The organism is Variovorax sp. Soil_C_12, from assembly GCF_057657375.1.
Genome location: NZ_JBDGIO010000006.1, coordinates 268,464 through 324,965 on the forward strand (window position 1 = coordinate 268,464; position 56,502 = coordinate 324,965).

A 56,502-nucleotide genomic window follows, 5' to 3' on the forward strand; every position below is an offset into this window, starting at 1 on the left:
CGAGCTTGTCCAGCCGCTCCTTGAGCTCCGGCGCGGTCATGATCTTCGCGACCTCGGCCTGGACCCGCTCGACCACCGCCTTCGGCGTCTTGGCCGGCGCGAACAGGCCGACCCAGAAGAGGTACTCCGAGCCGGGCACGCCGGCCTCGACCGTGGTGGGCAGCTGCGGCATCACGGCCGAGCGCTTGCCGGTGCCCACGGCCAGGGCCTTGAGCTTGCCGTCCTTCACCAGCGGCAGGGCCGACACCATGGGCGCGAAGAACCAGTCGATGCGCCCGCCCATCACTTCGGTCATCGCCTCGGGCGTACCGCGGAAGGGCACGTGTTGCGCCTGCACGCCGGCGGCCAGGCGGAACACCTCGGCATTCATGTGCGTGGCCGAGCCGTTGCCGGCCGAGCCGTAGTTGAAGCCGCCGGGCTTGGCCTTGACCTGCGCGACCAGGTCCTTCACGTCGGCGAAGCGGTTGGGCGCCACCACCAGCATGTTGGGCAGGCTCGCCATCGGCGTGATGCCGGCGAAGTCCTTCAGCGTGTCGTAGCTGAGGTTGGGGTAGATCGAGGGGTTGACCAGGTGCCCCGCCGAATGCACGAGCAGCGTGTAGCCATCGGCCGGCGCCTTCGCCACCTGCGCCGCGCCCAGCGTGCCGCCGGCGCCGGGCTTGTTGTCGATGATCACGCTGGTGCCCAGGGCAGGACCCAGGCGCTCGGCCACCAGCCGCGCGACGATGTCGGTGCCGCTGCCGGCGGTGAAAGGCACGATCAGCTTGATCGTCTGGCCCTTGGGCCAGTCGCCCTGGGCCTGGGCGCCGCCTGTGAAGGCACAGGCCGCCAATGCGGCCGCGATCAGCTGGCGGCGGCTGGGAAGAAATGTCGTCATGGTCTTGTCTCCGTTAGATTCGTCGTTGGGAGTCGGCTGCGGATTCGCAGTCGCTTCTTCAGGGCCGCAGCACCACGCGGTCGGTGCTGCCGGAGAGCACCAGGCGATAGGCGTCCGCAGCCTCGTCGAGCGTGAAGGCGCGCGCCACCGGGAAGGGCTTCAGGGTGCCGCGCTCGAAGCCCTCGCGCATTGCGTCGAGCTGCGCCGTGGCGGCCTCGCAGTCCAGCGCGAGCGAATCGATGCCCACGTAGGTGTGCATGCCACGGTAGAACGAGAAGATGTCGAAGGGCACCGCGCGATCGTGCGTGGCGATGAAGATCTGCGTGGCACCCTTGCCCATCGCCTTGTTGCCGGCCTCGAAGTAGGCGCTGCCCACCGTGTTGTAGACGATGTCGGCGCCGCGGCCGCCGGTGAGCTCGCGCACCCGAGCGGCGACGTCGCTTGTACCGGCATCGATCACATCGACCGGCCCGCAGGCGAATCCCTCGAAGGGCCCGGCGCGCCGCTGCACCGCGATCACCCGCGCGCCGCCTTGCGCGGCGAGCTGCACCGCGGCCTGCCCCACCTTGCCATTGGCACCCAGCACCAGCACCGTCTGCCCCGCCTGCGGCATGCCGCTGCGGCGGAAGCCCTCGTAGGCGGTGACGAAGGGCACGCCCACCGCGCCGGCCTCGTCCATCGAGATGCTGCGCGGGCGATCGCGCAGAGCGGCCACGGGCAGCGTGAGGAAGCGCGCATGCGAGCCGTCGCGCGTGATGCCGATGTCGCCGCCCGAGCCGTAGACCTCGCGGCCCACCCATTCGGTCGGGCCCGCGACCACCACGCCGGCGAAGTCGCGGCCCGGCGTGCGCGGCCACACGGCCTGGGGCATGAGGCCCAGGCTGGCCTTGACGTCGCTGGGGTTCACCGCCGCCGCCCCGATGCGCACCACGGCGAAACCGGGCCTGGCGGCAGGCTCGCGCTGCTCGGCGATGTCGAGCTTCAAGGTATCGAGCGCCGCGGCCTTCTCGTGCAGGCGCACGGCGCGGGCGGCCGTCGCCGCGTTCAGGACTGCGCTCATCGGGCGGTTCCCCCGGCCAGGCCGAGCATCGTGCGTGCCTCGCGCGGATTCGCGATCTCGCCGCCCAGGCTCTCGATGATGTCGCGCGCCTTGGCCACCAGCTGCGCATTGCTCTCGGCCAGCACGCCCTTCTCGAGATAGATGTTGTCCTCCATGCCCACGCGCACATGGCCGCCCAGCAGCCAAGCCTGCGCCACGATCGGGAACTCCATGCGGCCGATGCCGAAGGCGCTCCAGAAGGCGCCGCGCGGCAGCAGGTCGCGCGCGTACAGCACGGTCTGCGGCGTGGGCATGAAGCCGTACTTCACGCCCAGCACCAGGGTCCACATGGCGGGGCCCTCGAGCGTGCCGTCGGCGATCAGGTCCAGCGCCATGTGGATGTCGCCGGAATCGAAGATCTCGAGCTCGGGCTTCACGCCCGCCTCGCGGATCACCCGGGCCATGCGGCGCACGTTCTTCGGTGTGTTGATCACCACGTCGGGGCCGGAATTCATGGTGTTGAGGTCCAGCGAGCAGACGTCGGGCTTGATCAGCGCGATGTGCTCCACGCGCTTCTCGGGCGGCAGCAGGCTGGTGCCGGGCGCGTAGACCTTCGGGTCGTCCTCGCTCGGGATGAAGCGGCCGCCGGGGCCGGTGGTCAGGTTGACGATGAGGTCGCGGTTCTGCTTGCGGATGCGGTCCACCACGTCGCGGTAAAGCTCGACCTGCATCGAGGGCCTGCCGCTCTCGGGGTCGCGTACATGGATGTGCACCTGGCCCGCGCCGGCCTCGGCCGCGGCCAGGCATTCGTCGGCGATCTGCGCCGGGGTGATCGGCAGGTGCGGCGTCTGCTCGGGCTTCACCAGGTTGCCGGTGACGGCGCAAGTGATGAGTGTTTTCATGTTCACAGATGCCTCCCGCCATCCACCACGATGCGCGTGCCCGTCACGAAGCGCAGCGTGGTCGCCAGCGCCTCGACGGTAGCCGCCACGTCATCCGGCTTGCCGATGCGCCCCAGCGGCGTGGTCGTCGCCATATTGGCCTTGAAGTCCTCGCCGCGCCCCGGCACGAAAGACGAGTCGACTGCACCCGGCGAGACCGAGACCACCCGCACCGCCGGCGCGAGCGCCTTGGCCAGCGCATCGCCCACCACGTCCAGCCCGGCCTTGGCCGCCACGTAGGCCAGGTTGCTGCCGACGCCGGTGAAGCCGGCGATCGAGGAGATGTTGACCACCAGCCCGTCGCCGCTGGCCTTGAGCAGCGGTGCGAAGGCGCGGATGGTGGCGAAGACGCCGCGGAAGTTGGCGCGCATCAGCTCGTCGATGAGCGCGTCGGTCAGCCCGTCGAGGTCGGCGGCGGCCACGGGCCGGGTGTGGCCCGCGCTGTTGACCAGGATGTCGCAGCGGCCGTAGCGCTCGCTCACGTCGGCCGCGGCCTTCTGCAGGCTGGGCGTGTCGACGATGTCGGCGCGCAGCGCGGCATGGCGCTGGCCGGCCGTGGCGGGCAGCGCGGCCGCGCGCTGGGCCGCGTCGTCGCCGCCCCGGTGCAGCAGCACGCAGCTGGCGCCGAGCGCCGCGAGGCGCTGCGCCGTGGCGTAGCCGATGGCGCCGAGGCCGCCGGTGATGACGGCCACCTTGCCGTCGAGTCGGGGTGTGGGATCGAAGCTCATGCGATGGATGGTCGGTAAGAGGAATTCAGGGAATGGGCGGGCGGGGGAACTTCATCTCGCCGGGCTCGAGCACGAAGTCATGCTGCAGCGTCGCGGCCTGGCCGTCGCGCTGCGCCTCGAAGCGGCCGATCAGCCGGCGCGTGACGCCGAACACCGGGTCGCTCTCCAGGTTTTCGTCGTCGTCGGCGAAGACCTGCGTGATCAGCACCTTGTGCCCCGGCTTGCTCACCATGAAGTGCAGGTGCGCCGGCCGGTTGGGGTGGCGCTGCTGCGCGCGCAGCAGCTGGCCGCAGGGCCCGTCCGTCGGCACCGGGTAGCCAGCCGGGCGCACGGTGTGGAACTGGAAGCGGCCCTCGGCATCGGTCTCGAAGCGGCCGCGCAGGTTCATGTCGTCCTGCTGCGGGTCCTGGTTCTCGTAGAGGCCCGCGGGCGAGGCCTGCCAGGCATCGACGATGGCGCCCGCGACCGGCCGCCCCTGCGTGTCGCGGACCACCCCCGTCACTTCGAGCGGCACGCCCGGCGTGTCGCAGCGCGCGATCGATTCGCCCGCCCGGCACAGCGGCGCGTTGGCCCGCCAGAAGGGCCCGAGCAGCGCGGCGGGCGATTCGCCCTGCGGGTCCTGGTTGTTCAGCAGCGCGACCAGGGTGGAGACCCCCAGCAGATCGGCCGCCAGCACAACCTCGTTCTTCTTCTCGCCGGTGGCCTGGCCGATGGCGACGATGAACTCGAGCGCCTGCTCGAACTCCTCTTCGCCGAGGCGCACTTCCTGCACGAAGGCATGGAGGTGGCGGGTGAGCGCCTCCATCACGGTGCGCAGGCGCTCGTCGGGCGTACGGGACATGGCGGCGGTGGCCATGCGGAGCACGGAATCGGGGGTGGTCACGATGTTCATGGGGCCTTTGGTGGTCTGCAAACGTTTGCAGATTATGACGTCGAAGAAATTTCACGCAAAATCGGGGTTTACGAGAGTCCCCAATGAAAACAAGGCGATACTCTTGGCATCAACGAGATCAATCGTTTGCATAAAATGAGCCCACAACCGCCTTCCACGGTCACGATCCGCGACGTCGCGCTGGCCGCCGGCGTGCATGTCTCGACCGTCTCGCGCGCCCTCAGCCCGGACAAGCGCGGCCTCATCAGCGAGGAAGTGCTGCGCGTGGTCGAGGAGACCGCGCAGCGCCTGGGCTACCGGCCCAACCGCGCCGCCTCTGCTTTGCGCACCGGTCGCACCCACACCATCGGCGTGCTGGTGCCCGACATCACCAACCCGGTGTTCCCGCCCATCCTTCAGGGCGTGGAGGCCAGCGCCGCGGCGCGCGGCTACTTCGTGTTCGTGACCAACGTGATGGACCCCGCGCTCGCCCGCCCGGTGGTCGAGCGCATGCTGGCGCAGCAGGTCGACGGGCTGGTGATGGCGATCGCCATGCGCGACGACCCGCTCATCGACTACCTGCAGAAGGCCGGCATGCACACGGTGCTGGTGAACCGCGCCGACGAGAGCGGGCGCTTACCTGCGGTGGTCAGCGACGACCGGCTGGCGATGAAGCTGGCGGTGGACCACCTCGTCGCAGCCGGCCACCGGCGCATCGCGCACCTGGCCGGGCCGCAGAACGTGCCCACCGGCGTGGCCCGGCGCCAGGGCGTGGAACAGGCGCTGCGCGACCGGGGGTTGGCGCTGGCCGCGGTCGCCGAATGCGAGAGCTACAGCCGCGAGGCCGGCCGCCAGGCCATGGAGCAACTGCTTGCGCAGAACGAGCGGCCCGAGGCCGTCGTGTGCTGCAACGACCTCGTGGCCCTGGGCGCCTACGACCTGCTGCGCGCCCAAGGCCTGCGCGTGCCGCAGGACATCTCGATCACCGGCCACAACGACATGCCGCTGGTCGACATGGTCGATCCGCCCCTCACCACCATCCGCCTGCCGCACCGCGAGCTGGGCTGGCGCGCGGCCGAGATGCTGTTCGACGAGATCGAGGGCAAGTCGCTGTCGGCTTCCACCGTGGTGCTGCGGCCGGAGCTGGTGGTGCGGGCGTCGACGCGCAAGCTTGCTGGCGACGACCCTGGTCCGGCTGCTGGAGGCTGCAGGGTACCGGCGAGGCGAAGATGACATGCGGCCTTTTCAGATGTTCCGGGAGGTGCATGTCGATGACGGAAATCCCGTCAAGGTCGTCGTGGATTTCCTGATGCCGCGCCGGGCCAAATTCAAGAAAAACAGGCCGCCCCTGCTCGCTGGGTTTGCAGTGCAACGCGCCACCGGCGCAGACGTGGCGAACGCGCACTTTGTGCAGCACGAATTGAGCGGCTCGATGCCGGACGGCCGGCGCAACTCGGTGAGCGGCCAAATAGGCGACCAGTGGAGCAGCTAGCGTGCGCCCCTGCCCGCGCGCAGCAGGGCGGGAATCTCGCTGCGGCCGATCCCCAGATCGAGCAGCTCGTGCTCGCTCATCGCTGCAAGCTGCAGCGCCTGGCGGCGCACACGGCGGCGTGCTGCCAAGCGCGCGAGGCCGCTGGCGAATACCCGCATCAACGATTCGGTCAACGGCAGTTGCATCCTCAGTTCCATTGCGCTTTCTCCTGTCATGGAGCCAGATGGTGCGTCGCCGCGTGCTATTGTGGAAGTTGAGATTTCTGAAGCCATCAATCAGGATTCCTGATGCGCCAACTCAACCTCGACCAGCTCCGAACCCTGGTCGCCATCGCCGACCTCGGCACCTTCTCCGCCGCCGCGCAGGCCCTCCACCTCGCGCAGCCCACCGTGAGCCTCCATGTCAGCGATCTCGAATCGCGCCTCGGCGCGCCGCTGGTCGTGCGCGGTGCGCGGCGCGTCACGCCCACCCCGGCCGGCGCGGTGCTGGTGGAGCGCGGCCGGCGCCTCTTGCGCGACGCAGACGACGCGATCGACGCGGTACGCCGCCAGCACCAGGGCCTGGCCGGCCAGGTTCGCATAGGCTGCAGCACCACCAGCGTGGTGGTCGACCTGCTGCCGCCGGTGTTCCATGCGCTGCTCGAGCGCTACCCCGACATCGTGCTGACGCCCAGCTTCCTGGGCTCGGCCTATTCGGTCTCCGGCCTGCTGGCCGGCACGCTGGACCTGGCCATCATCGCGTTGCCGCAGCCGGCGACACCGGGCGTGGCGCTGAAGCCGTGGCGCAAGCAGCCCATGGTGGCTTTCGTGCCTGCGCGCTGGCAGGCGCCGCGCCGCGCCACGCCCGCCTGGCTGGCGCAGCACCCGCTGATCATGAACCAGCCGGGTTCGCGCATGTACGAACTGACCATGGAGTGGTTCGGCCGCGCCGGCTTCGCGCCGCGCGCGCGCATCGAGCACGACTACGACGTCGCGATGCGCGGCCTGGTCGCCGCAGGCTACGGCGTGGCGCTGCTGCCGGCACCCGACGACGGGACGACCGCCCACGCCGGCGAGCACGTGCAGACGCTGCCGCTGAGCCCCAAGCTCACGCGCCACCTGGCCATTGCGTACCGCGCACACGTCGCCCTCGATGGCGCCACGCAGCGCGTGATCGAGACGCTGCTGGAATTCGCCTGAGCCACTAGAACACCGACAGCCCGGTCTTCGCGACGAACAGCTCCAGCGCCTTCCTGCCCAGCAGCGAATTGCCCGTCGCATCCAGCGCGGGCGACCAGACGCACAGCGTGAGCTGGTCCGGCACCACGGCCACGATGCCGCCGCCCACGCCGCTCTTGCAGGGCAGGCCGATGGAGAAGGCGACGTCGCCTGCGGCATCGTAGGTGCCGCAGGTCAGCATGAGCGCGTTGATGCGGCGCGTGTGGCGCTCGGTCGTGATGTCGGCCTCGCCGCCGCGCGGATGACGGCCGTCGCGGCACAGGAATCCGGCCGCGCGGGCCAGCTGCACGCAGCTCATGCGCAGGGCGCACTGGTGGAAGTACAGGTCGAGCACCGCCTCGACCGCGTTGTCGAGCTTGCCGAAGCTCTTCATGAAGTTCGCCAGCGCGTAGTTGCGGTAGCCCGTGGCGGCTTCGGAGGCGGCCACTTCGGGGTCGAAGCCGATGGGCTCGCCGCAGAGGCTCGCCATCAGCGCGAGCAGCTCGGCCTTGGCATCGCCGTCGCAGAGCAGCCGGTCGGCCACCGCGATGGCGCCGGCATTGATGAAGGGGTTGCGCGGCTTGCCGTGCTCGCTCTCGAGCTGCACCAGCGAATTGAAGGGGTTGCCGGAGGGCTCGCGGCCGATGCGCTCCCACAGCGCATCGCCGAGGTGCCGCATGGCCAGCGTGAGCGTGAAGAGCTTGGAGATGCTCTGGATGGAGAAGGGCGTTGCCGCATCGCCGGCCGAGGCCTCGCCCCCTTGGCAGGTGCGCAGCGCGATGCCGAACTGCTGCGCCGGCACGCGCGCGAGCGCGGGGATGTAGCTGGCCACCGTGCCGCCCTGGCCCAGCAGCGGGCGGATCTCTTCGTCGATCTCGTCGAGGAGGGGCTGGAAGTTCATCGCTCGCGCCTTTCGTGCATCGTGCAGATCGAGGAAATGTTCTTCAGTTGGCCCGGCTGACGGGTTCGGCCTGCACCGTCGGGCTCGTCCTCCGGTTCACCAGCACGATGCCCAGCGCCACGCCCGCCAGCGCCAGCACCAGCTGGAGCGTGAGCGGCTCGTCGAGCAGCACCACGCCGAACACCAGCGCGAACAGCGGCGTGAGGAAGGTGAACGAGGAGATGCGCGTGGCCGGGTAGTGCCGCAGCATCCACATCCAGGCCAGGTAGCTCGCGAAGGCGCCGATCGCGGTCTGCAGCGAGATCGAGAACCAGGCGTAACCCGAGTAGGCGAAGCCCCAGCGCTCGCCCAGCGCCAGCGACAGCAGTGGCGACACCGCGGCCGTGACCGCAATTTGATAGAAGAGCGTCTTCTCGGCGCTGGCGGTGGCGAGCCGCGTGGTGCGGATCGCGAGCGTGGTCAGGCCCCACAGCACGCCGGCCGCGAGGGCCAGCGCATCGCCGTGCAGTTGGCCGGCGCTGCTCTGGCCGAAGCTCTCGCTGAAGGCCAGCACCACGCCGGTGAAGGCGATCGCCAAGCCCAGCCACTGCACGCCGCGCAGGCGCTCGGCCGGCACGAAGCGCGGCAGCAGCAGCGCCACCACGAAGGGCGAGGTGTAGAGGAACACGGTGAGCCGCGATGCCGTGGTGTGCTGCAGCCCGATGTAGATGCAGACGAACTCGCCCGCGAACAGCAGGCCGGCGATCAGGCCACCGGCCAGCGTGCCATCGCGCTCGAACAATGGCACACGGCGCCACAGGCACCACAGCCACAGCAGCAGCACCGCGCCCGTCATGCGGATCGAGGCCTGCCACAGCGGCGGCACCTCGGCCACGGTGGTCTTGATCAGGATCTGCTGCAGGCCCCAGAAGGCGCAGCAGGCGAGCAGCAGGGTGGTGGCGCGGGTGTCGAGGTGGTTCTTGCGTTCGATCATTCTTCTTGCTCGGTATGTCTCTGATGACGTTGTCAGGGGCTCGCAACGGGATAGGGCGGCTTGCCGCGCGTGCCGACCATCAGGTCGTCGACGACCAGCTCGACCTCGGGCACGGCGCGCGCCGCCTGTTCGAGCCGGCGCGCCAGCGCACGCGAGGGCACGCAGCCCTGCAGATAGACCCAGCGCCGCTGCACGACGGCCCAGACGCTGGCGCGCCGCATACCCGGCACGGCGGCGAGTGCAGCCTGCACCTGGGGCGCGATGGCCTTGTCGTAGCGGTAGGCATTGCTGTCCTTGCAGCGGCCCTCCAGCCAGCAGCTGGTGCCGCGCTCCAGCCGCGCATGCATCTGGGAACGACGCTCTTCTTCGGTGTAGAGCGGGCCCTCGGGCACGGGACAGCCGCGCGCGCCCGACGACACCTGGAAGAAGGGATCGTCGAACCAGTTCTTCTTCTCGGGGCTGGCGGCGGCCGCCGCGCAGGCCACGGCGAGCAGTGCCGCGGGCGCGCCGCGGCGCAGGCGTGAAGGCATGGGCCGATCGTAGCCCGCCTTCGCGAAAGCTTCAGGCGGGCTTGCCGGGCTGCTGTCGGGCGCGGTGCAGGTCGGCGACCGGATGCACGCGCTGGATCGGCGCCCGGCTGACATCGCGGCGCGCGATCGTCGCCACCTCGCGCATCAGCGCGCGGGCGTCCCAGTCGACCGGCCAGCCCTTCCACAGGCGCAGCGCGCCCTGCACGAACACCGCCTCGATCTGGTCGCGGTTCGCGAAGCGCACCAGCTCCCAACTCAGGTCCCAGCTCGGCACGAACTCGGGCACATCCAGGTCGAGGAGCAGGAAGTCGGCGGCCAGGCCCTCGGCGATGCGGCCGGTGAGCGTGCCCAGGCCCGCCGCCTCGGCCCCGCGGTGCGTCGCGTGGTCGAGCCAGAGCCAGCCGCCGCCGCAGGAGGAGTCGCCCTTGGCCAGGCCTTGCGTGAGGCGCTGGGTGGCCTCGGCGGCGTCCATGAGGCGAAAGCCGTCGGCGCGCGTGCCGTCGGTCCCCAGGCCGAAGGGCACGCCGAGCATCTGCAGCAGGCCGGCGTCGAGCACCGCATTGCCCTTCCATTGGCTGGCCACCGGGTTGTAGGCCACGGCGGCGCCGCTGTCGCGCAGGAGGCCCAGCTCGCGTGGCGTGAGCAGGGTGGCATGGGCCAGCAGGGCCGAGGCATTGAGCGCGCCGCAGGCGTGCAGCACTTCGAGGGGGCGAAGGCCACGCGCCACCAGCGAGCGCTCGACGGCCGCCAGGTGCTCGTTGACATGCGTCTGGAAGCGCCGGCCGCTTTCGAGCGTGAGCGCGGCGGCCGCGCGCAGCATGCGGTCGGTCGCGGCCTCGGGGATCGAGATCGCGAGGGAGGGATGCACCAGCGGGTCGTGCTCGAGCCGGGCCAGGAAGGTCGCGGCCGCATCGAGGATGCGGCGGGCCGCGGCCTCGTCGCCGTCGAGCCCCGCGTCGTTGCAGATCATGCCCAGCACGCAGCGGATGCCGGCATCGCGTGCGGCGCTGGCCACCGCATCCAGCCCGGCGTCGGAGCGCGTGCCCGCATCGACCACCGTGGTGAAGCCGCCGCGCAGCGACTCCAGCGCCGAGAGCTTGGCCGAGAGATAGGCCGCGTCGGCATCGAGCGTGGCCTCCATCGGCACCCAGATGCGGCGGAAGATTTCCGAAGGCTCGCCGAAGGCCAGCGCCTTGCCGAAGGATTGGGTGAGGTGGGTGTGGGTGTCGATCAGGCCCGGCATCAGCAGGCGCTGCGGCAGCTCGATGGTGGCGAGGCCGGGATGCGCGGCGCGCACGTCGGAGAGCGGGCCCACCTGCGCGAAGCGGCCGTCGCGCACCACGACGCCGAGGCCCTGGCGCGGGCCTTCGGGCAGCATCACCCATTCGGGCGCCAGCAACAACGGCCGGTCTGATTGCAGAACTTCGGGAGACAGCATGGCACTTCCTTCAATCAGATCAGGCGAGCAGCAGCCAGGCGAACCAGCTGCCGACGGCCAGCAGAAGCAGCGAGACGAAGCGCTGCAGCTGCCGCATGTCGAGCCCGGCGGCCGCGCGCTGGCCGGCGAGGGAGCCGGCCAGCATCAGCAGGCCGCACAGCGCCGCCAGCCGCAGGTCGAGGCGGCCTTCGATTGCATGCACCGCACTGCTGGCCAGGGCCACGGGCAACTGCACCGCCTGTGCGGCGATCACGGCAAAGCCGACCGGCTGGCGCAGCAGCATCAGGAGCGGCAATACCAGCACCGGGCCTCCGGTGCCCGTGAGCGCGGAGCCGATCCCGACCGCCACGCCGAGCGTGAGCAGCAGCGGCGTGCCGAGCGGCGCGGCGGAGGAAGGCGCCGCGGCCGCGGCGCGCAGGCCGCGCCAGCCCGAGAACAGCACCAGCAGGGTCACGCCCGTCATCAGCGCGGCGGCGGGCAGCCAGCGCACCAGCAGCGCACCGGCGCCCGCACCCGCGAGCGCACCGGCCAGCAAGGGGATGCAGCGCACCGCCTGCGCGCACTCGCGCAGGAGCGGACGCAGCGCCACCAGCGCCGGCAGCGCGAAGCCCAGCGAGGCCGCGGCGATCGCCTGCGGCAGCGGCACTTCGCCCAACTTGGTCAGCACCGGCACCAGCAGCACGCCGCCGATGCCGCTGGCGCCGATCAGCCCGCCGGCCAGCAGCACGGCAGGCAGAACGATCCAGGCGCTGGCAAGCGACATCAGCACGGGCGCGCTCCTTCTTCCTTACTCGACCTTGATGCCGGCGGTCTGCACCACGTCGGCGATGGTCTTGCGCTCCTTCGCCAGGTAGTCGGCGAAGGCGGGGCCGGCGATCAGCTGCGGCTTGACGGCGATGTCGGCGAGCTTGCGCGCGATCTCCGGGTCCTTGAGCGTGGTGTCGAGCGCGCTGACCCACGCCGAGATCACGGCGGCCGGCGTGCCGGCGGGGGCGAGCACGCCGAGCCAGGCGTCCATTTCCAGGCCCTTGAGCTCGGGCGTCTCGCCCAGTGCGGGGATTGCCGGCGCACTGGGCGAACGCGCCGCCGAGGTGACGCCGAACGCTCGCACCTTGCCGTCCTTCACGAAGGGCTGCGCCAGCGACAGCGGCAGCACCGCGAGGTCGACCTGGCCGCCCGCCACATCGGTCAGCACCTGCGGGCCCGACTTGTACGGTACGTGCATCAGGTCGATGCCGGCGCGCTGCTTGAACATCTCGGCGGTGATGTGCAGTGACGTGCCCACCCCGTCGGTGCCGAAGTTGAGCTTGCCGGGCTGCGCCTTCGCCAGCTGGATCAGCTCGGCCGTGGTGCGCGCGGGCAGGGCGGTCTTGCCGATCAGCACGAAGGGCGAGGTGCCCACGGTGGCCACCGGCACGAAGTCCTTGAAACTGTCGTAGCGCACCGCCGAAGGCGCCACCAGCGGCGCCACGTTGAGCGGGCTGGCCACCGCGAACAGCAGCGTGTAGCCGTCGGCCGGCGCACGCGCCGCCTTCTGCGTGCCGATCGTTCCGGCCGCGCCGGCCACGTTCTCGATCACGACCGGCTGCTTGAGCTGCTCGCCCAGCTTGGCGGTGAGCAGGCGCGCCGTCGCATCGACGCCGCCGCCGGCGCTGAACGGCACAATCAGCGTGATCGGCTTGGCGGGATAGCCCTGGGCCTGGGCGGCGGCGACGCCGGCACCGAGCGCCAGCGCGGCGGCGGTGGAATGGAAGAAGAAAGCTCGGGCTGCGGACATGGTCGGATTTCCTCGGTCGGTGAATGAACGGAAAAGAAGCACCCTGGCGGTGCCGAATCTACTTGTTATGACAAGTTATGACAAGCGACGCAAGTCGCATGCCAACGTTGGCGATGGGGCCATCCATGCCTGAGCTCCCGCAGTCGCTGCATGCGCAGTTGCGCGACGCCTTGCGCGCGCGCATCCTGGACGGCGAGCTGGCGCCGGGGGCCAAGCTGCCTTCCGAATCCGAGCTGACGGCGGCGCACGGCGTCAGCCGCATCACCGTGCGGCAGGCGCTGGGCGCGCTGCAGGCCGAGGGGCTGATCGTCAAGCTGCACGGAAAGGGGGCCTTCGTGTCCCATTCGAAGGCGGCTCAGAGCCTCAACCGGCTGCAGGGACTCAACGAGGCGCTCGCGCTGGAGCAGCACGCCGTCAGCAGCAAGCGGCTGGCCTGGCGCGAAGTGAAGGCGCCGGCCGCGGTGGCGCGGCAGCTGCAGCTGCCTGCGGGAGAGACGGTGTACCACCTGCAGACGCTGCGCTACCTGGACCGCGAGCCCTTGTCTGTCAACAGCTCTTACCTGCCCCGCTTCCTGGGCGAGCGGCTGGCGCGCGTGGACTTCTCGCAGCGCGACCTGATCGAGGTCTTCGAGCACGAGGGCGGCCTGGAGATCGGCGAGGCCCAGCTCGAGATCGGCGCCGGCCTGGCGAAGCCGCAGGAGGCGAAGCTGCTGCAGCTCGAGCCCGGCGCGCCGGTGCTGCAGGTGGAGCGCCTGCTGCACCTGGCCGGCGGCGGCCCGGTGCATCTGGAGACCGCGGTCTACCGCGCCGACACCTTCCGCTACAAGCTCAGCCTCAGGCGCTGAGCGAGCGGGACTACAGCGGGTGCTCGGTGTAGAAGCGCCCGCCGTGGAACAGCAGCGGCGAGGCGCCCGCCCTGTGCGTGCAGCGCTCGACCTCGCCGACGAAGATCACGTGGTCGCCCTCGTCGTAGCGGCTGCGGTTGAAGCACTCGAAGCTCGCCGCCGCCCCGGCCAGCACCGGCGCGCCGCCCACGCCCTCGGTGAAGGCGACATCGGCCCAGCGGTCCACGTCCTTCGATGCGAAGCGCTCGGCCAGGTCCTTCTGGTCGGCGGCCAGGATGTTGACCGCGTAGTGCGAGCCGGTGCTGAGTGCGGCCATCGAGGCTGCACTGCGCGCCAGGCTCCACAGCACCAGCGGCGGAGCCAGCGACACCGAGTTGAAGGAGTTGGCGGTGAGCCCGACCAGCCGGCCGTTGGCCGCGCGCGCGGTGACGATGGTCACGCCGGTCGCGAACATGCCCAGGGCGTCGCGGAATTCATCGGTCGTGAAGGAGGGCGGTGTCGCCTGGGCGGGAGCGGTCACGGGGAAGCTGGGAAGTGAGGGGCTATTCTGGCCGATCACCCCGCGTGCCGCTGTCGCACGGGGTCGCGTGGCCTGTAACAGGCCGCTCAGCCGAAGAACCAGTAGCCCACGCCGATCGCGCCCAGCACACCGGCCAACTCGGCGAGCAGGGCGCAGCCCACCGCATGCCGCGCGCGCTGGATGCCGACCGCGCCGAAGTAGACGGCCAGCACGTAGAAGGTGGTCTCGGTGCTGCCCTGGATGGTGGCCGCGACCTGCGCCGCGAAGCTGTCGACGCCGTGGCTCTGCATCGTCTCGATCAGCATCGCGCGCGCGGCGCTGCCGGAGAAGGGCTTGACCAGCGCGGTGGGCAGGGCGTCGACGAAGCGCGCGTCCCACCCCGTCAGGCCGACGGCCCAGCGGATGCCGGAGAGCACCATGTCCAGCGCGCCCGAAGCCCGCAGCAAGCCGACCGCGCACAGCATCGCCACCAGGTAGGGCAGCAGGTTCTTCGCCACGTCGAAGCCTTCCTTGGCGCCCTCGACGAAGCACTCGTAGACCTTCACGCGCCGCAGCGCGCCGGCCAGCAGGAAGACGAGCACGATGCCGAACAGCGTGAGGTTGCCCAGCAGCGAGGAGAGCGAAGCCAGCGCCGCGGCCGAGAGCGTGGCGAGCAGCGCGATGAAGCCGGCGAGCAGCAGGGCGCCCGGCAAAAGGTAGGCGAGCACCACCGGGTCCCACAGCCTGAGCCGCTGCATGAAAGCCACCGAGAGCAGCCCCACCAGCGTGGAGCAGCTGGTCGCCAGCAGGATCGGCAGGAACACCAGCGTGGGATCGGCCGCGCCTTGCTGCGCCCGGTACATGAAGATGGTGACGGGCAGCAGCGTGAGGGAGGACGCGTTGAGCACCAGGAACAGGATCTGCGCATTGCTGGCCGTGGTCGCGCTGGGGTTGAGGCTCTGCAGCTCGCGCATCGCCTTCAGCCCGATGGGCGTGGCCGCGTTGTCCAGCCCCAGGGCATTGGCCGCGAAGTTCATGGTGATGAGGCCCAGCGCCGGATGGCCAGCCGGCACTTCGGGCATGAGGCGCCGGAACAAGGGGCCCAGCAACCGCGCGAGCCCGGCCACCAGCCCGGCCGCCTCGGCGATGCGCAGGAACCCCAGCCACAGCGTGAGCGTGCCGAAGAGCAGCACCATCACCTCGACCGAGAGCTTGGCCATGGCGAACAGGCTCTCGACCAGGGCCGCGAAGACCGCGGCATCGCCGCCGATCAGCCAGCGCGAGAACGCAGCCAGTGCTGCCGCCAGAAAAAAACCGAGCCACAAGCCGTTGAGCACGCGTATCCCTTGCTGCCGCTGTCCTTCGAAGATGCGCGCGATCATAGGCGGCGATGCGGGCATGCCACGGCACGGCGTTACATTGCGGCGCATGCCGAAGCTTCCCGGATGGCGCATCGCACTCTCGTTCCTGGCCGTGGCCTGGCTCGGCGGCTGCGCCACGCTGCCTGCGCCGGTGCCGGCCCTGGCCAGCCATGCGATGACCGAGGTGTCGGACACGCGGCTGGCGCAGGTCGGCGCCGCCGGAGCGCCGGCCGGGCAGCCTGGACTGTCGGGCTTCAGGCTGCTGCCGCAGGCCGAGTTCGCCTTCGATGCACGCATCGCACTGATCCGCCAGGCGCAGAAGTCGCTCGACGTGCAGTACTACCAGATCCACAGCGACGAGATCGGGCTGCTCTTCCTGCGCGAGCTGCGCGATGCGGCCGCGCGCGGCGTGCGCGTGCGGCTCTTGATGGACGATCTCTACACCGGCGGGCAGGACGATCTGCTGCTGGGGCTGGCTGCCCATGCCAACGTCGAGCTGCGCCTGTTCAATCCGCTGCCCTCGCGCGCCGGGTCGCTCGCGGCGCGCTTCCTGTTCTCGCTGCACGAGTTCGGCCGTATCAACCACCGCATGCACAACAAGCTGCTGGTGGCCGACAACAGCTGCGCCGTCACGGGCGGGCGCAACATCGCGAGCGAATATTTCATGCATGGCAGCGCCGCGAACTTCATCGACATGGATGTGCTGTCCTGCGGCCCCGTCGTGCGCGAGATGTCGCAGGGCTTCGACCGCTACTGGAACAGCGAGCAGGTGCGCCCGGTCGGCAACGTGGTCGCGCGCACGCCGGCGCCGGACGCGGCACGCCGGCACTTCGACGAAGCGCTGCATGCCGCCATCCCGGAGTTGCCGCTGCCCTCACGCGACGTGATGGAGCGCAGCTCCGTCAGCCACCAGCTGGAGGCCGGCACGCTCGAGCTGCGCTGGGCCCCGGCGCAGCTCTATGTCGACGACCCGGGCAAGATCGTGCGCGGCAACGACGCCGAGGCCTTCCGCGGCAGCGTGACCGAAGGCACGCTGCGGGCCTTCGACTCGGCGCGCAGCGACGTCACCATCGTTTCGCCCTATTTCATTCCCGGCCAGCGCGGCATGGAGATGATGCGGCGGGCGACCGGTGGGCAGCCCGGCAGGATCTTCCTGGTGACCAATTCGCTGGGCGCAACCGACGAGCCGCTCGCCTATGCCGGCTACAGGCGCTACCGCGCCGAGATGCTCCGCATCGGCGTCGCGATCCGCGAGATCGGGCCCGGGATCACCGGCAAGTCGGGCCGGTTCGGCGACTTCGGCAACTCGATCAGCCGGCTGCATGCCAAGCTGGCAGTGATCGACGAGCGCCTGCTCTTCATCGGCTCGATGAACATGGACCACCGCTCGGCGGCGGTCAACACGGAGGCCGGCCTCCTGATCGACAGCCGCGAGCTCGTGGCCGACTACAACACGCTGGTCGGCGGCCCCAGCCGGGCCAGCACCGTCTACCGGCTGCGGCTTTCGCCGGACGCAAGCCATGTGCAGTGGCTGGAGCTCGATGCGGACGGCAACGACATCGTCCACGACGACGAGCCGGGCGGCTATTTCTGGCTGCGCTTCAAGAACTGGCTGATGTTGCCCTGGGTGGGCGAGGAACTGCTGTAGAAATGGCCATGGACATTCGCCGTCGAGACCTCAACCGTGCCGCGCTGTGGCTCGCCCTGGGCGGGTGGTCGGCGGTGCGCCCGCTGCACGCGCAGCCGGCGCCGCGCTGGCGCTCGAATCCCTTCACTCTCGGCGTTGCGAGCGGGCAGCCGCGGCACGACAGCGTCGTGCTCTGGACCCGGCTGGCGGCAGAGAACGAGCCGGGCCTCGAAGGCCTGCAGCGCTGCGCCGTGCGCTACGAGATCTTCGGCGATGCCGAGCTCAAACGGCCGGTGGCGCAGGGCGAGGTGCAGGCCGAGGCCGCGCGTGCCTTCAGCGTGCACGTCCATGCGCAGGGCCTGGCGCCGCAGCGCGAGTACTGGTATCGCTTCCAGTGCGGAGAAGCGCAGAGCCCGGTGGGCCGCACGCGCACGGCCCCCGCCCCGGATGCGGCAGTGGCGCGCTTGCGCTTCGCGCTCGGGGCCTGCCAGAACTACGAGCATGGCTTTTATGCGGCACATCGCGAGATCGCGGGGCGCGAACTCGACTTCGTGCTGTTCGCCGGCGACTACATCTACGAAGGCAGCAGCCGGACGCCCGAGCTGCGCCGGCACGACGCGCCCATCCCGACAACGCTGGAGGGCTACCGCGCTCGCCATGCGCTCTACAAGCGCGATGCCGACCTGCAGGCCGCGCATGCGGCGCATCCGTGGATCCTGACCTGGGACGACCACGAGGTGGTCAACGACTATGCGAACGACCGCGACCCGGCCTACACCGAGCCCGGCCTCTTCCTGCAGCGCCGCGCCGCGGCCTACCGCGCCTACTTCGAGCACATGCCCTTGCTGCTGCCGCCGCAAGGCGCGGCGATGCGCATCCACGATCGCTTCGCCTGGGGCCGGCTGGCCGAGCTCTGGACTTTGGACTGCCGCCAGTACCGCAGCCACCATGCCTGCCCGGATCCGGCGCATGACTGGGGCCGGCTGGTGATCGGCTGCGAGACGCTGGCGGACCCGACGCGCACCATGCTCGGCGCCGAGCAGTCACGCTGGCTGGCGCAGGGCCTGGCCGCCTCCGGCCGGCAGTGGAAGCTGCTGGGCCAGTCCACGCAGATGAGCCCGACCAGCCTCGAGGCGCCGCGCGGCCGCCAGTTCTGGACCGACGGCTGGGACGGCTATCCGCAGGCGCGGCGCCAGCTGCTGCAGGGCATCGCCGACGCGGGCCTGCGCGACGTGGTGGTGCTGGGGGGCGACGTGCACCGGTACGTCGCGGCGGACCTGCGCGTGGTACCCAACGACACCGCGTCGCCGGTGGTCGCGAGCGAGTTCGTCGGCGGCTCGATCAGCTCGCGCGGCGCCAGCCGGACGTCGATGGATTGGTTGCGGCAAGACAACCCCGACGTGCGCCATGCGCGCGGCGACGAGCGCGGCTATGCCTTGATCGAGGCCACGCCGAAGTCGCTGCACTGCGAGTTCCGCGCGACCGCGCATCCGGTGGTGGCCGATGCGCGCTTCCACACCCAGGCGCGTTTCGTGGTCGAGGCCGGCCGCGCCGGCGTGAAACCCGCCTGAGCCCAGACGCTCAGGCGGCGCGGTCCGGCCGCCTTGGCGGCACCTCGATGAGCAGGTCGGGCCTGAAGCCCTCTTGCTCGCCTTTGCCCACATAGCCCAGCGGGTTCGCCACCACCCTGCACCCGTCCTTCACATAGTCGAAGGCGCAATGCAGATGCCCGTGCAGCCACAGGTCGACCCGGGGCAGCAGTTCGTCGAGCGTGTTGCAGAAACCCGCGGTGCCGGGGCTCAGCCCGTAGCGCGGATCGGCGCTGGCCAGCGTCGGCGCGAAGTGCGTGATGGCCACGGTGGGGCCATCGAAGTCTTCGGCCAATGCCTTTCGCAGCCACGCCTGGCACGTCAGTGAGTGCTCTCTCAGAGGTTCGGCGAGGAAGACTTCGCCGGCCCGCAGTGTCACTGCTTTCTCCAGATAAAAGTTGGCGGCGCGCATGGCCTTGCCGCGTTTGCGCAGTGCCTCCGTCATGCTGTCGCCGGGCTCGACCAGGGCGTCGAAGTCGGCCCACAGGGTGGTACCGACAAAGCGGACGCCGCCGATGACACGGGTTTCGCGCTCCAGCCATTGGATGTCGAGCGCCTCGCAAAGCGTGCGCAGGCGCTTGTGCGTCTGGTCGAAGTCAGCGTTGTCGTACTCGTGGTTGCCCGGCACGTAAAGCACCGGGGTGGGCCAGCCATGGCGTGGCGAAAAGCGGGTGAGGCCGAAATCGGGCTCAATGAGGCGCGATCCCGCCTGATAAGACCCGATATCCCCGGCAAGGACCAGCAGATCGGCACCCTCCGCCGGCGAGATCCCAAACTGCGGGTGGACTTCCAGGTGCAGATCCGAGAGCAGCTGGAGCTTCATGTTGGTGCCAGTCTAGGCGAATATCCCCATGCATGACGTGCATAACTTCGGTCTGGAAATACTGGGGAAAACCCTTAATCTTGGTTTCATCATCATTCCAGCGCGGGCTATGGGCCGCGACGCACGCATCATGTTCAGTCTTCTTGCCCTGGTGGCGCGCCTGTTTCGTTCCAAGACTCTCGAAATCCCTGCCAGCCCGGCCGCAGCCCTGATGGAAAGCGCCGATTCCCGCGCCGGCATGAATGCCCATCAAGCCCAGGAGCTGCGCGCCGCCGCCAGCGCCTGGCTCAGCGTCGTCCGCTAAACCAGACCGCCCGGCGCGCCGGCAAAGGCCGCCCGCGCGGAGCGCAACAGTGCTTGCCGCAACCATCCATGGGCGTGGCCGTGCTGCGCCCGGCGATGCCAAATGGCGTCCACATGCACCAGCGGCTGCTGGAACGGCACCTCGCGCAGGACCAGTTGCTCGTCGATCCCCGTGACCTTGACGAAATGGCGGGGCAGCACCGTCAGCAGGTCTGAATTGGCCACCACGCGACCGGCCGTGAAGAACTGGTTGACGGTGACCACGACGCGCCGCTCCCGCCCCAGCGCGCCCAGCGTCTGGTCAATGAAGCCGTAGGGCCGGCCCGAGAAGCTCACCAGCAGGTGTCGCGCGGCGCAGAAGGCGTCGAGCGTCAGCGGCTGGTCCGCCAACGGATGGCCGCGTCGCATCACGCAGACATATTCGCCGACGTAGAGGCGTTGCGTCTCGAAGGGCAGCAGGGCGGCATCGGACTGGCCGCGTGCGGCCAGGTTGGCGACGACGGCAGGGAAGTAGCCGATCGCCATGTCGACCTCCTCGCTCTCGAGCAGCCGCCGGGGGTCGCGGGTGGTCAGCGGCAGCACGCGCAGCGAAATCGCCGGCGCCTCTTCCTCGACGATCCTGACCAGGCCGGGAATCAGCTCGGCCGCCGTCGCATCGGCCATGGCAAGAACGAAGGTGTCGTCGGCGACCGCGGCATCGAATTCGCCCGGCGCCAGCGAGTGCTGCAGTTGCCGCAGGGCATCGCGCACGGTCGGCCACAGCGCCAGCGCCCGCGGTGTGGGCTCGACCCCCGCACCGGAGCGACGCACCAACTCGTCGCCGAGCGTCTCGCGCAGCCGGCGCAGGGAATTGCTCACGGCCGGCTGGGTGATCGAAAGGTTGCGCGCCGCCCGCGTGAGGTTGCGCTCCGCCATCACTTCGTCGAAGACGCGCAGGAGGTTGAGATCCAGCGTGCGAAAGTTGACATCTATCATCGCTGTGAATGATAGACATCATGAAGCTAAAGTAGAAAAGCACTAGGGAAACCACTAATATCACTGCACCGGCATCAGCCACTCGTCGTCCTAGGAGGGACTTTCACCATGACCAGCTTTGTCCACGTTGAACAACCGGCCACTCACCCGGGCGTCGCCCGCGCGGAAGCCGTCATCGATCAAATTCGCGCTGCCCGCCGCAGCTTCGACGGCGCGCGCGGCCTCGCAGCCCTGCTGCTGGCGGCCATCGTCGCCTCGCTGCTCGTCGTCGCCGACAAGCTCATGTCGACCTGGAACGACGGCGGCCTGCTCGTCGCCTGGCTCGTGCTGTGGGGCGTGGCCTTCGCGACGCTCGCCTTCTTCGCCGGTACCGCCCGCACGCTGGCCGTTCGCGCTGTGTCTGCGACACGCGGCGCCGCTCGCCGCCGCGCTGCGGCCCGCGCCGATGAGCAGTTCCTGGCTTATGCCAAGCTCGACCCGCGCATCCTTCGCGAACTGCAGGCGATCAAATCGCACCAGGAAGCAGACTCGGCCGAAGCGCCCGTGACCGCCTCTGCGCAATCGGCGAAGCTCGCCGACGACAGCGTGCCGACCCTGTACACGGCACTGCGCCGCGTGAACCTGGGCCAGCACTACTGATCCCGCCGCGCCCATGAAAAAAAGCCGCCCGAGGGCGGCTTTTTTCTTTTGGGGCCCTGCTCAGGCGGCGAGCCGCTGCTCGATCGCGGCCTTGGTTGCCGGCAACTCCTTCGGCAGGTGATGCGCCAGCTGCTGAAACAGCTCGGCGTGCAGCTTCAGCTCGGCCTGCCAGGCCGCCTTGTCGATATGGGTGACCGTGTCGAACTGCTCGGCGCTGAAGTCCAGGCCGGTCCAGTTGAGGTCTTCATAGCGCGGACTGACGCCGAACACGTGCTCGGTGCCTTCGCCCTTGCCTTCGATGCGGTCGATCATCCACTTCAGCACGCGCATGTTCTCGCCGTAGCCCGGCCAGACGAACTTGCCGTCCGCGCCCTTGCGGAACCAGTTGGTGGTGTAGATCCGGGGCGCGCGCGTGCCCGCGGCCTCGAGCTTCTTGCCCAGGTCCAGCCAGTGCTGGAAGTAGTCGCTCATGTTGTAGCCGGCGAAGGGCAACATCGCGAAGGGATCGCGCCGCACCACGCCCTGCTGGCCGCCGGCGGCGGCGGTGGTCTCGGAGCCCATGGTCGCGGCCATGTAGACGCCCTCGACCCAGTTGCGCGCTTCGGTCACCAGCGGCACCGTGGTCGAGCGGCGGCCACCGAAGATGAAGGCGTCGATCGCCACGCCCTTGGGGTCGTCCCAGGCGTCGTCGAGCGCCGGGTTGTTGGCGGCGGCGACGGTGAAGCGTGCGTTCGGATGTGCGGCCTTGGCGCCGGTTTCCCGGGCGATGGCGGGCGTCCAGTCCTTGCCCTGCCAGTCGATCGCGTGGGCTGGGGCCTCGCCCATGCCTTCCCACCAGACGTCGCCGTCGTCGGTCAGCGCCACGTTGGTGAAGATCACGTCGTGGTCCAGGCTGGCCATGCAGTTCGGATTGGTCTGGATGTTGGTGCCGGGCGCGACGCCGAAGTAGCCGGCTTCGGGGTTGATCGCATGCAGCTTGCCGTCGGCGCCGGGCTTGATCCAGGCGATGTCGTCGCCGATGGTCGTGACCTTCCAGCCCTCGAAGCCGGCCGGGGGGATCAGCATCGCGAAGTTGGTCTTGCCGCAGGCGCTCGGAAAGGCCGCCGCGACGTGGTATTTCTTGCCCTCGGGATTGGTCACGCCCAGGATCAGCATGTGCTCGGCCAGCCAGCCTTCGTCACGTCCCATGTTCGAGGCGATGCGCAGGGCGAAGCACTTCTTGCCCAGCAGCGCGTTGCCGCCGTAGCCCGAGCCGTAGCTCCAGATCTCGCGCGTCTCGGGGTAGTGGACGATGTACTTGGTCTTGTTGCAGGGCCAGGCCACGTCTTTCTCGCCCGGCTGCAGCGGCGCGCCGACGGTGTGTACGCAGGGCACGAACTCGCGCTCGGCGCCCAGCACGTCGTACACGGCCTTGCCCATACGGGTCATGATCTTCATGTTGACCGCCACGTAAGGGCTGTCGGACAGCTCGATGCCGATGTGCGCGATCGGCGAGCCCAGCGGGCCCATGCTGAAGGGCACGACGTACATCGTGCGGCCCTTCATGCAGCCGTCGAACAGGGGCTGCAGCGTGGTGCGCATCTCGGCCGGCGCCATCCAGTTGTTGGTGGGGCCGGCGTCTTCCTTCTTCTCGGAGCAGATGAAGGTGCGGTCCTCGACGCGTGCGACATCGCTCGGGTCGGAGCTCGCAAGGAAGGAATTGGGCCGCTTGGCCGGGTTCAGCTTCTTGAAGGTGCCGGCGTCCACCAGCAGCTGGCACAGGCGCTCGTATTCCTCCTGGCTGCCATCGCACCAGTGGATGGCCTCGGGCTTGCACAGCGCGGCCATGTCCGCCACCCAGGCGATCAGCTTCGCGTTCCTGACGTACGAGGGTGCCTGCACGGCAAGGCCCTTGAGCGGTGCGTTCATAGAGTCTCCTAAGTTGAAAAATCGTCTTTCCGAACGGGGCTCAGGGGCCGGGGGGCACCGAGGTCCGTTGGAAAAAACGTTTCCCGTCTCGGGAGAGGGGGGATCCGCGCACCCCAAGGCGGGGTCCGCAATCCTGGAACGGCGGCGGTCCGTGGGGTGTCCGCCGCTGCCGCAGCCGGATGTCAGGCCATGTAGACGGCGATGGAGGCCAGCAGGAGCATCAAAACCCCGCCGGCGATGGGCAACACCAAGGGCATGAGGGGAACGATCGACTCGACCGCGTCGGCCTCGACGGCGGCGGACTTGGCCGGATCGACAGGAGTGGGATTGGACATGGTTATTCCTCGGGTACGCAAAACTGAGGCCATTTTACCGACCGACCTGCGTGCCACGGTCTAGGGGCTTGCCAGCACCCTCAGCGCTGCTCGTTCGCCTCGAGCCCGGCCTTGCGCAGGGCCTCGAGCACCGCCGTCAGATGGGCACGTCCGCGGGTCTGCAGCACGAGCTCGATGTCCACGTTCTGCGCCGCCAGCATGGTGAAGGCGCGCTGGTGATGCACCTCGTCGACGTTGGCGCCCGCTTCCGCCACAGTGGCCGTGATCTGGGCCAACGAGCCCGGCACGTCCCGCGCGCTGACGCGCACCCGGGCGAGCCGGCCGGCACGCACCATGCCGCGTTCGATGATTGCCGCCAGCAGCAGCGGATCGATGTTGCCGCCCGAAAGAACCAGCCCGACCCGCTTGCCCTTGAAGCGCTCGGGATGCCGGATCAGCGCCGCCAGCCCGGCCGCGCCCGCGCCCTCGACCAGCGTCTTCTCGATCTCCAGCAGCATCAGCACCGCTTGCTCGATGTCGCCCTCGTCGACCAGCAGCAGGTCGTTCACCTGCGCGCCGATGATGGCCTGCGTCAGCACGCCCGGCGTGCCGACGGCGATGCCCTCGGCGATGGTGCTCTGCCCCAGCGGATGGTTCGTGCCCTGCACGGCGTTGACCATGGTGGGGAAGCGCCGGGTCTGCACCCCCACGATCTCGATGCCGGGCTGCCGGGCCCGGGCCGCCAGCGCCATGCCGGCAATCAACCCCCCGCCGCCAACCGACACCACCAGGGCGTCGAGCCGCGGCACCACGGCCAGCATCTCGAGCGCCACGGTGCCCTGGCCGGCGATGATCGCCTCGTCGTCGTAGGGGTGGACGAAGGCCAGGCCTTCCTGCTCCGCCAGCGCCAGGGCATGGGCGCGCGCCGCGTCCAGCGTGTCGCCGTGCAGCACCACTTCGGCGCCGAAACCGCGGGTGCGCTCGATCTTCACGCCCGGGGTGAAGCGCGGCATGACGATCAGCGCCCGCAGGCCCAGGCGCTGGGCGTGGTAGGCCACCCCCTGGGCATGGTTGCCGGCCGACATCGCGATCACGCCCCGGACGCCCTTCTCCGACAGGTCGACCAATTTGTTGCAGGCCCCGCGCTCCTTGAAGGAGGCCGTGAACTGCAGGTTCTCGAATTTGAGGAAGACCTGCGCGCCGACGATCTCGGACAGCGTGCGGGATTCCACACAGGGCGTATCGAGCACCTGCCCGCGCAGGCGCTCGGCGGCGCGTTCGATGTCGTCGATTCCAAGCATGGGCGGCATTGTGGACGGAATCGCAACATCCGGGTTTTTACCGTCTCCGAGTCTTCCCCAAGCCAAAACTCTGCGCTATGGTCGCGATCAGTTTCCATGTTCTCCTAGCTGGGGGTTGCTCGATGGTCAAGCGTTCCGGTGCCGATGTCGTGGCCGCGGCTTCCCGCGGCCATGCATTGCCGTCGCCCGGACTCAAGGAAGCGCCGGTGCTCGAGCTCATGTGCTCGCACTTCGTGCTCACCCTGGCGGCCAAGCAGGGCCCGCGCTTCAACGTGCGGCGCGACCTCAACGGCCTGCTCTCGCTGACCGGCCGCCACCTGGTCTGGCCGCTGGCCGTTCTGCAGCGCCTGCGCGAATTCCTCGGCCGCCGTTGCGCCGGCAACGATGTCTGGAAGGGCGTCGAGCATTTCGACGGCCGCACGCTGCTGGAGCGCCACGGCGTCTGGCGCGGCCCCTACGAGGAAGGCACGCTCTTCTTCTACCTCGACGAGTACGCCAAGGACCAGCCCAAGGACCTGCTCTCCGTGCTGTCGGCCACGCGCGACTGGCTCACCCATGCGCTGCGCAAGCAGTCGACCCTGGTCGAGAAGAACATCGATGCGCTCGCCGGCCTGCTGCAGCTCAACAAGGCCGAGCGCGCGCTGCTGCTCTACGGCACCCTGGCGCGCTACCAGCGCGACCTGCGCTCGCTGCTGGTGGAGTTCAAGGTCAACAACGCGCCCGAGGCCTATGCCGCGATCGCCGAGGTCGCCGGCGTCAACGCCAGCGACGTGGGCGAGGCGCTGCGCGCTGGCTCGCGGCTGGAGCGCATCGGCCTGGTCGAGAACCTGATCTCCGAGCACAACATCACCGACCTCGCCGACCTGATGAAGGTCAGCGAAAAGCTCCCGCCCGTGCTGATGCGCGAGTACCGCGACCACAACGAGCTGATGGCCGTCTTCACGCGGCCCTCGGCCAAGAGCGCGCTCGCAGTGCACGACTTCGCATTCGTCCAGGAAGACGCGCAGATGCTCATCACCCTGCTTTGCGCCGCGGTGGCGCGCAAGGAGCCGGGCGTGAACGTGCTGCTCTACGGCCCGCCCGGCACCGGCAAGACCGAGCTCGCGAAGGTGGTGGCGCAGGCCGCGGGCCTGGAGCTCTTCGAAGTCGAGTACGCCGACCGCGACGGCAATTCGCTCTCGGGCCGCGACCGCTACCGCTCGTTGCAGATTGCACAGGTCTTCTTGAAGGGCAGCGCGCAGGCGGCACTGCTGTTCGACGAGGTCGAGGACGTGTTCCCGCCGATCAGCACCGAGGCGGCCCAGCTCATGGCGCGCGCCGAGCAGGTCCCGGCCTCCGCCAGCGGCAGCGTGAGCGGCAAGGCCTGGGTCAACCAGATCCTCGAATCGAATGCCGTGCCCACGATCTGGGTGACCAACCGCATCGAGCAGATCGACCCGGCCTTCCGGCGCCGCTTCGCCTACCACCTGGAGCTCAAGTCGCCGCCGCCGGGCGCGCGCGAGCAACTGGTGCGCAAGACGCTCGAGGGCGTGGCCGTGTCCGAGGCCTTCACCGCCAAGCTGGCCGCCCGCAAGGGCCTCACGCCGGCGCAGATCCGCACCGCGGTGCGCTTCGCGGGGCTGGCCATGTCCGAAGGCACCTCGATCGAGAGCCTGATCGAGCGCCAGCTGCGCAATGCCGACCTCGCGCTCGGCACGCAGGGCGGCTTGGGCGCGCGCCGCAGCGTCACCACCTACGACCTCGACATGCTCAATGTCGAGAGCCGCTTCGAGATCCCGCGCATCGTCGAGGCACTCAAGGCGCGCGGCCACGGCACCCTGTGCTTCTATGGCGCCCCCGGCACCGGCAAGACCGCGCTGGCCGAGCACATGGCGCGGGCCATCGGCAGGCCGCTGATCATCAAGCAGGCGAGCGACCTGATGAGCAAGTACGTCGGCGAGACCGAGCAGAACATGGCCGCCATGTTCAAGGAGGCCGAGGCCGAACAGGCGATCTTGCTGCTCGACGAGGCCGACAGCTTCCTGCAGGACCGCCGCGGCGCCCAGCGTACCTACGAGGTGACCGAGGTCAACGAGATGCTGCAGGGCATGGAGCGCTTCGACGGCATCTTCGTCTGCACCACCAACCTGCTCGACCGGCTCGATCAGGCGGCGCTGCGGCGCTTCACCTTCAAGATCAAGTTCATGCCGCTGACGCCGGTGCAGCGCGAGTGCATGTTCGTCACCGAGGCGCTGGACGGCGATGCCGCCGGCCTGACGAGCGAGCGGCAGCAGCGCCTGGCCAGGCTGCAGCAGCTGTGCCCCGGCGATTTCGCGGCCGTGAAACGCCAGACGGATATCCTTGCCGTCGCGTTCTCGGCCGACGAGTTCCTGGACCAGCTCGAGGCCGAGCACCGCATCAAGCCTGAGGTGCGCGAATCGCGCGGCATGGGCTTCGTTCACTGAGACAGCACGCCGTCGCGCCGGGCGCCGGCGCGCGAGGGAGATTTTTCATGGAGCTTGGATTGCAGCGCCTTGCTGCGCTGTTGGCGGTGTGCGCTGCCGCTGTGGCATTGAGCGCCTGCGGGGGCGGCGGAGGAGGCGGCGGCGGCGCCTTCCTGCCGCTGGCCGCGACACCGCAACCGCCGACCGCGCCCGCTGCCGAGGACGACGCCATCGTTGCTTCCTCCAGCGTTGCCGGGTTGTGCGCCGCGCCGCGCACCGGCATCGACCCGGACACGGGCGCCGCCTTCATCGACCGCGCCGGCACCAGCGTCGACGAGAAGCGCTGGGTGCGCGGCTGGATCGACGAGACCTACCTCTGGTTCGACGAGGTGCCAACCACGCTGGCATCGAAGGACTACGCCACGCCGATCGCGTGGTTCAGCGTGCTCAAGACGCCCGCTCTCACAGCCTCCGGTCGCGCCAAGGACCGCTTCCACTTCACGCAGGACACGGCCGCCTATCGCGCGCTCTCGCAGGGCGGCGTGGATGTCGGGTACGGCCTCGAGCTCGCCTTCCTGAGCGCATCGCCGCCGCGAGACGTGCGCGTGGCCTACACCGAGCCCAACTCGCCGGCAGCGCAGGCCGGCATCGTGCGCGGCACGCGCGTCCTGGAGATCGACGGCATCGACGTCGCCAGCGGCAGCGACACCACGAAGCTCAACGCCGGGCTTGCGCCGGCGCGCGAGGGTGAAGCCCACACCTTCAAGCTGCGTGCGCCCGACGGCACCGAGCGCACGCTCTCGCTGGCCGCTGCGCGCGTCACTCGCGTTCCGGTACAGAACGTGAAGACCATCGCCACCGCCAGCGGGCCCGTGGGCTACATGCAGTTCAACGACCATCTGGCGACCGCGGAGGCCGCGCTGATCGCGGCGGTGAACCAACTGCAGGGTGCCGGCATCGTCGACCTGGTCATCGACATGCGCTACAACGGCGGCGGCCTGCTCGATGTCGCCAGCGAACTGGCCTCCATGGTCAGCTCGGGCGCGACCAGCGGCGCCGTGTTCGAGCGCCTGCTCTTCAACAGCAAGAATCCGTTTCGCCTGGCGCCATCGCAGACCACCGTGCCCTTCCACGCGACGTCCCGCGGCTTCTCCACGCCGGCCGGGCAGGCGCTGCCCCGCCTGGGCCTCTCGCGCGTCACCGTGCTCGCCGGCCCCGACACCTGCTCCGCCAGCGAATCGGTGATCAACAGCCTGCGCGGCGTCGGCGTCACCGTCAACCTGGTCGGCGGCGCCACCTGCGGCAAGCCCTATGGCTTCCTGCCGCAGGACAACTGCGGCACCACCTATTTCGCGATCCAGTTCCAGGGCGTCAACAACCAGGGCTTCGGCGACTACGGCGATGGCTTCGCGCCGACCTGCGCGGTGGCCGATGATTTCGACCACGCGCTGGGCGACCCGGCAGAAGCGCGGCTGGCAGCGGCGCTGACCTTCCGCAGCAGCGGGGCCTGCCCGACGGCAGGGTCGAGCAAGGCCGAGCTCGCGCTGCGCAAGTCGGAGGCGCAGGGCACGCCGTATCTCGTGCGTTCGCCGGCCCGGGAGAGTCGGGTGGTCGTGACGGGGCCGCCGACGCAGCCTTAGCCCGGTCATTGCGACAAGGCCGCGCAAGCGCGGCCGTCGATCGCTGCTCCGGTGAAACCTGAACAAATGTCACGCCTGCAACCTGCGTGACATGAGGCCTCCTAGGATGCCCGCGGCGCTGGCGCTCCGCCGGCGCATCGTACCTGGAGGAAAGATGGGGAGAATTCTTGAAAAGAAGTTCGCGCGGTCTGCAGTCTGCGCGGCATGGATCATCGCGCTGGCCGCCTGCGGCGGCGGCGGCGGTGGTGGCGGCGCAGTGATGTTTCCGCCCATCGCAGCGGCGCCATCCCCGGTCCCCGAAGATCCGGCTCCTGGCGAGTCGCCGACCCCTGTGGTGCCCGAGCCGTCGGTCACCCCTCCCGCCCCGACACCCATCCCGCAAGCCACCATCGTTCCGTCGGCTTCGGTGTCCGCCCAATGCGCCGCGCCGCGCGCCGGCATCGACCCGGCGACCAACACCGCCTTCGTGGATCGCCAGGGTACCCTGGCCAACGAGAAAGACTGGGTGCGCGCATGGATCGACGAGACCTACCTGTGGTTCGACGAGGTGTCCACCACCCTGCTTGCGCAGGACTACGCCACGCCTGTCACCTACTTCGATGTGCTGAAGACGCCGAAGCTCACCGCATCAGGCAAACCCAAGGACCGTTTCCATTTCACCGCCAACACCGAGCAGGCGCGCGCACTGGCGCAGAACGGCACCGAAATCGGCTATGGCATACAGCTCGCCTTCATCGGCGCCTCGGCGCCGCGCGACATCCGCGTCGCGTTCACCGAGCCGGGTTCTCCGGCGGCACAGGCGGCTGTGGCTCGCGGTGATCGTCTGATCGAGATCGACGGCATCGATGTCGTGAACGGGACGGATGTCGACGCACTCAATGCCGCGATCGCGCCCGAGCGCGAAGGAGAGCAGCACAGCTTCAAGCTGAGGGCGAACGACGGCACCGAGCGCACTCTCACGCTCACGTCGGCGTCGATCACCCGTGATCCCGTGCCGGCTCAGAACCTGAACGCCTTCAACGTTGGCAACAAGCTGGTCGGCTACATGCTCTTCAACGAACACATTGCGACAGCCGAATACGGGCTCACCTCCACGATGGAGCTATTCCAGTTCATCGGCATCACCGATCTCGTGATCGACATGCGCTACAACGGCGGCGGCTATCTCGACATCGCGAGCGAGCTGGCCTACATGGTGAGCTCTAACGCGGCGACCCAGGGCAAGGCCTTCGAGCGACTCCTGTACAACAGCAAGAATCCGTTCCAGTTGACGCCAGAGGAAGCCACCCTGCCCTTCCAGGGCGCCGCGCTCGGGTACTCGGTGGCTCCGGGGTATGCCTTGCCGCAACTCGGGCTGTCGCGCGTCACGGTGCTGAGTGGCCCCGACACCTGCTCGGCCAGCGAGTCCGTCGTCAACAGCCTGCGTGGCATCGGCATCACCGTCGACCTGGTTGGCGGCGGCACGTGCGGCAAGCCCTACGGCTTCACGCCGCAGGACAACTGCGGCACCAGCTACTACGCGATCCAGTTCCAGGGCGTCAACGACAAGGGCTTCGGCGACTACGGCGATGGCTTCAAGCCGACCTGCGCGGTGGTGGACGACTTCACGCACGAGCTCGGCGATCCGAAGGAAGCCCGCCTCGCAGTGGCCTTGCATCTGCTCGGGGGCGGGGTCTGTCCCACCCCGGCATCGGCCAGCAAAACCGACATGGCCATGCGCAAGGCGGAAGCCGAGCGCGTGCCCTACCTGGTGCGCTCTCCGATCCTCGAGAACCGGCTGCTCCGCCCCGCACGCTAGCCAGGTTAGAACGCGGCGCAGACCCTTAGCACATCCGCCCCGTAGGCTTCCAGCTTCTTGCTCCCGATCCCGCTCAGGCCCTGCAGGTCCTCGAGCGTGGCCGGTGCCCGCTCGGCGATCGCGGCGAGCGTGGCGTCGTGGAAGATCACGTAAGCCGGCAGGTTGTGCTCGCGCGCCACCTCGGAGCGCCAGGCCTTGAGCGCGGCGAAGCGTGCCTGGCCCGTCGCGTCCAGCGTGGCTGCGGCCGGCGAGGGCGCACCGCGCGCCGGCTTCTCGCGTCTCGACTTCTTCCGCTCGGCCGGCGACGAGACCGACTCGCGCAGCAGCACCTGCACCTCGCCCTTGAGCACCGCGCGCGAGCCTTCGATCAGCTGCAGGGTGTTGTAGGCCTGCGCATCGACCGAGAGCGCGCCGGTCGCGATCAGCTGGCGCAGCACCCCGCGCAGCTGCGCCTCGCTGAACTCGCTGCCCAGGCCGAAGGTGCTGAGCCTGGCGTGGCCGAACTGCGTGACCTTCTCCGTGGTCTTGCCGCGCAGGATGTCCATGATGTGGCCCGCGCCGAAGCTGATGCCGCTCTGCTGCTGCACACGGTAGATGGTGCTCAGCAGCTTGCGTGCCGCATCCGTGCCGTCCCACACCTGTGGCGGATTCAGGCAGTTGTCGCAGTTGCCGCAGGCCGTGCTGTGCTCGCCGAAGTAGTGCAGCAGCCGCACCCGCCGGCAGTCGCTGGCCTCGGCCAGCGAGAGCAGGGCGTCGAGCTTGCCGCGCATCACCTGCTTGAACTCCTCGCCGGCGGGGCTCTCGTCGATCATGCGGCGCTGGTTCACCACGTCCTGCAGCCCGTAGGCCATCCACGCATCGGCCGCGGCGCCGTCGCGCCCGGCGCGGCCGGTCTCCTGGTAGTAGCCCTCGATGTTCTTCGGCATGTCGAGGTGGGCCACGAAGCGCACGTCCGGCTTGTCGATGCCCATGCCGAAGGCGATGGTCGCCACCATCACGATGCCCTCGTCACGCAGAAAGCGGTCCTGGTGCTTCTGCCGCACCGCGGCATCGAGGCCGGCGTGGTACGGCAGGGCCTCCACGCCGGCGTCGCGCAGGGTCTGGGCCGTGTCCTCGACGCGCTTGCGCGACTGGCAGTAGACAACGCCCGCATCGCCCTCGTGTTCGCGTTCGATGAAGCGCAGCAGCTGCGTGGCCGGATCCTTCTTCTCGACGATCGTGTATCGGATGTTCGGCCGGTCGAAGCTGGAGACGAACTGGCGCGCCTCCTCGAGCTGCAGGCGCTCCACGATGTCCGCGCGCGTCAGCGCGTCGGCGGTGGCGGTGAGCGCGATCCGCGGCACGCTCGAATAGCGCTCGTGCAGCACCGTCAGCGCACGGTACTCCGGGCGGAAGTCATGCCCCCACTGGCTTACGCAATGCGCTTCGTCAATTGCAAACAACGACAACTTGCCTCGTTCGTGCAGCCCGTCGAGCTGCGAGAGAAAGCGCGGCGTCGTCACGCGCTCCGGCGCCGCATAGAGCAATGTGATCTCGCCGCGCAGCAGGCGGCGCTCGACATCCTGCGTCTGTTCCCAATCCAGCGTGGAGTTGAGAAAGGCGGCCGCCACGCCCGCCTCGTGCAACGCACCCACCTGGTCGTGCATCAGCGCGATCAGCGGCGACACCACCACCGTCACGCCGCGGCCCGCACGCTGCCGCGCAATCGCGGGAATCTGGTAGCACAGCGACTTGCCGCCGCCGGTAGGCATCAGCACCAGCGCGTCGCCTCCACCGGTGACGTGCTCGACGATGGCGTGCTGATGGCCGCGGAACTCGGCGTAGCCGAAGACCTCGCGAAGGATTTGCGACAACTCGGGTTCGGGCGATGGGGATGGCAGAACGGACACGGGCTTGACACCGACGGCGTGAATGATTTCAGGAGGGGGCTGACCGGCACCGCATTGGGCACCGAAAGCTGATTGTCGCTTCACCCGCCGTCACAAAAGGTCAGGCCTCTGGTGGAGTATCCAGTACACGATTGTTACCAACGTACCAGGTGGACTTCCTTTGTTCGATCTGCTGAGGAGACAAGCGCATGAGTCGGGAAGACTATGTCGAACTGGTTCAGGATCTTTGCGAGGAGCTGGAACTCGGCGACGCCGGCGAGTTTCTGGATCGGGGCTTGCTGCAGGTGGACGAGACGCTGGTCGCCATCGAGTACCTGGAGGAGCGCGATGAGATTCGCTTGCTTGCCGACCTCGGAGAGATCGAGGAAGGCGTCGACAGGAGCGAACTGCTCGAACTGCTGCTGGAGTTCAACCTGGGCAACACCAGTCTCTATCTGCCCACCTTCAGCCGGCACGCCGAGAATCATCACCCCGTGGTGGCGTACCACATTCCGTTGCCGGCATTGCTTGAAGAAGACGTCGATCTTGCGTTCGTCCTCGAAGAGCAACTGATTCCTTTGCTCGACGAATGGAAGCTCAGGTTGCGGGAGGCACTCGACAGTGATTCATCCGTTGCCGACCCCATGCCTCATCCTGGTTCATTGGTTTGAGAAAACAGGAGACTTGTGATGGGCGAGTTCCAGATCAGCAATCGGATTCCTTCACAGTACCAGACCAAAACGAAGTACCCCCGGGCCATGCCGCCCATCGGGAGCAAGCTGCCACCGGTTCATTCCTTTAAGCCGGTCAATGGCAAGGCGAGCTTCGGACCTTCTCCTCGGTTGCGTGCAGTGAGATTCAAGCCGTTGAATCCGCATGAAGACATCGAGGAGGCTGAAGAAGGCACTGAGTGGTCCGGAGTCGAAAATCTCCTCATCGCCGAACTCGGCGCGCTCCTCAATAAGTCAGTCCCGGAGCCGGACGCGCAGCCGGAGAAGCCGACCGGTTCCGGCACGTTCGGGATACCTTTCGACAAGCTGACCGCAGCCAGCGAATCACGCTCGAAGTTCAGCAGCGCCTTTGAGCAAGCGGCTCGATGGCAGCGCAAGAAAGGTGGCAAGAGCACCTACGAAACAAAGGTCACCGAGCAGGGAGACGTGGTGGTGACAAGGCGCGAGCCCAAGCAGAGCGTGAAGTTCCAAGCCTGGCAGGCCGAAAAAGGAAAACGGCTGCAGGTCGGTTTCAACAAGGTCAGGCGTGTCCTTCTTTGGGAACGCAAGACAGGCACCAACTACCTGACCGACAAGGCAAAGGACGAGTTGCTGACTCCCGGTAAGCAGGTCCCCAATGACCAGGCTGCCGCCGTCGTGGCCGGTGTCAGAGGACCTTACCAGGCCGTTCCCGTCTTCGCCTTGCCGGAAGTCCCGAATGGCCAGATGGCATTGCCGTTGAACGACAGTCTGGCGGCCGCCGTGCTCGTGCCGTCGGCCATCGATGCCCTCTTCGCCGGCAACGCGTACGCGGCCATTCTCTCCGAGAAAGAGAAAGCCAAGAATGATCTGAACTTCAAAGGTGCCGCCAAAAGATTTGCCGCCGACCCGGACGGCGCCACGTCCCAGGATGCAGAAGGCTTCCTGAAATTCATGGAGGCGGCAGAGAAGGTGTTCACGCCTACACAGGAAAATGACTCCCTCGAGAAGGCGGCGCAAGGCCGGGTCATCAGGTCCCCTGGTTCCGTGCCGCTCCACGGAGCGCTGGCCGGAATCGAGATTGCCAACACGGTCACCACGGTCGCCCCGTGGGCCAGTGTCACGCTGGCGCCGATTACCGTGGGCCTGGGCGTGGCCGAGGTCTACGAAGGCAAGCACGAGTTTCTGCGGCGCGTGGATCAGAAAGCGCAAGCGAAGCGCTGCAAGGAAAACATGAAGGGGGTTTTGGAGACTGCATCCAAAGAACATCCCGACTACGCATTGGCGGAAGGCCTCGTCGCTTGCTTCAATGTGCAGCAGGACCGCCTGATACGCCAGGCAAAGCGAGAGAAGAAATTCGCCCGAATCCGCATCCTCAAGGGCGGTGGTGCCATCGGGGGGGCCGTCGGCGCGGCAGCGGCTGTGGGCACCATGGCCGCCTTTGGCGTCCTCACTGCGCTGACGGCGGGTGCAGCGGCCATCGCTCCTGCCTTATGGGCGGCGTTTGGTACTGGCGCAATGGCAATGCGCAACGATCTGCGGGACCGTGCCGAGCACTCTTCGAAGTGGCGCCAACGCATGGCGCAGGTGGTTGCGCTCGAAATGTCGCGCAAAGAACTGCAAGCCAAACTGATCGGAACCGCAAAGGATGGGTCCCCGGTAGACACCCGCATTCATTTCGAACTGGAGGAAGGTGAGTACAAACCCAAAAAGGGGCATTTCGCCGGAAAGCATGAAAAGACGCTTGAAGCCCGCAACAACGAGTACCTGGGTCTTCGAGTGCTGGCGCTCAAGGTTCGGGATATGGTCGAAACCGGCGAGTACGATGCGACTTCGCCAGCCATGATGCTCGCCCATGCCATCGGTATCGATCCCCTCTACCTCCTGGCGATCTGCAAAGCGGCCAACCCGAAGAAGCCGGAGGAACAACTGGACTTCATCCAGTCGAAGCTGGGGCTCAAGTTGGGCATCAAGCTGAGGATGGCGGGGGCAACCCAGGCGCCTCCCCATGTGTCGGTCTTCCTTCGGCATTTCGACGTCGCATGGGGTAAGGCCTTCCAGAAAGACAAGACGGGCCTGGTGCCCCATTCCGCTGGTTTGTACCCAGAGATTCGGAATCAATTGGCGAAGCTCTATCCCGACTCGAAGGCGGGCATGCAGGCATTCGACAGTGCCATCGGAACCTTTCTGAAGAAGACGGAACAGCTTCCAGAGACAGAATTCAGGACTTTTCTGAAGGGGTTCGCTGAGTATCTGAGGTCGCCACAGGCGGTTAGCGACATGGCTCGCAACAAGTTTAAGGGTCTTGTCAGCAAGAAATTCTCTTCCGGGATGAGAGCGATCGAGGGCCTGGAGCAAATGCAGCTTGCCGCCACGAAGATAAAGGCCGGTAACAGTCAGCAAGCCATGGAGCACGCCGCCGATCTTGTCGAAGAAATGGAACGATTCCATCGCATGGAGCAGGCCGATGCGACGACGTCGACGAGGGCATGTTTACCGCGAGCACGCTGATACCCCGCGCTCGCACAGCGCCATCGATGCGCGGCCTTCGAGGCGGAAGGCGCCGGCTTCCGAGCTCGTGAATGCGGCAATGAACTGGAGTCATGCAAGCGTCACTAAGGCTTGAGAGCATCGATCCCGCTGGGCACACCACTTGCATGACCCAGACCGTCATCACTCCCCTGAGGGAAGCCAGTGCCGAGAACAGAAATCCACAGGAACGAAGCGCCAGTCATTTCGCAAAGGTGCGAAATCCCCGCCGTTCCTCGGCATGAGAGCCGGCAGACGCAGTCAAGCATCCGGCTCGCGAACGCCGTGACCGCGCACGCGTGGGAAAGTGCAAACGCCAGAAAGGCACCAACTCGGGTCTTCATGGCGGGGCTCAAGCGCCGGGTTGATGCATCGGCACTCTCCGCCAACGCCGCACACGCCGAAGCCGTGTCGAACGCGGCAGACCCATGCGAAGAAGTCAGCGCACAAGCCAACGCCAGAGAAGACGACACCTTCGGCATCGATCCCGCCCAGCTGAACGCGGACCTGGTGGCCGGTACGAAGCAATTTCTCAGGTGCTACGAGCACGCCAAGAATCTCGAGCACGCGGCCAAGCATAGCAAGCATTACCAGGTCGTCGAGGCGCCGCGTCTGCAAGACGATGGCAGCATCGACAAGGAAGCACGGCTCGTCCGCACCGGCAAGACTACGGCGCAGCGCATCCAGGAACGCAACAGGAAGGATGGCGAGCGCGCCAAGCGAGCCTTCAACCACCTGAGCAGCTGCCTTCACGATTTGGCGGGGCGGCCCCGCAAGACCGGCAGCAACTACGGCAGCCGCAAGGGCAGCGGCTCCCTGGTGGCGCCGGCCACGCTGATGCCGGTCGAGCAGTTCGGTGTCGCCGTTTCCTCCGGAAAACTGGTCACGGCCGGTGTCCGCGGCGGCGCAATGGGCGAGCAGCCGGGGCCTGTGCCGTCCGTCTCCGTAGCGGGCGAGGCGCTGGTCTTTGGCAGCCTGCCGACCGTCGTCGCCGATGCCATCGAAGGCGCGGACAGCGTGCTGACCTTGTCGAGCACGCTGGCGCATGCCAAGGCCAACCTGCTGCGTCACGAGGATGCCCTGCGCAACAGGCGGCTTCTGGGCAGGGCGACCGCAGCCGAGGCAATGCCGTACCTGGCCTTCCGTGCCGCTGGCGACCGGCTGATCGCCCCCACGGTGGAAGAGCAAGCCGCCGACGCCATCGCCATCGACCTTGGACTCAAGGGGGTGCTCTTCAACCCGGCTTCGACCAGCGTTGCCCTCGGCGCCCAAATCGCAGGCCATGTGGCGCCCGTTTCCGCTGCCGCGGTAGGCATGGCCGCAGGCCCCCTGGGCATGCTTGCCGGAGGCGCCGATCTGCACCAGGCCCGGCAGGAATATCTGCGCCGGGTGGCGCAGACCGCGGCAGCGTTGCAACGCAAGCAGGTGATGGAGGCCGTGCTGAATGAATTCAAGGAACACCCGGGCGCGAGCGTTCTCAGCGGCGCCATGGCCAGCCTCGACAGGCAGCAGGATCGCCTGATCTGGCAGGCCAAGCGCGAAAAGGGCTTTGCCAAGATTCGAGCGATCAGGGCCGGAGCTGCCATCGGGGGCGGCGCGTTTGGGACTGCTTTCGCGAGCGCGGCGCTGGCAGGCCTGGTCGCCGCTTCGGCAGCCACCCCGGCCGCGGCCCTGCTGGCTGTGCCGCCGCTCGCCGGCGGCGGCGCGATCGCGTGGCGCAGCCTTCGCCGGCATCGGGCCGAACACACCTCGAAATGGCGCCAGCGCGCTGCGGCCGCAGCCGTTCTGGGGATGAGCCGCGAGGCGCTCGAACAAAAGCTGTCCCTGCCCCGTGGCCATGCGGGTGCCGAGGTGACGGTGACCCTCGGAGAAGGCGAGTACCTTGCCAAGGAGGACCGTTTCGCGGGCGAGCGCACCATCACCTTCGACGTCCACGAGAACGAATACGTGGGGCTCCACGTCTTCGCCCTGCAGATCCAAGACCTGGTCCGCAACCGTGACGGGAAGGCCGCGGCGCCGTGGATCGAGACCTTGAGAGGCTTGGGTGTCAATACGGTCCAACTGCTGGCCATCTGCAAGGTGGCGTCGGCCATGCCCGCGCACCAGCGGCTGGACTTCATCAAGTCCCAGATCGCGCCGGCCCTGGGCATGAAGTACCGGATGAGCGGCTCGCAGGTTGTGCAACATCCCTCGGTTTTCCTCAAGCGCTTCCGGAACGCGCTGGTCGACGCGGGCATCGTGAAGAATGCACCCCCGTCGCCCAGCAGCTACCGCCGTGTGCGCGAGCAATTGCTTGCGCAGTTCGGTGACGGAGAAGAAGCCATGGCCGCATTCAAGGCGTCCATCGGCGAGTTCCTGCGCAAGACGGAAAAGCTCCCGTCGTCGCCGCTGCGGTCTCACCTGCGGGCCTTCCTCGCGCTGGATGGATTGACCGCAAGGCCCGAATCCACCACGACCTTCCCCGAGATCATGGCGCACCAGGTGGTCGAGTTTTTCCGCACCGCGCCGGCCGACTTCCATGCGCATGTGCACAGGAAGATGAAGCAGCACGGCTTTGGCGATGACGACATGGTCGAGGGCATCTACCTGGGCGCGGCGGCCCTGTCGAACCTTCCCGCACGCGAGGCCGCGCGGATCGAGGCGCAGATGAACGCCTTCCTCCTGCGCCTGGATCGCGCCTAGCGCCGGGCGCGCTGCGCTGGCAAGGCGCCGCCGCAAGAGCGGCACGCGCCTTGCTTTCCGTGATCCCGCCTGCGCCCGCGCATGACGATCGACGAGCCCCGCCGCACCTCAACCGGGCACCCCGAGCGCCAAGCGGCCTCACTTTGGGGTTTGCCTGTATATACAGGTGCATCGCAGATCGGCAACATATGCCCCGTAGCCGCGTGTCTCACGCAGGGCGAGCAGGCTTTTTACGAACGCAACAGGAGTACCCCCAGATGGTCAAGACCCTCGCCAAAACCGCCTCGCTGCTCGCGGCAGGCCTCTGCGCCGCAGGCCTGGCGGCCAGCGCCCATGCCCAGGAAAGCAAGATCACCCTCGGCATGTCCGGCTGGACCGGCTTCGCCCCGCTCTCGCTGGCCGACAAGGCCGGCATCTTCAAGAAGAACGGCCTCGACGTAGAGATCAAGATGATCCCGCAGAAGGACCGCCACCTCGCCCTGGCCTCCGGCGCCATCCAGTGCGCGGCCACCACCGTCGAGACGCACGTGGCCTGGAATGCCAACGGCGTGCCCATCGTGCAGATCTTCCAGATGGACAAGTCCTACGGCGCCGACGGCATCGCGGTGCGCAATGACGTCAAGTCCTTCGCCGACCTCAAGGGCAAGACCATCGGCGTGAGCGCCCCCGGCACCGCGCCCTTCTTCGGCCTGGCCTGGATGCTGAGCAAGAACGGCATGTCGCTGAAGGACGTGAAGACCGTCTCGCTCGAGCCCCAGCCCGCCGCCCAGGCCTTCGTCGCCGGCCAGAACGACGCCGCCATGACCTACGAGCCCTATCTTTCGACCGTGCGCGCCAACCCGCAGGCCGGCAAGATCCTCGCCACCACGCTCGACTACCCGATGGTGATGGACACCGTGGGCTGCGCGCCCACCTGGCTCAAGGCCAACGCCAAGGCCGCCCAGGCCCTGACCAACTCCTACTTCGAGGCGCTGGAGATGATCAAGAGCGACCCGGCCAAGGCCAACGAGCTGATGGGCTCGGCCGTCAAGCAGAGCGGCGAGCAGTTCGCCAAGTCCTCGGCCTACCTGCGCTGGCAGGACAAGGCGGCCAACCAGAAGTTCTTCGCGGGCGAGCTCACCCAGTTCATGAAGGAGTCGGTGCCGATCCTGCTGGAGGCCGGCGTGATCCGCAAGGCGCCCGAGGATCTCTCGGCGACCTTCGACGCGAGCTTCATCAAGTAAGGCATACGAATCTGCCCGGGCCACTGCCATGCAAGCGACCACCGCCGTCCCCACCGCTGCGCCTGCAGCACCCGCCGCCATGCCGGCCACCGCAGCGCCTCGCCGGCGCCGCGGCATGGCGCCGCTCGAGCCCGTCAGCCCGCGTGCGCGCTGGATGCTGGGCCTGGGCTTCTTCGTCCTGTTCTTCGCGGTCTGGGCCGCGTTCACGCTGGGCGGCTTCGTGCCGCCCACCTTCCTCGCCAGCCCGGTGACGATGGTGAAGGAAGGCTACGGCCTCTTCACCGAGTTCAACTTCATCCACGACATCGGCATGACGGTGTGGCGCGTGGTCGGCGGCTTCGTGCTGGCGGCTGTCGTCGCCGTGCCACTGGGCATCGCCATGGGCGCCTACAAGCCCGTCGAGGCCTTCTTCGAGCCCTTCGTCTCCTTCTGCCGCTACCTGCCGGCCTCGGCCTTCATCCCGCTCTTGATCCTCTGGGCCGGCATCGGCGAGGCGCAGAAGCTGCTGGTGATCTTCATCGGGTCGGTGTTCCAGATCACGCTGATGGTCGCCGTCACCGTGGGCGGCGCGCGCCGCGACCTGGTGGAGGCGGCCTACACGCTGGGCGCCAACAGCCGCGGCATCGTCGCGCGCGTGCTGATCCCGGGCGCCGCGCCGGGCATCGCCGAGACCCTGCGGCTGGTGCTGGGCTGGGCCTGGACCTACGTCATCGTCGCCGAGCTGATCGGCTCCTCCTCGGGCATCGGCCACATGATCACCGACAGCCAGGCGCTGCTGAATACCGGGCAGATCATCTTCGGGATCATCGTCATCGGCGTGATCGGGCTGGTCTCGGACTTCGCCTTCAAGTTCCTCAACCGCCGTCTGTTCGCCTGGAGTGCCCTGTGATGCAAAGCCAGCTCTCGATCCGCAGCGTCTCCCGCACCTTCACCGGCAACCGCGGCCAGCGCACGCAGGCCCTCTTGCCCATCGACTTCGAGGTGCGCGAGAACGACTTCGTCACCATCCTCGGCCCCTCCGGCTGCGGCAAGTCCACTTTGCTGCGCATCGTCGCGGGCCTGGACGATCCGAGCGAAGGCCGTGTGCTGCTCGACGGCCAGCCCATCGAAGGGCCGGGCGCCGACCGCGGCATGGTGTTCCAGAGCTACACGCTCTTCCCCTGGCTCACCATCGCGCAGAACATCCGCTTCGGCCTGCGCGAGCGCGGCATGGGCGAGGCCGAGCAGAAGGAGCGCAGCGACTACTTCATCGCCAAGGTCGGCTTGCGCGGCTTCGAGAACCACTACCCCAAGCAGCTCTCCGGCGGCATGCAGCAGCGCACCGCGATCGCGCGGGCGCTGGCCAACGACCCCAAGATCCTGCTGCTCGACGAGCCCTTCGGCGCCCTCGACAACCAGACCCGCGTGCTGATGCAGGAGCTGCTGCTGGGCATCTGGGAATCGGCGCAGAAGACCGTGCTCTTCGTCACCCACGACATCGACGAAGCCATCTTCATGGCCAACCGCGTCGCCGTGTTCAGCGCGCGGCCGGGCCGCATCAAGAGCGAGATCGCGGTCGACTTCCCGCATCCGCGGCACTACACCATCAAGACCTCGCCCGAGTTCATGGACATCAAGGCGCGCCTCACCGAGGAGATTCGCGCCGAGTCCATGGCCGCGGCCGAACACTGAAGAACGAAGCCATGAGCACCAGCGCCAAGCACCGCAGCAGCAAGCCCGCGCACGGGCCGGCGGCGCCGCTGCAGCCTGCGCTGGCGCTCTACGAGCAGGTCAAGTCCTTCATCACCCACAAGATCCAGGACGGCTCCTGGCCCGCCGGCCATCGCCTGCCTTCGGAGAGCGAGCTGGTCGCGCAGTTCGGCGTCGCGCGCATGACGGTCAACCGCGCACTGCGCGAGCTGGTGGAGCAGGGCCGCATCGTGCGCGTGGCGGGCGTCGGCAGCTTCGTGGCCGAAGACAAGCCCCAGTCCACGCTGCTGCAGATCGCCAACATCGCCAGCGAGATCCGCGCCCGCGGCCACGACTACCGCTGCAAGTTTCTCGTGGCCGAGCGCATCGCCGCCTCGCCTGACGTGGCCGTGTGGCTGGACCTGCGGCCCGGCGAGTCGGTCTTCCACACCGTGTGCCTGCACCTGGAGAACAACCTGCCCGTGCAGCTGGAAGACCGCCACGTCAACCCGCGCATGGTGCCGGCCTTCCTCGAGCAGGACTTCTCCGCCATGTCGCCCAGCGAGTACCTGGTGCGCAACGTGCCCTTCGACCAGATCGAGCATGTGGTCGACGCCGTGCTGCCCACGCTCGAGCAGGCCGAGCGGCTGGACATGCCCTCCAACGATCCGTGCCTGCTGCTGACGCGCCGCACCTGGTCGCGCAGCACGCCCGTGACGATGGTGCGCTGCCTGCATCCGGCCTCGCGCTACCGCCTGGGCAGCCGCTTCCGCGCGGACGGCAATCCGAGCTTCGGCTGAACGAAGTCCGCTCAAACCAGGACCGCCGTTCGCACGCACCTACTTGTATAGACAGGATTCACGCATGGACAACGCCTCCCTCTCCACCGCACCGCTGCTGCTCACGCCCGGCGACGTCGAGCTCGCCGCGCTGCGCCGCGTGCATGCCGGCGGCGTGCAGCTCGCGCTCGACCCCGCGGCGCGCGCGGGCCTGCTCGCGGCCCAGGCCACCGTGCGCCGCATCGTCGATGCCGGCGAGGTCGTCTACGGCATCAACACCGGCTTCGGCAAGCTCGCGCAGACCATCATTCCGCACGAGCGCCTGGCCGAGCTGCAGCGCAACCTGGTGTTGTCGCACAGCGCCGGCACCGGCGCGCCGCTGCCCGACGGCGTGGTGCGCCTGGTGCTCGCCACCAAGGCCGTGAGCCTGGCGCGCGGCCACTCGGGCATCGCGCCCGAGATCGTCGATGCGCTGATCGCGCTGCACAACGCCGGCCTCCTGCCCCTGATCCCGTCCAAGGGCTCGGTCGGCGCTTCCGGCGATCTCGCGCCGCTCGCGCACCTGGCCTGCGTGCTGATCGGCGAGGGCGAGGTCACGACGCCCGAGGGCGCGGTGATCGGCGGCGCGGAGGCGCTTTCGCGCATCGGCCTCCAGCCCTTCGTGCTCGGCCCCAAGGAAGGCCTGGCCTTGCTCAACGGCACGCAGGTCTCGACGGCGCTGGCGCTGGCCGGCCTCTTCGGTGCCGAGGACGTCTTCGCGGCCGGCCTCATGGCGGGCGCACTCTCGCTCGAGGCGATCCAGGGTTCGATCAAGCCTTTCGATGCCCGCATCCACGCCGCGCGCGGCCAGCCGGGCCAGATCGCCGTCGCCGCCGCGGTGCGCACGCTGCTCGAAGGCAGCGAGATCATCCCCTCGCATGCCGACTGCGGCCGCGTGCAGGACCCGTATTCCGTCCGCTGCGTGCCGCAGGTCATGGGCGCCTGCCTCGACAACCTCGCGCATGCGGCCCGCGTGCTGCGCACCGAGGCCAACGCGGCCTCCGACAACCCGCTGGTTTTCGACAACGGCGACGTGATCTCCGGCGGCAACTTCCACGCCGAGCCCGTCGCTTTCGCGGCCGACATCATCGCGCTGTCGGTGGCCGAGATCGGCGCCATCAGCGAGCGCCGCATGGCCTTGCTGCTGGACAGCGGGCTCTCGGGCCTGCCGCCCTTCCTGGTGCGCGATGGCGGCGTCAACTCCGGCTTCATGATCGCGCAGGTCACGGCCGCGTCGCTCGCCTCGGAGAACAAGTCGCTCGCCCACCCGGCCAGCGTGGACAGCCTGCCCACTTCGGCTAACCAGGAGGACCATGTGTCGATGGCCACCTTTGCCGCGCGTCGCCTTGGCGAGATGGTGCAGAACACTGCGGTGGTCGTGGGCATCGAGGCCATGGCCGCTGCGCAAGGCATCGAGCTCAAGCGCGGCCCGAAGAGTTCGCCCCTGCTCGAAGCCGAATTCGCCGCCATCCGCCAGCGCGTCGCCTTCATCGACCAGGACCACTTCATCGCCCCCGACATCGAGGCCATGCGCCAATGGGCGCGCCGCTGCGATTGGCCCGCCGCCCTGCTGGACATCCTGCCCAGCCGCCCCTGAACCTCGCCCCCCAACGAAAGGACATGCCGCCATGAACGCTCCCGACAAGTTCGTCGCCCAGACCGCCACCGATCCCCGCCATGACGCGAGCCGCGTGATCCGCGCCCCGCGCGGCAGCCAGCTCAGCTGCAAGAGCTGGCTGACCGAGGCGCCCTTCCGCATGCTGCAGAACAACCTCGACCCCGAGGTCGCCGAGCGCCCGCAGGACCTGGTGGTCTACGGCGGCATCGGCCGCGCCGCGCGCAACTGGGAATGCTTCGACCAGATCCTCGCCTCGCTGAAGACGCTCGAGGACGACGAGACCCTGCTGATCCAGTCCGGCAAGCCCGTCGGCGTCTTCAAGACCCATCCCGACGCCCCGCGCGTGCTGCTCGCCAACTCCAACCTGGTGCCCAAGTGGGCGACCTGGGAGCACTTCAACGAGCTGGACCGCAAGGGCCTCTTCATGTACGGCCAGATGACCGCCGGCAGCTGGATCTACATCGGCAGCCAGGGCATCGTGCAGGGTACCTTCGAGACCTTCGTCGAGGCCGGGCGGCAGCACTACAACAACGACCTCGCCGGCAAGTGGTTCCTCACGGCCGGCCTCGGCGGCATGGGCGGCGCGCAGCCGCTGGCCGCGACGCTGGCCGGCGCGGTCTCGCTCAACATCGAATGCAAGCAGTCGAGCATCGACTTCCGCCTGCGCACCCGCTATGTGGACAAGCAGGCGAAGGACGTCGATGAAGCCATCGCGCTGATCCAGCAACACACGGCGGCGAAGGAGGCGGTGTCGATCGCGCTGCTGGGCAATGCGGCCGAGATCCTCCCCGAGCTGGTGAAGCGCGCGAAGGCCGGCGGCCTGAAGCCCGACCTCGTCACCGACCAGACCTCGGCGCACGACCTGATCAACGGCTACCTGCCCGCGGGCTGGAGCGTCGAGCAATGGATCGATGCGCAGAAAGACCCGTCGCAGCACGAGCGCCTGCAGGCCGATGCCGCGAAGTCCTGCGCGGTACACGTGCAGGCCATGCTGGACTTCCAGGCCATGGGCATTCCCACGGTCGACTACGGCAACAACATCCGCCAGGTCGCTTTCGACGAGGGCGTGACGAACGCCTTCGACTTCCCCGGCTTCGTGCCCGCCTACATCCGCCCGCTCTTCTGCGAGGGCAAGGGGCCCTTCCGCTGGGTCGCGCTCTCCGGCGACCCGGAGGACATCTACAAGACCGACGCCAAGATCAAGGAGCTCTTCCCCGACAACAAGCACACGCACCGCTGGCTGGACATGGCGCGCGAGCGCATCTCCTTCCAGGGCCTGCCGGCGCGCATCTGCTGGCTGGGCCTGGGCGAGCGCCACAAGGCGGGCCTGGCCTTCAACGAGATGGTGAAGTCGGGCGAGCTCAAGGGCCCGATCGTCATCGGCCGCGACCACCTCGACACCGGCTCCGTTGCCAGCCCCAACCGCGAAACCGAGGCCATGAAAGACGGCACCGACGCCGTGTCCGACTGGCCTCTGCTCAACGCGCTGCTCAACACCGCCGGCGGCGCGACCTGGGTCAGCCTGCACCACGGCGGCGGCGTCGGCATGGGCTATTCGCAGCACTCGGGCGTGGTGATCGTGTGCGACGGCACCGACGCAGCGGCGAAGCGCATCGCGCGCGTGCTGTGGAACGACCCGGCCACCGGTGTGATGCGCCATGCCGACGCGGGCTACGAACAGGCCGTCGCGACGGCGAAGAAGCACGCTCTCCAACTCCCCATGATCAAGTGAGGCTGCAAGCAATGTCCGAGATCTACCTGCACTACCTGAACCACCTCGACGTCCAGGCGCTGGCGATGACCGACGCCGAGATCGTCGCCGCCGTCGAAGATGGCTTGCTCGCGCAAGGCCGCGGCGAGACCACCATCGAGCCGCGCATGCACCTCGTGCCCGAGAAGGACTACCCGGGCCACTTCAACGTGCTGCGCGGCTACATCCGGCCGCTCGGCGTGGCGGGCGTGAAGGTGGTGGGCGACTTCTACCGCAACTACGAAATCGGCCTGCCCTCGGAGCTGGCGCTGCTCAACCTCTTCGATCCGAAGACAGGCGTGCCGGTGGCCATCATCGACGCCTCCGACATCACCGACATGCGCACCGGCGCGATCACCGCCATCGGGGCCAAGCACCTGGCGCGCAAGAGCTCGAAGATCCTCGGCCACATCGGCGCGCGCGGCACCTCGTACTGGAACGTGCGCCTGCTGCATTCGATCTTTCACTTCGACGAGATCCGCGTGCATTCGCGCCGGCCCGAAAGCCGCGAGAAATTCGCCGCGCGCCTGGAGCGCGACCTGGGCACCAGGATCACCATCACCGAGGACTGGGAGTCCTGCGTGCGCGGCGCCGACATCGTGGTCGAGGCCTCGCGCCTGGAAAAGCCCACGCCCATGCTCAAGACCGAGTGGATCAAGAAGGGCGCCTGCGTCATTCCCTACGGCACCATGAGCGCGGTCGAGCTTTCGCTGACGGACATCATGGACAAGATGGTCATGGACGACTGGGGCCAGGCCAAGGCCGGCCCGCTGGGCGCGCTGCGTGCGCACGTCGACAGCGGCAAGCTGTCGGAGCAGACGCTGCATGCCGAGCTGGGCCAGATCGTCGCGGGCATCAAGCCCGGGCGCGAGAGCGAGGACGAGACCAACCTGTTCTGGCATCGCGGCTTGTCGCTGTCCGACATCGCGCTCGGCTCGGCGATGCTCGAGAAGGCCAAACGCATGGGCCTGGGCCAGCAGCTTCGCTTCCGCTGACGCCATGGCCTTGGTCGCCAACGCGCGCATGTACTCGGCCAACGCCTCGGCGCGGGCCGACTGGAAGACCCTGCTCGCGTGGGTGCTCGCGCGCGCGGAGCTCGGCTGGGAGGTGATCGACTACGACGCGCCCGCGCCGCTCTCCGCACTGTGGGCGCGCGACGACCTGGGCCTGGCGATGATGTGCGGGCTGCCCTTCTCGCAGCGCACGCCGCGGCCCACCCTGGTCGCCGCGCCGGTGCCGTCGCCCGCGCGCTACGGCGGCCGGCCGGTCTACTTCACCGACATCGTCGTGCGCGCCGACGCGCCGTACCAGCGCCTCGAAGACACTTTCGGCGGCGTGGTTGGCTACACGCTGGCCGATTCGATGTCGGGCGGCGTGGCCTTGGCGAACCACCTCGCGCCTTACCGCGAAGCGCGGGGAGCGCGCCTCTACCGCAAGGCCGTCGGCAACCTGATCCACGCGCGCGGCGTGATCGAGGCGTTGGCCGCCGGCACCATCGACGTCGGCCCGCTCGACAGCTACTACCACGACCTGTTGCAACACCACGAGCCCGCCTTCGCGCAGCAGGTGCGCATCATCGCCAGCACCGAGGCGCGGCCGATCCCGCCGCTGGTCGCCACGGCCGCGTTGAAGCCGGACGAACTCGCGCGCCTGCGCGAGGCGCTGCAGGCCAGCGCGAAGGCACCGGAGCTGCGCGCAATCACGGAACGCTTGTTGCTTGCCGGCTTCGCCGTGCCCGATCCCGCGGACTACGAGGTCCTCGCGCAGATCGCTCGTCCCGACCTTCCCACCTTCGAGGAACTCTGATGATCCAGCGTCGTCTTGCCCTTCTGTTGCCTTTGCTCGTCGCGCCCTTGATCGCGCATGCGCAGCCCTATCCCTCCAAGCCCGTGCGCGTCATCGTGCCCTTCGCACCCGGCGGCCCGGCCGATGTGCTGGCGCGCGTCATCGGGCAGGAGCTCTCCGAGGCCCTTGGCCAGCCCTTCGTGGTGGAGAACAAGGTGGGTGCCGCCGGCAACATCGGCGTCGAGCAGATCGCCAAGGCCATGCCCGATGGCTACACCGTGGGCATCGTGCCCGTGGGCAACGTGGCGGTGAACCCGAGCCTCTTTCCCACGCTGCCCTACAAGGCCAGCGAGCTGGCGCCCGTCGCCATGCTCGCGACCGTCGAGAACGTGCTGGTGGTCAACGCGGACGTGCCCGCCAAGTCGCTCAAGGAACTGCTCGCGCTCGCAAAGCAGAAGCCCGGCACGCTCAGCTTCGCATCGCCCGGCGCGGGCAGCCAGGCGCACCTGGCCGGCGAGCTGATGGCGCTCAGTGCCGAGGTGAAGCTCATTCACGTGCCCTACAAGGGCATCGGCCCCGCACTCAACGACGTGGTGGGTGGGCAGGTGACCATGATGTTCGGCGCCATGTCGGCGGTGCTGCCGCACGTCAAGTCGGGCAAGCTGCGTGCGCTCGGCGTCGCCAGCATCAAGCGCTCGGCCACCATGCCCGAGCTGCCGACCATCGCCGAGCAAGGGCTGCCGCGCTTCGAAGCCGTGTCCTGGTATGCGCTGATGGCGCCGGCCGGCACGCCCGCGCCCATCATCGATCGGCTCAATGCCGAGAGCGCGCGTGCGCTCGCCAAGCCCGCGATCCGGGAGAAGTTCGCGGCGCAGGGGCTCGAGCCCGGCGGCGGCAAGCCGCAGGAGCTCGCCACCGAGATCCAGGCCGAGACCGTGCGCTGGGCCGATGTGATCCGCAAGCAGAACATCAAGCCGGAATGATGGCGCTTCATCGCTTCTCGCGCGCCACGCTGCCCGCGACGCCCTGGAAGAACGGCGGCGGCACCACGCAGGAGATTGCCTGCTGGCCGCCGGGCGCCGGCCTGTCCGACTTCGGCTGGCGCGTGAGCATCGCGACCATCGCGGCTGCGGGGCCCTTCTCGGTCTTCGCGGGCGTGGACCGCAGCATCACGCTGCTGGATGGCGAGGGCGTTCGCCTGCACTCGCGCGATGGGCGCATCGATCATCGGCTCGACATGCCGCACCGGCCCTTCGCCTTTCCCGGCGATGCGGAGATCGATTGCACGCTGCAGTGCGGCGCGTCGAGCGACTTCAATGTGATGACGCGGCGCGGACAGTGGCGCGCGGAGGTGCAGGTGCTCGACGGCGCAGCCAAGATTGCGCCCGCCTCGCATGGCGTGCTGCTGGCCTTGCGTGGCGACTGGCGCCTGGATGGCGAAGGTCAGCTCTGCCGCGAAGGCGAGGGCCTGCATTGGACCGAGGCGCCGCACGCGTGGCAGGCCGCGCCGGCGAGCCCGGATGCACGCCTGGCCGTGGTGCGCATCCTGCCCGCCGACCCGCGGCCTTGAGAGACGAACCATGACAACCCCGAACCAACTTCCTTCCGCCGACGGCCTGTGGACGGGCCTGCGGCTGGCGCCCGGCGCGGCACCCGATGTGTCGCTGCCCGAGGGTGCGCAAGCGGCAATCGCCGTGGAGCAGGGCCGTATCGGCTGGATCGGCGACAGCGGCGCCGTGCCCGAGCGCTTTGCCAATGCGCCACGTCACGACGGCGCAGGCGCGCTCGTCACCCCCGGCCTGATCGACTGCCACACGCACCTGGTCTACGGCGGCCAGCGCGCCAACGAGTTCGCGATGCGCCTCGCGGGGGCGAGCTACGAGGAGATTGCGAAAGCCGGCGGCGGCATCGTCTCCTCGGTGCGCGCCACGCGCGAGGCCGACGAGGACCAGCTCTTCGTCCAGGCCGCGCCGCGGCTGGAGCAGCTGCTGGCCGATGGCGTGTGCGCGATCGAGATCAAGTCCGGCTACGGCCTCTCGCTCGAACACGAGCGCAAGCAGCTGCGCGTGGCGCGGCGGCTGGGCGAGGTGTATGGCGTGACCGTGCGCACCACCTTCCTCGGTGCCCATGCGCTGCCGCCGGAGTACGCGGGCCGCAGCGGCGACTACATCGAAGCCGTGTGCCGGGAGATGATGCCCGCGCTCGCTGCCGAGGGGCTGATCGACGCGGTCGATGTCTTCTGCGAACGCATTGCTTTTTCGCTGGAAGAGACCGAGCGCGTGTTCCAGGCGGCCCGCGCGCTGGGCCTGCCGGTCAAGCTGCATGCCGAGCAGCTGTCCGACATGGGCGGTGCGGCGCTGGCGGCGCGCTACGGGGCGCTGTCGTGCGACCACATCGAGCACCTCTCCCCCGAGGGCATCGCCGCCATGCGCGAGGCCGGCACGGTGGCCGTGCTGCTGCCGGGCGCCTACTACACGCTGCGCGACACGCACCTGCCGCCCATCGAGGCGCTGCGCACGGCCGGCGTGCCGATGGCCGTGTCGACCGACCACAACCCCGGCACCTCGCCGGCGCTGAGCCTGCTGCTGATGGTGAACATGGCCTGCACGCTGTTCCGCCTGACGGTGCCCGAGGCGCTGGCCGGGGTCACCGTGCATGCGGCGAAGGCACTGGGCCTCGAGGACACGCATGGCGTGCTCGGCGTGGGGCGGCCGGCCGACTTCGTACTGTGGGACGTGCGCGAGGCGGCCGAGTTGGCGTACTGGCTCGGCCACAGGCCTGCGCGCATCGTGGTGCGGCAGGGGCGTGTTGCTTTTCCCTCTCCCTCCGGGAGAGGGCAGGGTGAGGGCAGGCGACCGTGAGCAACGCGCTCTTCGCGCAAGATGCGCTGCTTCCGGCAGGCTGGTCGAAGGACGTCCTGCTGACGTGGAACGACGCAGGCCAGCTCATGCGGGTGCAGGTCGATACGCAACCACATGCAGGCACGCCGACCGCAAGCGGCCCCATCATCCCCGGCATGCCCAACCTGCATTCGCACGCCTTCCAGCGTGCCTTCGCCGGCCTCACCGAATTCCGCGGCAGCGGCGAAGACAGCTTCTGGAGCTGGCGCAGCCTGATGTACCGCTTCGCGGCGCAACTCTCTCCGGCGCAGGTGGAGGCCATCGCCACCTGGCTCTATGTCGAGATGCTCGAAGCCGGCTACACCTCGGTCTGCGAGTTCCACTACCTGCACCACGACCGCGACGGCCGGCCCTATGCCGACGATGCCGAGCTTGCGCTAGCGCTGCTGCGCGCAGCCGACCGTGCTGGCATCGGCCTGACCCTGCTGCCCGTGCTCTACCAGGCCAGCGGCTTCGGCGGCCAGCCGCCGAACGCGGGGCAAGGGCGCTTCGTGCGTTCGACGGAATCGATGCTGCGGCTGCTTGAGCGCCTGCGCCCCGCGTGCGAGTCGCAGCGCGCGCGCCTCGGCCTCGCGCCGCATTCGCTGCGCGCGGTCGCGCCCGAGGCCTTGCGCGATGTACTCGTTGGGTTGGATGCGATCGATGCCACCGCGCCCATCCACATCCACATCGCCGAGCAGACCGCCGAGGTCGAGGCCTGCCTCGCCTGGAGCGGCCAGCGCCCCGTCGCCTGGCTGCTCGACCATGCGCCGGTCGATGCCCGCTGGTGCCTGGTCCATGCCACGCACATGGATGCGGACGAGTACCGCCGTGCGGCCGCGAGCGCCGTGGTCGCGGGGCTGTGCCCTACCACCGAGGCCAACCTCGGCGACGGCCTGTTCGACTTCGGTGCCTGGCGCGCGAACGGCGGGCGCTGGGGCGTGGGCTCCGACAGCCACGCGTGCGTCAACGTGGCCGAGGAACTGCTGATGCTCGAATACGGCCAGCGCCTCGCGACCCGGCAGCGCAACATCGGCGCCGATGCGGCCCAGCCCAGCGTCGCGACCGCCCTGACGCTCGCGGCCGTGCAGGGCGGGGCGCAGGCTTCAGGTCGCGCGGTGGCGGGCCTGGCTGTGGGCCAGCAGGCCGACTTTGTGATGCTCGACGCCGACCACCCCGCGCTCGCCGGCCTCGGCGGAAGCGACATGCTGTCCTCGCACGTCTTCGCCAGCCATCGCAGCAACGCGATCGCCGCGGCCTGGGTGGCCGGCCGGCCACGCGTCGCCGGCGGACGGCATCCTCTTCACCACGATGCGGCGGCGGCCTTCGTCGCGGCGCGCAGCCAATTGCTCACGGATTCACCGTCATGAACTTCTTCGAAACCACCGAGCCGCCCTTCCGCTTCCGCCAGGGCACGCGACCGCTGCTGATCTCCATGCCGCATGTCGGCACCCACGTCCCGCCCGCGCTCGCCGCGCGGCTGACCGAGGAGGCGAGGCAGGTGCCCGACACCGATTGGCACCTGGAGCGCCTTTACGACTTCGCCGACGAGCTGGGCGCTTCCGTGCTCGTGGCGACGCATTCGCGCTACGTGATCGACCTGAACCGGCCGCCGGACAACCAGAACCTCTACCCGGGCCAGGACACCACCGGCCTGTGCCCCGTCGACACCTTCGACAAGACCGCGCTCTACGCCGCCGGCGATGTGCCGGGCGAGGCTGAGATTGCGGCGCGCGTGGATGCGATCTGGAGGCCGTATCACCAGAAGCTGGCGGCCGAACTGGAGCGCATGAAGCAGTTGCACGGCACCGTCGCGCTGTGGGACGCGCATTCGATCCGCTCGGTGCTGCCGCGCTTCTTCGAAGGACGGCTGACCGATCTCAATCTAGGGACTGGGGGAGGAACGAGCTGCGATCCGGCGCTGGCTGATGCGCTGCTCCGGATCGCCTCATCGGCTAGCGGCCATACCGCGGTGTTGGACGGCCGCTTCAAGGGAGGGCATATCACGCGCACCTACGGCAATCCCGCGGGCGGCGTGCATGCGGTGCAGCTCGAAATGACGCAGGCGAGCTACATGGAGGAGCAGCTGCCCTTTGCGTACCTGCCCGAAACCGCCATCCGCGTGCAGCCGGTGGTGCGGAGGATGGTGGAGGAGGTGTTGGAGTTTGTCGAAAATCGGTAATGAATTCTTCCAACTACCATCACCCCCTGCCCGACTGCGAGCAGAAAATTGCAATCAAAGAACCGAGCAACGCAGGCGTCCTCGGTCTCAAATCAAAGATCGCCCTGAGTCTGAATTAAACGTTCACGCTTATCGGCCTCAACCTGAATTCTCAGTTGCCAATTGAGTTCGGTACTCAATAATTCAAAAGAGGGAATGCCTTTTTTTTCTTTGCCTTTTTTCATTGCGCTGAAGGCAAATTGGAATGCACCTTGCTGCTTGGGGCTAAGGAATTCCTTTAACTCATTGAAGAGAACTTCCAGGTTGGTGGCCAAACTTTCAGTTGAAAAACGCACCGAATGTGACGCGAAGATCTCAATCTCCGGGTGAATAATTTTGTCAAGAACGGTTTCTTCGCTATAGAGATAACGAAGAAGGTTCAAGGCTCGCATTGCCTTGCTCGCAGAGTCTGGGTAATTTAGTTCCCGTATCATGGGGCCGACCAGTTGAAGCCTGAGTTTCCCATCCAATTGATCAAAATCTGATGATCCCAATTCCTTGCGTTGCCTGAGATTCAAGTGCTTCTCCACGGAGAGGTAAAGAAGTCTTAGACATGTGATTTTCTCTTCGTTTAAAAATTTAAACGCATCTTTCGGGAACAATTCAATTTCCGGGTGACAGCTTTTGTCAAGAACGGTCACTCCACTATTGACATAGTGAAGAATGTTCAGGGACCGCAACATCTCACTTGCAGAGCCTGGCTCATTCAGCTCCTGGATCATGTCACCGACGGGTCTTGCAATTTGCTTGATCTGGCTAGCTTTTGAGGGAAGAATGCTCGACCTATTTTTGTGCGCAAGTTGTTTCCTTGCGTCAGTCGTTATTCTCTGTTTTTGATAAAACTCGGAATCCTCATCGACTGTAATTGCATGATGAAACTCAACCAATTCAAGCTTGGCAGTTTCAAAGCGCTCTTCGCTCTCGTTTTTCTTTTCTGCATTGACGACGTCTTCTGCAATGGCGACGTCTTCTGCAATGGCGACGTCTTCTGCAATGGCGACGTTCTCTGCAATGACGACATTTTCTTCAATGACGACGTCTTCTGCAATGACAGGTTCGAGTGATTTATCGGATTTTTTCTTCTCCATAATGGGCGAGCGTTTGGTTGTCGAATATTTGCCTCGCGGACTCACCGCGTCAGACATTTTCGCTGAAAACACCGGCGGTTCAATTTTGGTTAGGCCTGCTTCCGGTTTGCCCTTGCGACGAGCAGGCGTCAGACCGATAGGAGTTCTTTCTGTTGTACTTCGAATTCTGGAGTCTCTGGGGGTGGTTGATTTGTATTTTTTCGGTACAAGATTTGATTTCTCCTTTTTTTCAGGAACGATGATGTTTAGAATTTTTTCCTCGGGCCTTTGAGCGCCTTCATTTGTTTTTTCTTGATCTTTATCTCTGTAAAGTGGGTTTACAAACGTTTTTGTATGTAACTGCTTTTCTCCATGATTTTTCCTTTAAAAACAATAAATATGTGAATTGGAACTTCTGAGGGATGTCACGTGACGCGATCTATTTTGCTGGCAAGGTTGGCGTTTGAATTTTCCGAAATCCGGTGAGAAATGCCATTTAGGCCGGTGTGCAATCGAGGGGCATTGGCAGAACCACAGCACAGATTTCGGCCGTCGAAGCATTCGAATTGATCTGTTGATGTGGCTGGCTTGGGGTTTTGCGCGAATATCTTCATCTGAACTTCAGCGGCATCGATGAGTGCGAGAGGTGCCCGTTGTATGAAGGGTTGAGGTGTAGGCGCGGCGGTTGCTTCTTATTGCCGAGGATGCAAGCTTGCACGCTCAAGTTGCTCAGATTAATTGCTTTTGCCGTCATCAATTTTCAGATCCAGAGCCTGCGTCGCTTGGGCTGTTTTGAATGACGGTATTTGAGCGAGGAACAGTTTCCCGTCGGAGGCGATAAGTCGTCGGCAAGTTCTTTGCATGGCTTACGCGCTGCAATTGTCGCCGAACAGGCTTTTTTTCTGGACTATTGGCTCCTGATGGGTTTCGAACCGGAATCTCATGAGCTTCTATTCTCAAATCGTCCAAAGAGGCTGCGAGTTTGTTCGATTTTTTCGATTCCTTTTGCGGATTATTCGATTCTTTCAAGGCGTCTGAGAACTCGTCCTCCAACTCGGCTGCGAGGTCGTCGAGTTTTTGATCAAAATTGACGATGTCATTTTCATTGAGTCGACAAAGGGGCCTTGGGCTCAATGAATACGTTGGTAAAAATTGCGGTGAACTATTTTTCGTTTCTTGAGGTTCGAGCTTGATTGATTTGAGGAAGGCCGGCCGCTTGCCGGAGCGAGATTCCGTGGGGCGGCGCTGGACGTTGCTGCGTAAGGTCTCTCCGGGCGGCATCTCTAGATGAATTTCGGATGGCGAATCGACGCTTTCGGAGTTTGGCTGCGGTTGCGCGAGTTTGGTGTGGTCTGTCGTAGACACGAGAAGCAGATGGAGTATTGGCGAAGGCGGATTATCCGGAGCAGATGTTTGGCTTTCCGGTTTTCCTGTTGCTTCCGCCGTCAAGTCGTCTTGAAATTCCTGCCGGAGGACCGGCATCTGAGGCCGCTCTGACGGCGATTGCGGGACAAGGGACGCTAAGTTCTCTGGCTTCGGAGGTATCTGCCTATTTTTGCTTTGGACCTTGTGAGCCGAGTCGGGCGGGGTTGGAAGTGATCTTCCGGTGTTGTTATATGATTTTCCAGTGTTCATTAATCGAGTTTCCGATGGTTGTATGAAACAGTTGAGAAATGGCAAACGCCAGTCAAGCCAGCACGCTGGTCAGGAGGACGCCGTGGCCGTCTGACGCCCGCACGCCGATGACTTCCCGCGCCGTCTTGGTTTCCTCAAGGTGAAAACGAAGCATCTCCGCCACGAATTCGCCATCGAGCGCTTCGTCATCGCGAAGCTCGCCGCAAAAAATCGCACGCGACGAGCCGGCGTCGAATGCGTAGGCGCCTCGGAGCGTTCCGTGCGTGCGCAGGTTGAGCTGCAGGAGCTGCTCGCAAACCTCGGCGCGCTCGTGCGAGTCGGTGTCGCCCAGGTCGATGTAGAAGAAGAGCGCGTCGCCGTCTTCCGTGTCCTCGAAGTCCATCAGGACTTCGACCTCGTCGATCGAGAGTGAGTAGCGCCCGTCCTGCTTCGAAGGTTCGACATGCAATGCACGGGCGGCGGCTTCGCAGATGCCGTTGAATTGGCTTTGGTTCATGGTGGAGTTCCTGATTGCGCCCTTGTCCACAGCGGACTCAGCAGCGCGCCTAAGTGCGTAACCCCTGGCGGCGGGTTGGTTCCATCCGTTCATTCGGAGGCGCAAGGCCAAGGCTCCGAAAGGGATGTCGAGCCCTTCCTACAATCCCCCCCATGAAGCCCCTCGCCTACACGCGCGCCCAGCAGCTCCCCGCCATCCTCGCCACCCGCATCGCCATCCTCGACGGCGCCATGGGAACGATGATCCAGCGCTTCAAGCTCACCGAAGCTCAGTACCGCGGCGAGCGCTTCAAGGACTTTCCGCGCGACGTGAAGGGCAACAACGAGTTGCTCTCGCTGACCCGCCCCGAGGTAATCCGCGACATTCACGAGGGCTACCTGGCCGCCGGCGCCGACCTGATCGAGACCAACACCTTCGGCGCCACCCGCATCGCGCAGGAGGACTACAAGATGGCCGATCTCGCGCGCGAGATGAACCTCGAATCGGCCCGCATCGCGCGCGCCGCCTGCGACAAGTTCAGCACGCCCGACAAGCCGCGCTTCGTGGCCGGCGCCCTCGGCCCGACGCCCAAGACCGCCAGCATCAGCCCCGACGTGAACGATCCCGGCGCGCGCAACGTGAGCTTCGAGGAGCTGCGCGCCTCCTACTACGAGCAGGTGGAGGCGCTGGTCGAAGGCGGCGCCGACGTGCTGCTGGTCGAGACCATCTTCGACACGCTCAACGCCAAGGCCGCGCTGTTCGCGGTCGACGAGTACTTCGAGGCGAG

51 protein-coding genes (2 of these 51 running past the window's edge) are annotated in these 56,502 nt (G+C 67.5%); 28 read left to right on the forward strand and 23 right to left on the reverse strand.

Going from position 1 to position 56,502, the window contains the following annotated elements; translation table 11 throughout:
- The 5 genes in view from AC3A6X_RS18435 to AC3A6X_RS18455 are tightly spaced (at most 58 nt apart) and all read right to left on the reverse strand, a layout consistent with a single transcriptional unit that may run on beyond the window.
- Positions 1 to 877 carry the 5' portion of a tripartite tricarboxylate transporter substrate binding protein gene (locus tag AC3A6X_RS18435; RefSeq protein WP_487843545.1) on the reverse strand. Its footprint begins 107 nt before the window's first position, so 877 of the gene's 984 nt are visible here — the first part of the coding sequence; it begins with the start codon at positions 875 to 877; its stop codon lies beyond the left edge, outside the window.
- Between the two features lie 58 nt (positions 878 to 935).
- Positions 936 to 1,937 carry a quinone oxidoreductase family protein gene (locus AC3A6X_RS18440; RefSeq protein ID WP_487843546.1) on the reverse strand — a complete coding sequence of 334 codons (1,002 nt, stop codon included), beginning with the start codon at positions 1,935 to 1,937 and terminating at the stop codon, positions 936 to 938.
- Entirely contained in the window at positions 1,934 to 2,818 is an 885-nt protein-coding gene (locus AC3A6X_RS18445; protein ID WP_487843547.1) for a beta-keto acid cleavage family enzyme, read from the reverse strand. The genes AC3A6X_RS18440 and AC3A6X_RS18445 overlap by 4 nt, the downstream gene beginning before the upstream one ends.
- 2 nt (positions 2,819 to 2,820) lie before the next feature.
- On the reverse strand, positions 2,821 to 3,585 hold the full coding sequence (locus tag AC3A6X_RS18450) for an SDR family NAD(P)-dependent oxidoreductase (RefSeq protein WP_487843548.1): 765 nt from the start codon (positions 3,583 to 3,585) through the stop codon (positions 2,821 to 2,823).
- A gap of 25 nt (positions 3,586 to 3,610) precedes the next feature.
- On the reverse strand, positions 3,611 to 4,477 hold the full coding sequence (locus AC3A6X_RS18455; protein ID WP_487843549.1) for a dioxygenase family protein: 867 nt from the start codon (positions 4,475 to 4,477) through the stop codon (positions 3,611 to 3,613).
- A gap of 135 nt (positions 4,478 to 4,612) precedes the next feature.
- Between AC3A6X_RS18455 and AC3A6X_RS18460 the strand changes: the two genes are divergently transcribed.
- Together AC3A6X_RS18460 and AC3A6X_RS18465 are read left to right on the forward strand one after the other, a co-directional pair.
- Positions 4,613 to 5,689 carry a LacI family DNA-binding transcriptional regulator gene (locus AC3A6X_RS18460; RefSeq protein ID WP_487843550.1) on the forward strand — a complete coding sequence of 359 codons (1,077 nt, stop codon included), beginning with the start codon at positions 4,613 to 4,615 and terminating at the stop codon, positions 5,687 to 5,689.
- 1 nt (position 5,690) lies between these two features.
- A complete protein-coding gene (locus AC3A6X_RS18465) occupies positions 5,691 to 5,948 on the forward strand; it encodes a hypothetical protein (protein ID WP_487843551.1) in 258 nt (85 codons plus the stop codon).
- Here AC3A6X_RS18465 and AC3A6X_RS18470 read toward each other — a convergent pair.
- A complete protein-coding gene (locus AC3A6X_RS18470; RefSeq protein ID WP_487843552.1) occupies positions 5,945 to 6,145 on the reverse strand; it encodes a YjiS-like domain-containing protein in 201 nt (66 codons plus the stop codon). The genes AC3A6X_RS18465 and AC3A6X_RS18470 overlap by 4 nt on opposite strands.
- 90 nt (positions 6,146 to 6,235) lie before the next feature.
- Between AC3A6X_RS18470 and AC3A6X_RS18475 the strand changes: the two genes are divergently transcribed.
- On the forward strand, positions 6,236 to 7,126 hold the full coding sequence (locus AC3A6X_RS18475; protein ID WP_487843553.1) for a LysR family transcriptional regulator: 891 nt from the start codon (positions 6,236 to 6,238) through the stop codon (positions 7,124 to 7,126).
- A 4-nt stretch (positions 7,127 to 7,130) separates the two neighbouring features.
- Here the strand turns inward: AC3A6X_RS18475 and AC3A6X_RS18480 are convergent, their stop codons facing one another.
- From AC3A6X_RS18480 to AC3A6X_RS18505, 6 genes are read right to left on the reverse strand one after another with little or no spacing between them, the layout of a single operon-like run.
- Entirely contained in the window at positions 7,131 to 8,045 is a 915-nt protein-coding gene (locus tag AC3A6X_RS18480; protein ID WP_487843554.1) for a glutaminase, read from the reverse strand.
- Positions 8,046 to 8,088: 43 nt separating this feature from the next.
- A complete protein-coding gene (locus AC3A6X_RS18485; RefSeq protein WP_487843555.1) occupies positions 8,089 to 9,018 on the reverse strand; it encodes a DMT family transporter in 930 nt (309 codons plus the stop codon).
- A 32-nt stretch (positions 9,019 to 9,050) separates the two neighbouring features.
- On the reverse strand, positions 9,051 to 9,548 hold the full coding sequence (locus AC3A6X_RS18490; protein WP_487843556.1) for a BON domain-containing protein: 498 nt from the start codon (positions 9,546 to 9,548) through the stop codon (positions 9,051 to 9,053).
- A 31-nt stretch (positions 9,549 to 9,579) separates the two neighbouring features.
- Positions 9,580 to 10,986 (reverse strand): amidohydrolase family protein, encoded by a 1,407-nt coding sequence (locus AC3A6X_RS18495; protein ID WP_487843557.1) that lies wholly within the window; start codon positions 10,984 to 10,986, stop codon positions 9,580 to 9,582.
- 19 nt (positions 10,987 to 11,005) lie between these two features.
- Positions 11,006 to 11,749 (reverse strand): TSUP family transporter, encoded by a 744-nt coding sequence (locus AC3A6X_RS18500; protein ID WP_487843700.1) that lies wholly within the window; start codon positions 11,747 to 11,749, stop codon positions 11,006 to 11,008.
- A 24-nt stretch (positions 11,750 to 11,773) separates the two neighbouring features.
- Positions 11,774 to 12,763: a Bug family tripartite tricarboxylate transporter substrate binding protein gene (locus AC3A6X_RS18505; RefSeq protein WP_487843558.1), complete on the reverse strand. Its 990-nt coding sequence runs from the start codon at positions 12,761 to 12,763 to the stop codon at positions 11,774 to 11,776.
- 125 nt (positions 12,764 to 12,888) lie between these two features.
- Between AC3A6X_RS18505 and AC3A6X_RS18510 the strand changes: the two genes are divergently transcribed.
- On the forward strand, positions 12,889 to 13,608 hold the full coding sequence (locus AC3A6X_RS18510; RefSeq protein WP_487843559.1) for a GntR family transcriptional regulator: 720 nt from the start codon (positions 12,889 to 12,891) through the stop codon (positions 13,606 to 13,608).
- Between the two features lie 10 nt (positions 13,609 to 13,618).
- Here AC3A6X_RS18510 and AC3A6X_RS18515 read toward each other — a convergent pair whose 3' ends face one another.
- A complete protein-coding gene (locus AC3A6X_RS18515) occupies positions 13,619 to 14,128 on the reverse strand; it encodes a flavin reductase family protein (protein ID WP_487843560.1) in 510 nt (169 codons plus the stop codon).
- An 86-nt stretch (positions 14,129 to 14,214) separates the two neighbouring features.
- The gene (locus AC3A6X_RS18520; RefSeq protein WP_487843701.1) at positions 14,215 to 15,444 is read right to left on the reverse strand and encodes a nucleoside recognition domain-containing protein; all 1,230 of its coding nucleotides are present in this window, start codon (positions 15,442 to 15,444) and stop codon (positions 14,215 to 14,217) included.
- 91 nt (positions 15,445 to 15,535) lie between these two features.
- Here AC3A6X_RS18520 and AC3A6X_RS18525 point away from each other — a divergent pair, with 91 nt between their 5' ends.
- Entirely contained in the window at positions 15,536 to 17,116 is a 1,581-nt protein-coding gene (locus tag AC3A6X_RS18525; RefSeq protein ID WP_487843561.1) for a phospholipase D family protein, read from the forward strand.
- A gap of 8 nt (positions 17,117 to 17,124) precedes the next feature.
- Entirely contained in the window at positions 17,125 to 18,666 is a 1,542-nt protein-coding gene (locus AC3A6X_RS18530; RefSeq protein ID WP_487843562.1) for an alkaline phosphatase D family protein, read from the forward strand.
- Positions 18,667 to 18,676: 10 nt separating this feature from the next.
- Here AC3A6X_RS18530 and AC3A6X_RS18535 read toward each other — a convergent pair whose 3' ends face one another.
- A complete protein-coding gene (locus AC3A6X_RS18535; RefSeq protein WP_487843563.1) occupies positions 18,677 to 19,507 on the reverse strand; it encodes a metallophosphoesterase in 831 nt (276 codons plus the stop codon).
- 28 nt (positions 19,508 to 19,535) lie between these two features.
- Between AC3A6X_RS18535 and AC3A6X_RS18540 the strand changes: the two genes are divergently transcribed.
- Positions 19,536 to 19,811 carry a hypothetical protein gene (locus tag AC3A6X_RS18540; RefSeq protein WP_487843564.1) on the forward strand — a complete coding sequence of 92 codons (276 nt, stop codon included), beginning with the start codon at positions 19,536 to 19,538 and terminating at the stop codon, positions 19,809 to 19,811.
- On the opposite strand, the gene AC3A6X_RS18545 is transcribed toward AC3A6X_RS18540, so the two are convergent.
- Positions 19,808 to 20,782 (reverse strand): LysR family transcriptional regulator, encoded by a 975-nt coding sequence (locus AC3A6X_RS18545; protein WP_487843702.1) that lies wholly within the window; start codon positions 20,780 to 20,782, stop codon positions 19,808 to 19,810. The genes AC3A6X_RS18540 and AC3A6X_RS18545 overlap by 4 nt on opposite strands.
- Before the next feature lie 111 nt (positions 20,783 to 20,893).
- On the opposite strand from AC3A6X_RS18545, the gene AC3A6X_RS18550 reads away from it, so the two are divergent.
- Positions 20,894 to 21,424: a hypothetical protein gene (locus AC3A6X_RS18550; RefSeq protein ID WP_487843565.1), complete on the forward strand. Its 531-nt coding sequence runs from the start codon at positions 20,894 to 20,896 to the stop codon at positions 21,422 to 21,424.
- A 60-nt stretch (positions 21,425 to 21,484) separates the two neighbouring features.
- On the opposite strand, the gene AC3A6X_RS18555 is transcribed toward AC3A6X_RS18550, so the two are convergent.
- The 3 genes from AC3A6X_RS18555 to AC3A6X_RS18565 all read right to left on the reverse strand — a co-directional run bounded on the left by AC3A6X_RS18555 (position 21,485) and on the right by AC3A6X_RS18565 (position 24,947).
- Positions 21,485 to 23,332, reverse strand: a complete 1,848-nt coding sequence (locus tag AC3A6X_RS18555) for a phosphoenolpyruvate carboxykinase (GTP) (protein WP_487843566.1) — start codon at positions 23,330 to 23,332, stop codon at positions 21,485 to 21,487.
- Between the two features lie 182 nt (positions 23,333 to 23,514).
- A complete protein-coding gene (locus AC3A6X_RS18560) occupies positions 23,515 to 23,667 on the reverse strand; it encodes a hypothetical protein (protein ID WP_181360692.1) in 153 nt (50 codons plus the stop codon).
- A gap of 80 nt (positions 23,668 to 23,747) precedes the next feature.
- Positions 23,748 to 24,947, reverse strand: a complete 1,200-nt coding sequence (locus AC3A6X_RS18565) for a threonine ammonia-lyase (RefSeq protein ID WP_487843567.1) — start codon at positions 24,945 to 24,947, stop codon at positions 23,748 to 23,750.
- A 122-nt stretch (positions 24,948 to 25,069) separates the two neighbouring features.
- Between AC3A6X_RS18565 and AC3A6X_RS18570 the strand changes: the two genes are divergently transcribed.
- From AC3A6X_RS18570 to AC3A6X_RS18580, 3 genes are all read left to right on the forward strand, one after another.
- Positions 25,070 to 27,391, forward strand: a complete 2,322-nt coding sequence (locus AC3A6X_RS18570; protein ID WP_487843568.1) for an ATP-binding protein — start codon at positions 25,070 to 25,072, stop codon at positions 27,389 to 27,391.
- Positions 27,392 to 27,438: 47 nt separating this feature from the next.
- Positions 27,439 to 29,010 carry a S41 family peptidase gene (locus AC3A6X_RS18575; RefSeq protein WP_487843569.1) on the forward strand — a complete coding sequence of 524 codons (1,572 nt, stop codon included), beginning with the start codon at positions 27,439 to 27,441 and terminating at the stop codon, positions 29,008 to 29,010.
- Positions 29,011 to 29,164: 154 nt separating this feature from the next.
- Positions 29,165 to 30,808, forward strand: coding sequence for a S41 family peptidase (locus AC3A6X_RS18580; RefSeq protein WP_487843570.1), 1,644 nt, complete (start codon positions 29,165 to 29,167; stop codon positions 30,806 to 30,808).
- Positions 30,809 to 30,813: 5 nt separating this feature from the next.
- Here the strand turns inward: AC3A6X_RS18580 and recQ are convergent, their stop codons facing one another.
- Positions 30,814 to 32,661, reverse strand: a complete 1,848-nt coding sequence (recQ, locus tag AC3A6X_RS18585; protein ID WP_487843571.1) for a DNA helicase RecQ — start codon at positions 32,659 to 32,661, stop codon at positions 30,814 to 30,816.
- Between the two features lie 224 nt (positions 32,662 to 32,885).
- On the opposite strand from recQ, the gene AC3A6X_RS18590 reads away from it, so the two are divergent.
- From AC3A6X_RS18590 to hutG, 16 genes are all read left to right on the forward strand, one after another.
- Positions 32,886 to 33,347: a CesT family type III secretion system chaperone gene (locus tag AC3A6X_RS18590; protein WP_487843572.1), complete on the forward strand. Its 462-nt coding sequence runs from the start codon at positions 32,886 to 32,888 to the stop codon at positions 33,345 to 33,347.
- Between the two features lie 18 nt (positions 33,348 to 33,365).
- Positions 33,366 to 35,876, forward strand: coding sequence for a hypothetical protein (locus AC3A6X_RS18595; RefSeq protein ID WP_487843573.1), 2,511 nt, complete (start codon positions 33,366 to 33,368; stop codon positions 35,874 to 35,876).
- Positions 35,877 to 36,179: 303 nt separating this feature from the next.
- Positions 36,180 to 38,576 (forward strand): hypothetical protein, encoded by a 2,397-nt coding sequence (locus AC3A6X_RS18600; RefSeq protein WP_487843574.1) that lies wholly within the window; start codon positions 36,180 to 36,182, stop codon positions 38,574 to 38,576.
- Positions 38,577 to 38,833: 257 nt separating this feature from the next.
- Complete coding sequence (locus AC3A6X_RS18605) at positions 38,834 to 39,799, forward strand: ABC transporter substrate-binding protein (RefSeq protein ID WP_487843575.1); 966 nt, start codon at positions 38,834 to 38,836, stop codon at positions 39,797 to 39,799.
- 28 nt (positions 39,800 to 39,827) lie between these two features.
- On the forward strand, positions 39,828 to 40,688 hold the full coding sequence (locus AC3A6X_RS18610; RefSeq protein ID WP_309960529.1) for an ABC transporter permease subunit: 861 nt from the start codon (positions 39,828 to 39,830) through the stop codon (positions 40,686 to 40,688).
- Positions 40,688 to 41,470: an ABC transporter ATP-binding protein gene (locus tag AC3A6X_RS18615; protein WP_309960532.1), complete on the forward strand. Its 783-nt coding sequence runs from the start codon at positions 40,688 to 40,690 to the stop codon at positions 41,468 to 41,470. The genes AC3A6X_RS18610 and AC3A6X_RS18615 overlap by 1 nt, the downstream gene beginning before the upstream one ends.
- An 11-nt stretch (positions 41,471 to 41,481) precedes the next feature.
- Positions 41,482 to 42,267, forward strand: a complete 786-nt coding sequence (gene hutC, locus AC3A6X_RS18620) for a histidine utilization transcriptional repressor HutC (protein ID WP_487843576.1) — start codon at positions 41,482 to 41,484, stop codon at positions 42,265 to 42,267.
- Between the two features lie 64 nt (positions 42,268 to 42,331).
- Positions 42,332 to 43,882, forward strand: coding sequence for a histidine ammonia-lyase (gene hutH / locus AC3A6X_RS18625; RefSeq protein ID WP_487843577.1), 1,551 nt, complete (start codon positions 42,332 to 42,334; stop codon positions 43,880 to 43,882).
- A 31-nt stretch (positions 43,883 to 43,913) separates the two neighbouring features.
- Entirely contained in the window at positions 43,914 to 45,635 is a 1,722-nt protein-coding gene (gene hutU, locus AC3A6X_RS18630; protein WP_487843578.1) for a urocanate hydratase, read from the forward strand.
- 11 nt (positions 45,636 to 45,646) lie between these two features.
- Positions 45,647 to 46,648, forward strand: a complete 1,002-nt coding sequence (locus AC3A6X_RS18635) for an ornithine cyclodeaminase family protein (protein WP_487843579.1) — start codon at positions 45,647 to 45,649, stop codon at positions 46,646 to 46,648.
- 4 nt (positions 46,649 to 46,652) lie between these two features.
- Complete coding sequence (locus AC3A6X_RS18640; protein ID WP_487843580.1) at positions 46,653 to 47,459, forward strand: phosphate/phosphite/phosphonate ABC transporter substrate-binding protein; 807 nt, start codon at positions 46,653 to 46,655, stop codon at positions 47,457 to 47,459.
- Entirely contained in the window at positions 47,459 to 48,421 is a 963-nt protein-coding gene (locus tag AC3A6X_RS18645) for a tripartite tricarboxylate transporter substrate binding protein (protein WP_487843581.1), read from the forward strand. Before AC3A6X_RS18640 ends, AC3A6X_RS18645 begins: the two co-directional genes overlap by 1 nt.
- Positions 48,418 to 49,008 (forward strand): HutD/Ves family protein, encoded by a 591-nt coding sequence (locus AC3A6X_RS18650; protein ID WP_487843582.1) that lies wholly within the window; start codon positions 48,418 to 48,420, stop codon positions 49,006 to 49,008. Before AC3A6X_RS18645 ends, AC3A6X_RS18650 begins: the two co-directional genes overlap by 4 nt.
- Before the next feature lie 10 nt (positions 49,009 to 49,018).
- The gene (hutI, locus tag AC3A6X_RS18655) at positions 49,019 to 50,299 is read left to right on the forward strand and encodes an imidazolonepropionase (protein ID WP_487843583.1); all 1,281 of its coding nucleotides are present in this window, start codon (positions 49,019 to 49,021) and stop codon (positions 50,297 to 50,299) included.
- On the forward strand, positions 50,296 to 51,687 hold the full coding sequence (locus tag AC3A6X_RS18660; protein ID WP_487843584.1) for a formimidoylglutamate deiminase: 1,392 nt from the start codon (positions 50,296 to 50,298) through the stop codon (positions 51,685 to 51,687). The genes hutI and AC3A6X_RS18660 overlap by 4 nt, the downstream gene beginning before the upstream one ends.
- Positions 51,684 to 52,499, forward strand: a complete 816-nt coding sequence (gene hutG, locus AC3A6X_RS18665) for an N-formylglutamate deformylase (protein WP_487843585.1) — start codon at positions 51,684 to 51,686, stop codon at positions 52,497 to 52,499. Before AC3A6X_RS18660 ends, hutG begins: the two co-directional genes overlap by 4 nt.
- Before the next feature lie 92 nt (positions 52,500 to 52,591).
- Here the strand turns inward: hutG and AC3A6X_RS18670 are convergent, their stop codons facing one another.
- The 3 genes from AC3A6X_RS18670 to AC3A6X_RS18680 all read right to left on the reverse strand — a co-directional run bounded on the left by AC3A6X_RS18670 (position 52,592) and on the right by AC3A6X_RS18680 (position 55,766).
- Positions 52,592 to 53,683, reverse strand: coding sequence for a hypothetical protein (locus AC3A6X_RS18670; protein WP_487843586.1), 1,092 nt, complete (start codon positions 53,681 to 53,683; stop codon positions 52,592 to 52,594).
- Between the two features lie 675 nt (positions 53,684 to 54,358).
- On the reverse strand, positions 54,359 to 55,087 hold the full coding sequence (locus AC3A6X_RS18675; RefSeq protein WP_487843587.1) for a hypothetical protein: 729 nt from the start codon (positions 55,085 to 55,087) through the stop codon (positions 54,359 to 54,361).
- A 205-nt stretch (positions 55,088 to 55,292) separates the two neighbouring features.
- The gene (locus AC3A6X_RS18680) at positions 55,293 to 55,766 is read right to left on the reverse strand and encodes a CesT family type III secretion system chaperone (RefSeq protein ID WP_487843588.1); all 474 of its coding nucleotides are present in this window, start codon (positions 55,764 to 55,766) and stop codon (positions 55,293 to 55,295) included.
- 122 nt (positions 55,767 to 55,888) lie between these two features.
- Between AC3A6X_RS18680 and AC3A6X_RS18685 the strand changes: the two genes are divergently transcribed.
- On the forward strand, positions 55,889 to 56,502 hold the 5' portion of the coding sequence (locus AC3A6X_RS18685; RefSeq protein ID WP_487843589.1) for a homocysteine S-methyltransferase family protein. Its footprint extends 439 nt past the window's final position; the window shows 614 of its 1,053 coding nt (coding positions 1–614); its start codon is at positions 55,889 to 55,891; its stop codon lies beyond the right edge, outside the window.

Coding starts and splice junctions, on each gene's coding strand:
- AC3A6X_RS18575 (WP_487843569.1), top strand. CDS start 27,439: ATGGAGCTTGGATTGCAGCGCCTTGCTGCGCTGTTGGCGGTGTGCGCT.
- AC3A6X_RS18495 (WP_487843557.1), bottom strand. CDS start 10,986: ATGCTGTCTCCCGAAGTTCTGCAATCAGACCGGCCGTTGTTGCTGGCG.
- AC3A6X_RS18645 (WP_487843581.1), top strand. CDS start 47,459: ATGATCCAGCGTCGTCTTGCCCTTCTGTTGCCTTTGCTCGTCGCGCCC.
- AC3A6X_RS18640 (WP_487843580.1), top strand. CDS start 46,653: ATGGCCTTGGTCGCCAACGCGCGCATGTACTCGGCCAACGCCTCGGCG.
- AC3A6X_RS18450 (WP_487843548.1), bottom strand. CDS start 3,585: ATGAGCTTCGATCCCACACCCCGACTCGACGGCAAGGTGGCCGTCATC.
- AC3A6X_RS18670 (WP_487843586.1), bottom strand. CDS start 53,683: ATGTCTGACGCGGTGAGTCCGCGAGGCAAATATTCGACAACCAAACGC.
- AC3A6X_RS18570 (WP_487843568.1), top strand. CDS start 25,070: ATGGTCAAGCGTTCCGGTGCCGATGTCGTGGCCGCGGCTTCCCGCGGC.
- AC3A6X_RS18510 (WP_487843559.1), top strand. CDS start 12,889: ATGCCTGAGCTCCCGCAGTCGCTGCATGCGCAGTTGCGCGACGCCTTG.
- AC3A6X_RS18580 (WP_487843570.1), top strand. CDS start 29,165: ATGGGGAGAATTCTTGAAAAGAAGTTCGCGCGGTCTGCAGTCTGCGCG.
- AC3A6X_RS18455 (WP_487843549.1), bottom strand. CDS start 4,477: ATGAACATCGTGACCACCCCCGATTCCGTGCTCCGCATGGCCACCGCC.
- AC3A6X_RS18535 (WP_487843563.1), bottom strand. CDS start 19,507: ATGAAGCTCCAGCTGCTCTCGGATCTGCACCTGGAAGTCCACCCGCAG.
- hutC (WP_487843576.1), top strand. CDS start 41,482: ATGAGCACCAGCGCCAAGCACCGCAGCAGCAAGCCCGCGCACGGGCCG.
- hutU (WP_487843578.1), top strand. CDS start 43,914: ATGAACGCTCCCGACAAGTTCGTCGCCCAGACCGCCACCGATCCCCGC.
- AC3A6X_RS18475 (WP_487843553.1), top strand. CDS start 6,236: ATGCGCCAACTCAACCTCGACCAGCTCCGAACCCTGGTCGCCATCGCC.
- AC3A6X_RS18465 (WP_487843551.1), top strand. CDS start 5,691: ATGCGGCCTTTTCAGATGTTCCGGGAGGTGCATGTCGATGACGGAAAT.
- AC3A6X_RS18530 (WP_487843562.1), top strand. CDS start 17,125: ATGGACATTCGCCGTCGAGACCTCAACCGTGCCGCGCTGTGGCTCGCC.
- AC3A6X_RS18595 (WP_487843573.1), top strand. CDS start 33,366: ATGGGCGAGTTCCAGATCAGCAATCGGATTCCTTCACAGTACCAGACC.
- AC3A6X_RS18485 (WP_487843555.1), bottom strand. CDS start 9,018: ATGATCGAACGCAAGAACCACCTCGACACCCGCGCCACCACCCTGCTG.
- AC3A6X_RS18525 (WP_487843561.1), top strand. CDS start 15,536: ATGCCGAAGCTTCCCGGATGGCGCATCGCACTCTCGTTCCTGGCCGTG.
- AC3A6X_RS18565 (WP_487843567.1), bottom strand. CDS start 24,947: ATGCTTGGAATCGACGACATCGAACGCGCCGCCGAGCGCCTGCGCGGG.
- AC3A6X_RS18560 (WP_181360692.1), bottom strand. CDS start 23,667: ATGTCCAATCCCACTCCTGTCGATCCGGCCAAGTCCGCCGCCGTCGAG.
- AC3A6X_RS18590 (WP_487843572.1), top strand. CDS start 32,886: ATGAGTCGGGAAGACTATGTCGAACTGGTTCAGGATCTTTGCGAGGAG.
- AC3A6X_RS18500 (WP_487843700.1), bottom strand. CDS start 11,749: ATGTCGCTTGCCAGCGCCTGGATCGTTCTGCCTGCCGTGCTGCTGGCC.
- AC3A6X_RS18610 (WP_309960529.1), top strand. CDS start 39,828: ATGCAAGCGACCACCGCCGTCCCCACCGCTGCGCCTGCAGCACCCGCC.
- AC3A6X_RS18480 (WP_487843554.1), bottom strand. CDS start 8,045: ATGAACTTCCAGCCCCTCCTCGACGAGATCGACGAAGAGATCCGCCCG.
- hutG (WP_487843585.1), top strand. CDS start 51,684: ATGAACTTCTTCGAAACCACCGAGCCGCCCTTCCGCTTCCGCCAGGGC.
- AC3A6X_RS18540 (WP_487843564.1), top strand. CDS start 19,536: ATGCATGACGTGCATAACTTCGGTCTGGAAATACTGGGGAAAACCCTT.
- AC3A6X_RS18445 (WP_487843547.1), bottom strand. CDS start 2,818: ATGAAAACACTCATCACTTGCGCCGTCACCGGCAACCTGGTGAAGCCC.
- AC3A6X_RS18650 (WP_487843582.1), top strand. CDS start 48,418: ATGATGGCGCTTCATCGCTTCTCGCGCGCCACGCTGCCCGCGACGCCC.
- AC3A6X_RS18615 (WP_309960532.1), top strand. CDS start 40,688: ATGCAAAGCCAGCTCTCGATCCGCAGCGTCTCCCGCACCTTCACCGGC.
- AC3A6X_RS18550 (WP_487843565.1), top strand. CDS start 20,894: ATGACCAGCTTTGTCCACGTTGAACAACCGGCCACTCACCCGGGCGTC.
- AC3A6X_RS18460 (WP_487843550.1), top strand. CDS start 4,613: ATGAGCCCACAACCGCCTTCCACGGTCACGATCCGCGACGTCGCGCTG.
- AC3A6X_RS18635 (WP_487843579.1), top strand. CDS start 45,647: ATGTCCGAGATCTACCTGCACTACCTGAACCACCTCGACGTCCAGGCG.
- AC3A6X_RS18505 (WP_487843558.1), bottom strand. CDS start 12,763: ATGTCCGCAGCCCGAGCTTTCTTCTTCCATTCCACCGCCGCCGCGCTG.
- AC3A6X_RS18555 (WP_487843566.1), bottom strand. CDS start 23,332: ATGAACGCACCGCTCAAGGGCCTTGCCGTGCAGGCACCCTCGTACGTC.
- AC3A6X_RS18440 (WP_487843546.1), bottom strand. CDS start 1,937: ATGAGCGCAGTCCTGAACGCGGCGACGGCCGCCCGCGCCGTGCGCCTG.
- hutI (WP_487843583.1), top strand. CDS start 49,019: ATGACAACCCCGAACCAACTTCCTTCCGCCGACGGCCTGTGGACGGGC.
- AC3A6X_RS18470 (WP_487843552.1), bottom strand. CDS start 6,145: ATGGAACTGAGGATGCAACTGCCGTTGACCGAATCGTTGATGCGGGTA.
- AC3A6X_RS18675 (WP_487843587.1), bottom strand. CDS start 55,087: ATGCCGGTCCTCCGGCAGGAATTTCAAGACGACTTGACGGCGGAAGCA.
- AC3A6X_RS18490 (WP_487843556.1), bottom strand. CDS start 9,548: ATGCCTTCACGCCTGCGCCGCGGCGCGCCCGCGGCACTGCTCGCCGTG.
- AC3A6X_RS18605 (WP_487843575.1), top strand. CDS start 38,834: ATGGTCAAGACCCTCGCCAAAACCGCCTCGCTGCTCGCGGCAGGCCTC.
- hutH (WP_487843577.1), top strand. CDS start 42,332: ATGGACAACGCCTCCCTCTCCACCGCACCGCTGCTGCTCACGCCCGGC.